This is a genomic window from Methyloligella halotolerans (assembly GCF_001708935.1).
Classification (GTDB): Bacteria; Pseudomonadota; Alphaproteobacteria; order Rhizobiales; family Methyloligellaceae; genus Methyloligella; species Methyloligella halotolerans.
The window spans coordinates 791,099-848,769 of sequence record NZ_MASI01000001.1 but is presented as its reverse complement, the minus strand read 5'-3'; the positions used below and the strand labels follow the sequence as shown (position 1 = coordinate 848,769).

Genomic DNA, 57,671 nt, shown 5'->3' with positions numbered 1-57,671 from the left:
GCCGTACACCGTGCCGCATCCCGTCATGCTGCACGCGGCCGCCGCCCACACCGCGATGGTCGCGGTCGCGGCAACGAGCTTTCGAAACATGCCTGGAAACGTCTTGGCCGTGCTCACCTGCCAAAGTCCAATCGTCGGTGACGATCCCGTTCGCTTGCGTCCGCAAGCCACCCTGCGAAGCCATTGAGTCTCGATTGCCGATCCTCGGGGAGCGGCAGCGACCCTCAATACCCCTGTTCGCCTCATCCCGCCAAATCATTTGGACCAAACCGGGGCTGCACCGCCAATTGGAATGCGGCCAGATCGCCCGCGTTGAACCCGCAAGAATCCGCAATTTACCCATCGTTTACCATTGACGCCCATGAAATCCCATGCTATCCCATCATTGCCCGTTCGGTAATGAGGTTGGGAGGGGCCGGCAGCATCCTTAGGCCACGAGGAACGCGCTGCTCCTCCCAGCTCTCATAGCCTTCAGAAACGGGTAGCCCACCTCGGCTCAGTTCCAAGTCCCGAAGTCACCGCGTCGCTGAGGACCAAGAGGGGGAGATGGACAGTTTTGTTTCGTCCTTCACCAATCGGATCGACAGCAAGGGGCGTGTTTCCGTTCCTGCCTCCTTCCGCACCATCCTCGCTCAAGAAGGGTTCGACGGGATTTACTGCTACCCGTCGCTCGACCGGCCCGCGCTCGATGGCGGAGGTCAGCGACTGGTCGATCAGATCGACAAGCTCATCGGCGAGCTCGCGCCGTATTCGGACGAGCACGATTACCTGGCGACCGCACTCTACGGAACGAGTGACAAACTCTCTGTCGATGGGGACGGTCGCACCATCATACCGGAGCGCCTGCGCGTGCATGCCGGTATCGAGGACGCGGTTACCTTCGTAGGCATGGGTCCCAAATTTCAGATGTGGGAGCCGGCCCAGTTCAAGGAGTACATGGCGGAGTCGCAGCGGCAAGCGCGCGATCTGCGGAATTTACTCGGCGCGGGGCACAAAGACGGCGGACCTGCGAGTACACGGGAATGATGGCGAGCCGCGGCGATAGAGCCGCTGGCGGACTGGCTCGCCACATTCCCGTGATGCTTTCGGAAGTGGTCGAGACCCTCAATCCCACCAGCGGTGAAACGATCATCGACGGCACCTTCGGCGCCGGCGGCTATACCCGCGCGATACTGGACTCTTCCGACTGCAGCGTCGTCGCCATCGATCGCGATCCTCGCGCCGTTGTCGGCGGAGAGGAGCTCGCGGAAGAGTTTCCTGGCCGGCTGAAGCTTACCCTCGGCCGCTTCGCCGAGATGGAGGCGATCGCCGAGGCCCTTGATATCAAGGCCGTAAACGGCGTCGTGCTGGATCTGGGCGTATCCTCCATGCAGCTCGACGAAGCCGAGCGCGGCTTCTCCTTCATGCAGGACGGTCCCCTCGATATGCGCATGGGGGCATCGGGTCCGACGGCGGCCGATATCGTCAACGAGCAATCCGAAAAGACCCTCGCCGACATCCTGTTCCAGCTTGGAGAAGAGCGCCGTTCCCGGGCCATCGCAAAGGCCATCGTCGCGGCGCGCGCCGAAGCCGCGATCACCCGCACCGGTCAGCTCGCCGACATTGTCGAGAAGGTTCTGGGCCGGAAGCGCGATGAGGCGAAGCACCCGGCCACCCGGACGTTTCAGGCCCTGCGCCTCTATCTGAACAGCGAGCTGGCGGAGCTGGCCGAAGGCCTCGCTGCCGCCGAGCGGCTGCTTGCGCCGGGCGGCAGGCTGGTCGTCGTTACCTTCCATTCCCTGGAGGACAGGATCGCCAAGCGATTCTTCGCTACGAGAAGCAAGCCGGAGCCGAAAGGTTCGCGCCATCTCCCCGATACCGGCGAGACGGGACCGGCGCCGAGTTTCGATCTCCTCGGCAGAAAGCCGCTCGGGCCCTCGAAGCAGGAAATCCGCGACAATCCCAGGTCCCGCTCTGCACGGCTCAGAGCCGGGATCCGCACCCAGGCACCGGCCCAACCGGTCGATCTTGCCGCACTTGGTTTGCCGGCCCTCGCAACACCTGCTTAAGGGCTTGGGGTTAGGGTCGGTAAAATTCGTCTCGAATTGTTCGGTTGGTTCGCCCGATGCTGCGTTTCGTCAATATCTGTCTGCTGCTCGGCCTCGTCGCCTTGGCCTACGTGATCTACGAGGTGAAGTACGAGGCGAGGGGGCTCGACCAGGACATCGCCGTCCTTCACAAGAAGATCGACGACGAGCGGGATTCCATTGCCGTTCTGCGCGCCGAATGGAGCTTGCTAAACCGGCCCGCACGCATCGAGCGACTGGCCAAGAAATTCCTCAACCTGCACGCGGCCGACCCGCGTCAGCTCCTCACCCTGGATACGGTTTCCCAGGGCGAGTTCGACCGCAAGCTGACGGTCTCCTCGCCCGACGACGAAGCTGCCTCTCCGGAGGACGCGTCGGGAGACGTGCCGGCTTACGTGAAGCTGCTGCAGAACACCGACGAATAACAGGGAGAGAGCGCTGGACATGACGACCGAGGAGGCCCATCAGGCTCAAGCGGCGCAGGATTCGAATGCGGCGAAGGAGGCGAGTGCGGCCGACAAGCCGAACGCCGCCACCGCGCGCGCCGAGCGGGCCTATATCGCGCGGAGCCGACGCCGATTCCAGCTCATCTGCCTCGGCTTCGTGATCGGCTTCATGCTCGTTGGCGGGCGTCTGGTCTCCATGGGCATGAATTTCCAGGTCGCGCCCGATCCCGGCTTCTACGACACCACCACCACCGTTCACCGCCCGGACCTTCTGGACCGCAAAGGACGCCTGCTCGCGACCGACATCAAGGGAGCGACGCTCTTCGCCGACCCCCTTCGGGTGATCGATTCCGACGAGCTGGTGGAGAAGGTCTCCACGGTCCTGCCCGACATCGATGCCGCCGATATCCGTAAGCGCATCAACAAGGGCGGCCGTTTCGTCAATATCCGCCGCGAGCTGACCCCCAGCCAACAGGCGGAAATCCACGCCCTCGGCGTTCCCGGCCTCGGATTCGTCGAGGAGTACCGCCGCGTCTATCCCGTCGGCGCCACCGCCTCCCACGTGGTCGGCTTCGTCGATATCGACAATAACGGCCTGGCCGGCATGGAACGCTTCGTCGACCAGAATCCGCAGCTCTCCTTCATGAACGCCGAAACGCCGGCGGGCGAGGAGACGGTCACCCTGTCTCTCGATCTCGGTGTGCAGCACGTGCTTCACGAAGAGCTGCAGAACGCCATCTCGACTTATAAGGCGAAGGCCGCCGCGGGCGTTGTTCTGGATGTCCACTCCGGAGAAGTGGTCGGTCTGGCTTCGCTGCCGGACTACGATCCCAATCACCGGGAGCAGGCACTCGACAAGGATCGCCACGACCGGGTGACGGCAGGCGTCTACGAGCTCGGCTCCATCTTCAAGCTGGTCACCGTGGCGGCAGGTTTGGATGCAGGAATCTGCTCCGTCCACTCCGTCTACGACGCAACCCACGCCATCAAAATCGGCCGCTTTTCGATCGGCGACTTCCACGGCCTGCACAGGCCCATCACCGTGGAGGAGGTGTTCACCCATTCCTCCAACATCGGCGCGGCGAAGATCGCCATGGATGTCGGCGTCGATCGCCACCAGGACTTCCTGCGCAGGCTGGGGCTTCTGAATTCCACCATGACCGAGATCGGCGCCACCGCGGCGCCTCTGTTCCCGAAGGACTGGAAGAAGATCAACACCATGACGATCGCGTTCGGTCACGGTCTGTCGGTGACGCCGCTGCAGTTCGCCGCCGCGGCGATCCCGATCGTGAATGGCGGCGTCAAGGTTCAGCCGACCTTCCTGCCGCGCAGCCGGGCGGAGGGCATGGCGAGCGGCACCCGCGTGCTGAAGACGAGCACGAGCGATCAGATGGTCCGCCTCATGCGGTTGAATGCCATGGAGGGCACCGGCAAGCAGGCCAATGCCGAGGGCTATCGGGTCGGCGGCAAGACGGGCACGGCGGAGAAGGTCGTCAACGGAAAGTATGCCCGATCGGCCTTGCTCAACTCATTTGTCGCCACATTTCCGGCCGACGCTCCGGAATATATCGTGCTGGTGATGCTGGACGAACCGCAGAAGGTCAAAGAGAGCAAGTTCTTGCACACGGCCGGCGCCAACGCCGCACCGACCGTGGGCAGTGTCATCGCCCGGATCGCGCCGATCCTCGGCGTGCAGCCGAATCTCGACCTGGAAAAGGCCGCGGCCTCTTTGCCCAGGCACGGGTTTGACGATTCCGTGGTGGCCTCCTATTAGAGCGAAGAACGGGGGCGGCGCGAGGCTTCCGACGCCGCCATCCGGCGGCCCGACCGGGCTCCGAGCTTAAGAGCCGGGCAAGCGCATGGGGCATATTCATTGATGAAGCTTGGCGAGTTGATTGGCTCTGATGCGGCCTTGGCCGAAGACGTGGCCGGCATCTCGATCCTCGGTCTTTCCGCAGACAGCCGAAGCGTCCAGTCCGGCTTCCTCTTCGCGGCGCTGCCAGGCGTGAAGACCGACGGCAGCAAGTTCATCGGCGAAGCGGCGGCGAGAGGTGCGGCCGCTATTCTTGCGCCGCGAGGCGCCGGAGCCGACGATGTCGGCGTTCCCGTCATCGAGGTGGAGGAGCCGCGCCATACTCTGGCCCTCGCAGCTTCCCGCTTCTTCGGCGCCCAGCCGGAGACCGCAGTCGCCGTCACCGGTACCAACGGCAAGACGTCCGTGGCCTCCTTCGTGCGCCAGCTCTGGACGCGCCGCGGTCTCAACGCGGCCAGCGTCGGCACCATTGGCGTCATCGCCCCGAAGGGCACGACCATCCTCAACCACACCACACCCGACCCCATCGAGCTTCACAGGATCCTGGGCGAGCTCGCCGGAGAGGGCGTGACCCATCTCGCCATCGAAGCTTCGAGCCATGGCCTCCAGCAGCATCGCCTGGACGGCTTGAAGCTGAAGGCGGGCGGCTTCACCAACATCACGCGCGATCACCTCGACTATCATCACAATTTCGAGGACTACCTGGCTCAGAAGCTGCGTCTTTTCCGGGATTTGCTCGCGCCGGGTGATACGGCGGTGGTGGATATCGGTTCCGAGGCGGCCGAGCGTGTCGCCGCCGAATGCATCGCCCGCGGCCTGAATCTGATCTCCGTCGGCAAACGCGGGAAGACCCTGCGCCTCCTGGAGGCCGTGCCCGACGGCTTTTCCCAAACCTTGAAGGTGCTCTACGAAGGCGAGACCCGCGAGGTTCGCTTGCCCCTCGTCGGGGACTTCCAGGCCTCCAACGCCCTGGTCGCGGCGGGGCTGGTCATGGCGACCACCGGTGCCCCCCTCGACGACGTGCTGCCCATGCTGTCCGAGCTGGAAGGCGCGAAAGGCCGCCTCGATCTCGGCGGCACCACGGGAGCGGGGGCTCCCATCTTTATCGATTACGCGCATACGCCCGACGCCCTGGCCAAGGCTATCGAGGCGCTACGCCCCTATGTGCGCCACCGGCTGCTGGTCGTGTTCGGCTGCGGCGGTGACCGGGACAGGGGCAAGCGGCCGCAGATGGGCGCCGTGGCCACAAAGCTTGCTGACCAGGTCTACGTGACCGACGACAACCCCCGCAGCGAGGAAGCGGCCGATATCCGCCGGGCGATCCTGTCTCACGCGCCGGGTGCCATCGAGATCGCCGACCGGACCGAGGCCATCGGCGAGGCGATTTCCCATCTGGAGGAGGGGGACGTCCTCCTCGTCGCTGGGAAGGGCCACGAGACAGGTCAGATCGTCGGCAACCAGATCATCCCGTACTCGGATCACGAGGCGGTCGCTGCAGCGCTTTCCGCCTCGGAAGGGAATGCGCGTGGCTGAGCCGCTCTGGACCGTCGGCGAGATCGCGAAAGCGATTCGGGGTGAGGCATCGCAGGATGGCGAAGCACCCGTCGCCGGGGTTTCCATCGACACCCGCACGCTGCAGCCGGGCGAATGCTTCGTCGCGATCCGGGGCATTGCCCTCGACGGACACGAATTCGTGCCTGCCGCCTTCGAGGCGGGCGCGGCCTGTGCCATTGTCGATCGGGACTACGAGAGCAGCGATCCACGGCTGATCCGGGTGGCCGATGCCTTCGAAGCTCTGCAGGACCTGGGACGCGCAGCCCGCGACCGCACGACCCGCACCAGGATCATCGCCGTTACCGGCAGCGCCGGGAAGACGGGCACCAAGGAGGCGCTGCGCCTGGCGCTCGCCCCGAGCGGCAAAGTCCACGCCTCCGCCAAGTCCTACAACAATCATTGGGGCGTCCCGCTCACCCTGGCCAACATGCCCAAGGACGCCGCGTTCGGCGTGTTCGAGGCGGGCATGAACCATGCGGGCGAGCTGACCCCGCTAAGCCGGATGATCCGGCCTCATATCGCCATCGTCACGACCGTCGCACCGGTCCATATCGGCCATTTCAATTCCCTCGCCGAAATCGCCGACGCCAAGGCCGAGATCTTCGAAGGGCTAGAGCTCGGCGGCGCCGCGATTCTCAATAAGGACAACGAGTTCTTCGACCGTCTTGCGACGGCGGCCAAAGCCAGGAATGCGACGATCGTCAGCTTCGGCGAGGCGGAAAATTCCGATTTCCGCCTACTTCATGTTTCCCTGACGCCGGAAGGCTCCGCCGTCGAAGCCGACCTTCGGGGAAAGACCCATTCCTACCGGCTCGGCGCCCCCGGGCGCCATCTCGTCCAGAACTCGCTCGCCGTGCTGGCCGCGGCGGAAGCCGCTGGCGCCGATATCGAGGCGGGGGCCGCCGCGCTCCTCCAGTGGCGCGCTCAGGCGGGACGGGGCGAATGGCAGGTGTTCGAAGGCGCAAAGGGCAAGGTGGCCGTGGTGGACGACGCCTACAACGCCAATCCAGCCTCCATGCGCGCCGCGCTCGAAACCCTCGGCCTCGTCCCCCGGGAGGCCTACGGCCGCCGGATTGCCGTGCTCGGCGACATGCTGGAGCTGGGAGAAAGCGCCGAGGCATTTCACAGGGACTTGGCAAAGTTTATAGACGAGGCGGGCATCGATATCGTCTTTGCCAGCGGTGAGCTCATCTCTGCGCTTTACGACGTCTTGCCCGAGGGGAAGAAAGGCGGCTATGCCAGCGAACCGGGAGAGCTTGTGCCGCGCGTGTTGGATGCGATTCGGCCGGGCGACATCGTGATGGTGAAGGGCTCCTACGGAGCGAGGCTTGCGCCGCTCGTCACCGAGCTGAAGCGGCATTTGGAGGACGGCGCACTCAACTGACGCGCCGATGGGGGGATAGAAGATGCTGACCTGGTTGTTCGCGCTCTCAGACGAGCTGAGCATCTTCAACGTCTTTCGTTACATCACCTTCCGCACGGGCGCTGCGATGCTGACATCGCTTCTGCTCGTCTTCCTGTTCGGGCCGGCGATCATCCGGTCCTTGCGAATCCGCCAGGGCAAGGGGCAACCGATCCGCTCCGAAGGTCCGGCCACTCATCTGTTGGAGAAGCAGGGCACGCCGACCATGGGCGGCCTGATGATCCTGTTCGGCGCGACCGCCTCCATTCTGCTGTGGTGCGACCTTGCCAATTCCTATGTCTGGGTCGTCCTTCTGCTGACCCTCGTCTATGGCGGCGTCGGCCTTTACGACGACTACCTGAAGGTCACCCGCCAGACGACCGCGGGCTTCCGCGGCCGCATCAAGCTGGTGATTGAGGGGATCGCGGCGCTTCTCGCCGCCGGCGCCATCTCCTATCTGGCCGCGCCTTCGCTCACCAACGAGGTGGCCATCCCCTTCCTGAAGGACGTCACCATCGATCTCGGCTGGTTCTACGTACCCTTCGGCGCCTTCATCATCGTCGGCGCGGGCAATGCCGTGAACCTGACCGACGGCCTCGACGGGCTCGCCATCGTGCCGGTGATGATCGCATCCGCGACCTTCGGCTTCATCGCCTACCTCGTCGGCAACGCCGTCTTCGCCGACTATCTGCAAATCCACTTCGTCCAGGGCAGCGGCGAGCTCGCCGTGGTGTGCGGCGCCCTAGTAGGCGCCGGCCTCGGATTCCTATGGTTCAACGCGCCGCCCGCCCAGATCTTCATGGGCGATACGGGCTCCCTGGCGCTTGGCGGCGCCATCGGCACGGTGGCGGTCGCTATCAAGCACGAGATCGTGCTGGCGGTGGTCGGCGGGCTATTCGTTCTGGAGGCGGTTTCGGTGATCGTTCAGGTCACGTCGTACAAATTGACCGGCCATCGGGTCTTTCGCATGGCCCCCCTCCATCACCATTTCGAGCAGAAGGGGTGGAAGGAATCCACCATCGTGATCCGGTTCTGGATTATCGCCGTCGTGCTCGCCATGGCCGGTCTCGCGACGCTCAAATTGCGTTAGGGTCGAACAATGATTCCCATCGATATCTTCACGGGCCGCGACGTCGCGGTCTTCGGTCTCGGCGTGAGCGGCATTGCCGCCGCCAAGGCCCTGAGCACGGGCGGAGCCCATGTCTTCGCCTGGGACGATCATCCGGAGAAGCGCTGGAAGGCGGACGAGCAGAATGTCCAGACCGGCGATCTCTCGACCGCCGACTGGTCGCGGTTCGCAGCCCTCATCCTATCGCCGGGCATCCCGCTGACCCATCCCACGCCCCATTGGATTGTGAAGAAGGCCCAAGAATCCGGGGTCGAGATCATCGGCGATACGGAGCTTTTCTTTCGCCAGCGCGAGGCGGAGGGCAGCAATGCCAAGGTCATCGTCGTCACCGGCACCAACGGCAAATCGACCACCACCGCGCTCACCGCCCATCTCCTGCGGGAGTCGGGCCGCAACGTGCAGGAAGGCGGGAATATCGGCCGGGCGGTGCTCGATCTCGAGCCCTTCGCCGACGATGCGATCTACGTGCTGGAGCTATCGTCGTTCCAGATCGATCTGACACCCTCGCTGCACCCCAACGCAGCGGCGCTCCTCAATATCACCCCCGACCATCTCGACCGTCACGGTAGCCTCGAGAACTACGCTGCCATCAAGGCGCGGGTCTTCGAGAAGATGGGGGAGGGCGACACCGCCGTGATCGGCGTCGACGATCCGGAGACCCGCAAGATTGCCGAGAGCCTGACCGGGCCCTACGCCGTGAAGCAGATCAGCGCCGAGCACGAGGTCCCCGAGGGCGTCTATGCGGAAGACGCGGAGCTCTTCGAGATCGGCAACGACAAGCGGGGCGACGAGGTCAGCATCGAAGGTATATCAGCGCTCCGCGGCGTCCATAATTGGCAGAACGCTGCCGCGGCCTACGCGCTCGTGCGCAGCCAGGGGCTCACCTTGCAGGAGGTCGAGCTGGGCTTGCGCACCTTCCCGGGCCTGTCCCACCGCATGCAGCTCGTGGGCAAGCTGGGCCGGCTCCTCTTCATCAACGATTCCAAGGCGACCAACGCCGATGCGGCCGGCAAGGCGCTAGCCGCCCTCGACAATATCTATTGGATCGTCGGCGGACGGGCCAAGGAAGGCGGATTGAAGGGGCTGGATCGCTACTACGAGAAGATCAACAAGGCCTATCTCATCGGCGAGGCTGCCGAGGACTTCGACAAGGCGCTCGGCGACGATCTGGAGCACACGATTTCGGGCACCCTCGAAGAAGCCCTGAAGCAGGCGACGGAAGATGCCATCGCCGCCGCAAATCCGCACGAATCGGTGGTTCTCCTGTCGCCGGCCTGCGCGTCCTACGATCAGTTCGACAATTTCGAGAAGCGCGGCGAGGCCTTTATCGACGCCGTTCTCGCGATCGACGACGTCATCCCCGCCGATTCCGATGGAGACGCCCCCGAATGAGGCTCGCCCGTGCCGACCGCAGCGTGCTGAGCGACTGGTGGTTCACTGTCGACCGCCTGATGTTCTTCGGCATGCTGCTGTTGATGGCGGCGGGGCTTCTGCTCTCCTTCGCGGCCAGCCCGCCCATGGCGGCGCGGTACGATCTGGAGCCGTTCTACTTCGTGCGCCGCCACGCGATGATGATTCCACCCACGATCATCGTCATGTTCGCGGCCTCGACCCTGTCGCCCAAAATGATCCGGCGCACCAGCCTCGTGATCTTCCTGATCGGCATCGTCATGATGCTGCTCACCCTCTGGGTCGGCTCGGAGGTCAAGGGCGCCCAGCGTTGGCTGCAGATCGGATCCCTGTCCATCCAGCCGACGGAGTTCGTGAAGCCCGCTTTCGTTGTACTCGTCGCGTGGCTGTTCCACGAGCACCAGACCCGCCGCGACGTGCCCGGCATCGAGCTGGCGGTGTTCTTCTACATACTGCTCGCCACGCTCCTCGTGCTGCAGCCCGACTTCGGCCAGACGCTCCTCGTCACGCTCGTGTGGGGCGGCCTGTTCTTCATGGCCGGCATGGATCTCGTCTGGATCGCCGCCCTCGGCATCGTCGCCATCGCCGGCCTCACGGCGAGCTATTTCCTGGTGCCTCACGTGGCATCGCGCATCGACCGCTTTCTCGATCCGCAATCGGGCGACACCTATCAGACCGACCGCGCCATCGAATCCTTCCTGCAGGGCGGCTGGTTCGGCCGCGGACCGGGGGAGGGCACCATCAAGACCGTGCTGCCCGATGCCCATACCGACTTCATCTTCGCCGTTGCGGCGGAGGAATACGGCATCGTCGCCTGCATGGTGCTTGTGGCCATGTTCGCCTTCATCGTGATGCGCGGCTTCGCCAAGGCGGCCAACGAGCCTGACGGCTTCATTCGCCTCGCCATCGCCGGCCTCGTGATGTTGTTCGGCTTCCAGACCCTCATCAACCTGTCGGTGAATGTGGGCCTCCTGCCGGCCAAAGGCATGACCCTGCCGTTTATCTCCCATGGCGGCACCTCGATGCTTTCCATGGGTCTCACGGCGGGCTTCATTCTGGGCCTCACCCGCAAGCGCCCGAAGGCCGCCCAGCGCCCCGCCCGGGACCGGAGCCACGAGCAGCAAGAGAACGATGTGCGGGAGCAGGCGGCGTGACCGGCGCGCCCGACACGGAAGACAAGCTTCATGACGACCGGCCGTTCCTCCTGGCGGCCGGCGGCACCGGCGGTCATCTCTTCCCCGCCGCCGCCTTGGCCGAGGAACTGAAAACCCGCGGCTACCCTGTCGAGCTCGCCACCGATCTGCGCACCGAGAAATACGCGATCGATTTTCCCGCCCGCGCCATCCATCAGCTGCCGTCGGCGACCGTGAGAGGCCGCAATCCCTTCAGCCTCGCCAAGACTTTCGCCACCCTCGGCATGGGCTATGTCGGCGGCCTCGCCATGCTCCGGCGGGTGAAGCCCCGCGCCGTCATCGGCTTCGGCGGCTATCCGACATTGCCGCCGGTCATCGCCGCGCGGACCCTCGGCATCCCGACAGCGGTGCACGAGCAGAACGCCGTCATGGGGCGCGCCAACCGGCTGCTCTCCAAGATCACGAGCAGGGTGGCGCTCACCGTCTCGCCCACCAAGAAGATGAGCGAGGACGCTGTCGCCAAGTCCACCGTGACGGGAACACCGGTCCGCAGCGCCGTCCTCGCCTATCGCGATCAGCCCTACGACCCGCCGACCGCGGACGGCAGGCTGCTCCTGCTCATCTTCGGCGGAAGCCAGGGCGCCCATTTCTTCTCGGAGGTCTTTCCGGCCGCGCTGCCGCTTCTGCCCGACGCCATGCGCGATCGGCTCACCATCGTGCAGCAGACCCGGGAGGAGGATCTCGATGCCACGCGAGCGGCCTACGAGGAGGCCGGCATCGCCGCCCATCTCGCACCGTTCTTCCGGGATCTGCCCGAGCGTATCGCCAACGCCCATCTGATCTGCTCCCGGTCGGGCGCCTCAACCGTGAACGAGATGATGGCCATCGGCCGGCCCGCGATCTTCGTGCCGCTGCCCCATGCTCTTGACAACGATCAGCTTGAGAATGCTACTCGGCTCGCCGAAAAAGGCGGTGGCTGGTGTTTGCCTCAAAGCGAGCTGACGCCGGAGCGTCTGGCGGCGGAGCTGAAGAGCCTGTTCGACGATCCGGACCGCCTCGCGGCGGCCGCCGCAAAGGCCCATGAAGCGGCGACGGTGGATGCGGTCGCCCGGCTTGCCGATTTCGCCGAGGCGCTCGCCGCCGCCGAAAGCCACGCGAGCGCTTGAGCCGTCGAGTGCTGATGCGCTTCATCCGAACGAAGGGACACGTCTAACGCCATGCGCCTGCCTCCTCCGGAGAAGACCGGCCTCTTCCACATTGTCGGCATCGGCGGCATCGGCATGAGCGCCATCGCCGAGGTGATGCACACCCGCGGCTATCGCGTCCAGGGCAGCGATCTGAAGGACAGCGGCAATCTGGAGCGGCTGCGGCAGAAGAACATCCGTTGTCTGATCGGCCACGATCCGGAGAACGTGAAGGGCATCGGCTATCTCGTGATCTCCAGCGCCGTGAAGCCGGGAAACCCGGAATTCGAGGCGGCGCGGGAGCAGGGCATCCCGATCATCCGCCGTGCCGAGATGCTGGCCGAGCTGATGCGCGACCGCGCCACCGTCTCCGTCACCGGCAGCCACGGCAAGACAACCACCACCGCGATGATCGCCGATCTCCTGAACGACGGCGGTCTCGACCCCACCGTGATAGCCGGCGGTATCATCAACGACTGGGGCACCAATGCGCGGATCGGCGAGGGCGAGTGGATGGTCGTCGAGGCCGACGAATCCGACGGCACCTTCGTCAAGCTGCCGACCCAGATCGGCGTCGTCACCAATATCGATCCGGAGCATATGGATTATTGGGAGACCACGGACCGTCTCCACGGCGCCTTCGAGCAATTCATCGATGCCATCCCGTTCTACGGTCTCGTCGTGGCGGGCATCGACCATCCCGTGGTCCGCGCCATGCTCGCCCGCCTCGGCGGCGCGGCCAACGGGCGCCGCGTGCTGACCTACGGCGTCTCGCGCGATTCCGATATCCGCATGACCAATCTGCGCACGGAAGGTCGTTCCATGGTCTTCGACGTGGAGCTGGGGCGCGAGGTGCGCGGCGGGCCGAACCGCTATCCCGACGTGACCCTGCCGGCGCTGGGCCATTACAACGCCCTGAACGCCCTGGCCGCGATCGGTGTCGGCATCGAGACCGGCCTCAGCGAAGCCCAGATCCGCGACAGCCTGGGCGCCTTCTCCGGCGTGAAGCGCCGCTTCTCTCTGGTCGGCGAGTGGAACGGCGTCCATTTCTACGACGACTACGCTCACCACCCGGTGGAGATCGCCGCCGTGCTGCGGGCCGCCCGCTCCGCCGATGCCGGCCGCGTCATCGGCATCATGCAGCCCCACCGCTACACACGCCTCCAGAACCTGTTCAACGAGTTCTCCGCCTGCCTGGATGATGCTCATACGGCGATCGTGACACCGGTCTATTCCGCAGGCGAAGCGCCCATCCCGGGCATCGACCGCGACGAGTTCGTGGCGAGCCTGCGCCGGCATGGCCATGCCCATGTCATCCCCGTGGATGACGAAGAGAGCTTGGCCGCCACCATCGCCAATGAGGTCGAGCCGGGGGACATGGTCGTGGGGCTCGGCGCCGGCACCATCTCCGAATGGATGGCGAACCTGCCCCGGCGGCTTGCCGAGCGAGAGGGCGGGGCCGGAGGAAAGCCGTGAGTGAGACAGTTACCGGCGGTCTCGCCGCCGAGATCGCCCAGTCCATGCCCGAGCTGCGCGGCCGTTTGATACCGGAAGCGAGCCTTGCAGAGCTGACCTGGTTCCGCGTCGGGGGACCGGCGGAGGTGCTCTTCACGCCGGCCGACGAGGCCGACCTCGCCTACTTCCTGAAGCGCCTGCCGGCGGACGTGCCCGTCACCATGGTGGGGCTCGGCTCGAACCTCCTGGTCCGCGACGGCGGCATCCGGGGTATCGTCATCCGCCTGGGCAAGGGCTTTGGCCAGATCGAGCTGCAGGGCGCCGACCGCCTGCGTGCCGGCACGGCGGTGCCGGACGTGAAGCTCGCCCGCGCCGCGGCGGACGCCAGTATCGCGGGCCTCTCCTTCTACCGGGGCATCCCGGGCTCCGTAGGCGGCGCGCTTCGCATGAACGCTGGCGCCCATGGCACCGAGACCAAGGACGTGCTGGTCGAAGCCAGGGCCGTCGACAGGAACGGCGAAATCCACGTTCTGTCCGTCGCCGAGCTTGACTACACCTACCGCCATTGCGGTGCGCCGGAGGATCTCATCTTCTCCGAAGGCCTGTTCCAGGGCCGCCCCGGCGATCAGGCCGAAATCCTGGCCGAGATGAACGAGATCGCCAACTACCGGGAGGAGGTGCAGCCCATCAAGAGCCGCACCGGCGGAAGCACCTTCAAGAACCCTGCCGGCCACAAATCCTGGCAGCTCATCGATGCTGCCGGCTGCCGTGGTCTGGAAGTGGGCAACGCCAAGGTCTCCGAGCTCCATTGCAACTTCCTGATCAACGAAGGCGGCGCCACCGCCGACGATCTGGAAACCCTGGGGGAGACGGTCCGCGCCCGGGTGAAGGAGTCGAGCGGGGTCGATCTTGATTGGGAGATCAAGCGCCTCGGGACTCGCGGATAAAAATTTCGCCCGTTTCTGCCTCTTAAGTCACCGAATCCGTTGTCAGATTCCCGCCTCTGGCGTAGACCGGAGGGGGAGGTGATTCGCTTATTGATTCGGCATCGATAAGCAATTGGCGATGGGGGATATCCACAATTGAGCGAAGGCGGGGCCCATAACGCAACCCATGTTGCAGTTTTGATGGGTGGCATGTCCGCGGAGCGGGAGATTTCCTTGCGTTCCGGCGAAGCCTGCGCTCACGCCCTTGAGGAAGAGGGCTATCGCGTCACCAAGATCGATGCAGGGCGCGATGTCGCAAGCCGCATCGTCGAAACCGCCCCTGATGTCTGCTTCAACGCGCTGCACGGCCGTTTCGGCGAAGACGGCTGCGTGCAAGGCATCCTCGAGACCTTGCAGATTCCCTACACCCATTCCGGCGTGCTCGCCTCGGCCCTTGCCATGCATAAGGAGCGCGCCAAGGCGTCCCTGAAGGCCGGCGGCGTGCCCGTCGCCGAAAGCCTGGTCCTGCCCCGTCTGGAGGCGGCTGAGCGCCACGCCATGAAGCCCCCCTATGTCATCAAGCCTGTGGCCGAAGGGTCCAGCGTCGGCGTCTATATCGTGCGGGAGGATCAGGAGCATCCGCCCCAGGAGCTTTACAGCGCCGATTGGGGCCATGGGGACGAGGTGATGATCGAACGTTTCATCCCCGGCCGGGAGCTCACCTGCGCCGTGATGGGCGACGAGCCCCTGGACGTCATCGAGATTTGTCCGGCGCAGAAATCCGCCTTCTACGACTACGAGGCGAAATACGCCGCGGGAGGCTCCGATCACGTCCTGCCCGCTAAACTTTTACCAAATGTTTACCAGTTGGTACGGAAGCTGTCGGTAGCGGCTCATCGGGCACTGGGCTGCCGAGGGGTTAGCCGCTCGGACTTCCGCTACGACGATACAGCGGGGGGCTCCGGGGGCCTTATCTGCCTAGAAGTTAACACCCAGCCGGGAATGACATCCACGTCGCTCGTGCCCGAGTTGGCGGCGTATAGCGGACGCTCCTTTGGCGAGCTGGTCCGCTGGATCGTGGAGGACGCGTCGTGCAATCGCTGAACTTCTGGCCCCTGCGGCCGAGACAGCAAGGCGAGACCAAGGCCGACCCGCTATTTCAGCGGGCGATCGTGCCTCCGCGCGGCCGTAGCCTCACCACCATCAAGGTTCCGAATTCACGCGAGGTGCGCCGGGTCGCGTCGCGCCGGCTGCGCCGCATCGAGCTGGCGTCGAGCCGCAGGCAGCGCCCGTGGCGTCTCTTCGCTCTCGTCTTCGTCGGGCTCAGCGCGACCTACGGCCTGTGGTCCGGCGGCCAGGTCCAGAAGCTCTATGAGCAGGCCGAGAACGGTGTCGGCGCCATGGCCGTCGCGGCAGGGCTGGGCGCACAGCGCATCGTGCTCGAAGGCCAGCAGCATGCTTCCGATGCCGAGATCGCCGGCGCCCTCGGGGCGAACTCCAACACCATCCTCCTCGGCTTCGACACCGCCGCCGCCAAGGAGCGGCTGGAGCAGGTGCCGTGGGTGAAGCATGCCCAGGTCATGCGGCTGCTGCCCTCGACCCTGAAGGTCGTGATCGAGGAGCGCACGCCCTTCGCCATCTGGCAGAACAAGGGCAAGACCTACGTGGTGGATGCCGACGGCGCCGTGCTGGCCCCGGCGATCCCCGACGCCTATCCGAGCCTTCCCATCGTGGTGGGCGAGGGGGCGGCCAAGAACGCCTCGGAGCTGCTGGCGACCCTCGCCATGTTCTCCAACCTCGAAGACCAGATGCTCGCGGCCATTCGCGTTGGCGATCGCCGCTGGAATCTTAAGCTCCTCTCGGGGCTCGATGTGATGCTGCCGGACGACAATATCGGCCAGGCGCTCACGGCCCTCACCGACCTGGACGACCGGCGCGGCATCCTGAACCGCGACATCGCCAGCGTCGATCTCCGCTTGGCGGACCGGGTGACGGTCCGCCTCCACGAAACACCTCGGAGTCCGGCCGGCGGGCCACCCGGCCAGGGCTCCGAACTGCCGACGGCGAGCACGATCGCAGCGCCGCCGAAGGGAAGCACGTAACGCGACATCGATTGAAGCAATGGGAACGGCCTGATCGCGATCGGGCCATTTTGGATCAGGTAAGACTTGGATGCGGCATCCAATCATAAATAGGGGAAGGCGACCGCGCATCGTGACCGTGCTCGATTTGGGCACGAGCAAGATCGCGTGTCTGATCGCCAAGGCGAAGCCCGCCCCCGATTGGCTGGAGACCAACGAGCCCATGCAGTTCGAGCTGCTGGGCTACGGGCATCATCGCGCCGAAGGTTTGAAGGGCGGCCTGATCGTCCATCTCGACAGCGCCGAGCACTGCATCCGCTCCGCCGTCGACGAGGCTGAGCGCATGGCCGGCGTCACCGTCGAGGACGTCCACATCGCCGTGACCTGCGGCCGCCTGAAGAGCGACAGCTTCTCCGCTTCCGTCGCGCTGCCCAACGGCGTGGTTCGCGAAGACGACATCATGCGCATTCTGGCCGGTGCCCGGCAGTACGCCGGCCGCGATGGCCGCACCGTTCTGCACGGCCTGCCGACCAGCTACGGGCTCGACGACAACGCCGGCATCCACGATCCGGTCGGCATGTGCGGCGAGCGCCTCAAGATCGATATCCACACCGTCACCGCAGACGACGTGGCCATGCGCAACCTCATGCTCTGTGTGGAACGCTGCCACCTCAACATCGCCGCTCTTGTCGCCGCTCCCTACGCCAGCGCGCTCTCCGTGATCACCCATGACGAAGCGAAGCTCGGCGTCGCCTGCCTCGACCTCGGCGCCGGCACCACGACCCTGTCGGTCTTCGCCGACGACCACCTCGTCCATGTCGATGCCATCGCCATGGGCGGCTACGGCATGACCACGGATATCGCCCGCTCGCTGTCGACGCCGATCGAGCATGCCGAGCGCCTCAAGACTCTCCATGGCAGCGTCTTCGCCACCGAATCCGACGAATGCGAGATCATCACCTATCCGTCCGTCGGCGACGTCCAGAACCGCAATCTCAACCAGATCACCAAGGGCGAATTGTCGGTCATGATCCGGCCGCGCATCGAGGAGATTCTGGATCAGATGCGGCGGCGCCTGGCGTCCAACGGACATGCTTCCGAGGCCGCCCAGCACATCGTTCTAACCGGTGGGGGCAGCCAGCTCACCGGGTTGAGCGAGCTCGCCTCGAACATGTTTGGCCGTCCCGTGCGCCTTGGCCGTCCGCGCAAGCTGACCGGCGCGCCGGAGACCGGTAGCGGCCCCGATTTCTCTGCGGCGACTGGATTGCTGTTTCAGTGGGCGCGGGATGATGACCGGCTGGCGAGCCGGGCAGAGCAACGTTTTCTCGGAACGGGTACAGGGTATTTCGCCTGGGTAAGCGAATGGATCCGGGACAACTTTTGACGATGTCACACCAAACGGCTCTTACGCGAAAGGGCTTAAGTCGCTTCGGAAGGAGCCAGACATGACAGACACACCTCACACCGAAGAGGATCGGAACCGCGACATGACTATCAATCTCAGAGTCCCAGATACGACGGAGCTCAAGCCGCGCATCACCGTGTTCGGTATCGGTGGGGCCGGCGGCAACGCCGTGAACAACATGATCGCCAAGGGTGTGCAGGGCGTCGAGTTTGTCGTCGCCAACACGGACGCCCAGGCCCTGACCAGCTCGGCCGCCGAGCGCCGCATCCAGATGGGCGCCAACGTCACCGAAGGCTTGGGCGCAGGCTCGAAGCCGGAGATCGGCTCCGCGGCCGCCGAAGAGGCCATGGCCGACATCAAGGCCCACCTTGCGGGCTCCCATATGGTGTTCATCACCGCCGGCATGGGCGGCGGCACCGGCACGGGTGCGGCCCCGGTCATCGCCCGCGCATCCCGCGAAGAGGGCATCCTGACCGTCGGCGTCGTCACCAAGCCGTTCCAGTTCGAAGGCGTGCGCCGTCTGCGCTCCGCAGAGCAGGGCATCAAGGAGCTTGAGCAGTACGTCGATACGTTGCTCGTGATCCCGAACCAGAACCTGTTCCGCATCGCCAACGAGAAGACCACCTTCGCCGACGCCTTCGCCATGGCCGACGATGTGCTGCGCTCCGGCGTGTCGTGCATCACCGATCTGATGGTGAAGGAAGGCCTCATCAATCTCGACTTCGCCGATGTGCGGACCATCATGGCCGGCATGGGCAAGGCGATGATGGGCACCGGCGAAAGCGATGGCGAGCGCCGGGCGGTCGATGCCGCCGAGCAGGCGATCTCCAACCCGCTGCTCGACGATATCTCCATGCGCGGCGCCAGCGGCCTGCTGGTTTCCATCACCGGCGGCAACGACCTCACCCTCTTCGAGGTCGACGAGGCGGCGAGCCGGATCCGCGCAGAGGCCGACGAGGAAGCCAACATCATCGTGGGCGCCACCTTCGACGACCAGCTCGACGGCCGCATCCGCGTCTCCGTCGTTGCGACCGGTCTCGGCCCCGTGGAGATGGAGGAGATCCTCAGCGAGACCCTCGAGGACAAGCCCACGCTCACCCAGCGTCTGGCCGGACTCGGCAATAACCCGAATCCGTTCAAACCCGAGCAGGACATGCATGCGGGCCAGCCTCAGGCCAAGCGCGACGACGCTTCCGAGCCTCCGGTCTGGCAGGCCCCAGGCAACGTCACCATCGAGCGCCGTCCGGCTCCGGTCGCACCGCAGAAGGATCCCGCTCAGCAGAAGCAGGCCGCGCCTCAGCCGCAGTTCAAGCCCGCACCGCCTGCGTCCGGTCCGCGGAATCTCCGCCGCATGCCCAATGTGGAAGAGTTTCCCATCGTGGCCCAGAAGGAGCTGAAGGCCCGCTCCGGCGAGCAGCCCCAGCAGGGGCTCGATGCCCATAAGCGCAAAGTCGGCTTCCTGGAGCGTCTGGCCGGCGTCGGTCGCGGTCTTGCCGGCAGCGAAGATGAGGACACGGGCGAGAAGCGTGAGCCGGATTTCGGCGCCAACGAGCCTCGCCCTCGTGCCTCCCAGCCTGAGGCTCATCAAGGGCAGCGTCCACAAGGCGAGCGTCCGCAGGGCGATCGTGCTCAAGGCGAGCGTCCCCAGGGTGCAGCCCCGGTGGCGCCCATGCCCAAGCGCGAGGAGCCCGCTCCGCGCCCGCAGTCACGCCCGGCAGCGGAGAATCGCCCCGAGCCCGAATCGGATGATTCCGATGATGAGCTCGAGATTCCCGCCTTCCTGCGCCGTCAGGCAAACTGATCGGCGCAGGATCTGCGCAAATTGTAACGAAGGAATGTGAGAAGGGGGAGAAAAAGGCTTATCGATCAATGTGTTACATGGTTACCGGCCTGGTAACACATTGAAAGAAAGCGTGATTTGTAGGGCTTACAAGCGACCCGTATGGTTTCCACTAGAAAGATCGACTGACCCGAAAAGCGAAAAGCAAGGGCACCGATCACGGAGCAGGGGACAGCTCCGGACCTGGGAACATAGGTAACACGTGCGGGGGACCATGAAGGGGTTCATTGGGGCAAAGCAAACCACGCTAGCCAGCGAAGTATCGTTGACCGGCATCGGCGTTCACAGTGGCGCACCGGTCTCTCTTCTCCTTATTCCCGCCGACAGCGATACCGGCATCCGCTTCCTCATCTCCGATGGAGACGCCGAGGGCAGCGAGATCATCGCTCATCAGCGCATGATCACCGGTGTCACGCTCTGCACCATTCTCGGCGACGGCAATGGCGCCTCTGTGGCGACGGTCGAGCATCTTATGGCCGCCCTGCGCGGCATGGGTGTCGACAATGTGATCGTCGAGATCGATAACGGCGAAGTTCCGATCATGGACGGCAGCGCCGCCCGCTTCGTCGAGGCGATCGACGAAGTCGGCCTCAAGGAGCTCGATGCTCCGCGCCGTTTCCTCAAGGTTCTGAAGCCGATACGTGTCCAGGATGGCGCGCCTCCGGCGAGTTGGTGCCCCATAACGGTTTCCGCCTCGATATCGAGATCGATTTCGAGAACTGCTTCATCGGCCATCAGCGCCTCGAGCTTGACCTGAACCCCGGCGCCTTCCGCCGTGAGCTGGCCCGCGCCCGCACCTTCGGCTTTATGAAGGACGTGGAGCGCCTCTGGGCTTCGGGCATGGCGCTCGGCGCGTCCCTGGAGAACACGGTCGCCATCGGCGACGATCGCATCATCAATCGCGAAGGCCTGCGCTACGAGAACGAGTTCGTTCGTCACAAGGCTTTGGATGCCGTTGGCGATCTGGCCCTCGTCGGCGCGCCGATCCTCGGTGCCTACCGCTCGATCCGCGGCGGCCATCGCCTGAACAGCCTGGTGCTTGAGGCCCTCTTGGCCGATCCGGACGCTTGGACCATGGTGGATGCCCCGCGGCATCACGAGGTCCGCCACGCCGAGCTCAGCCCGCAGCTTGCGGCCGCGAACTTCGCCGCTGAATAAATCGAACCGTCAGTAGCCAGACGCCAAGCATCTCGGTGGCCCCGACGCGCCATCGAGATTGCTTGCGTCATCTGCCGCGGAATCTGATAAAGAAGCGCCTCAAGGGTGCGCACATCCTGGCCGCGGGCTAAAAAACACCATAATGGACCGTTTGGGTGGGCGCCTCCGCGTCTATTGGCGCTCCTTCGCGAATATGGTTCACCATTCGTAAAAGAGAGCGCGCCAAGATTCGCAGGAGATTCGATGCAGTTTTTGGTCGGGGGGATTTCGGCTTTGCGACGTGACCTGCTCTCAGCCCGGGCGTGAGCCCACTTGGCGCGGGCGTGGCGCTGATTGCTGCCTCCATCATGCTAGCGGGCTGCGGTGGTGGCCTGAATCCGTTCAAGAAGAAGAAGGAAGAGCCCATCGGCGATTCCCGGCCGCCGAACGTGATCTATGGCGAGGCGGAGACCCTGTTGAACGAGCAGGACTACAAGGACGCCGCCCAGAAATACGAAGACGTCGACGTCAACCACCCCTATTCGACGGAGGCCCGCAAGGCCATCGTCATGTCGGCCTACGCCTATTACAAGAACGGCAAATATCCCGAGGCGATCTCGGCGGGTAAGCGCTATCTGACCCTGCATCCGGGTACGGATGAGGCGCCGTTGGCCCAGAACATCATTGCCATGTCGTATTACGACCAGGTGCTGGATCCGAAGCGCGACCAGACCAACGCGCGCGAATCCCTCAATGCCTATGAGACCCTGGTCCAGCGTTATCCGAGCTCGCGCTACGCGGCTGAGGCTCAGAACCGCGTTCGCATTCTCCGGAATCTGTTGGCCGCGAACTCGATGACCATTGGCCGCTATTATCTGCGCGATCACGACTACCTGGCCGCCATCAACCGCTTCCGCGACGTGGTGACCGAATATCAGCGGACCGAGCAGGTTGAAGAGGCGCTGATGCGCCTGACCGAAGCCTATATGGCCCTCGGCATCGTCAACGAGGCGGAAACCGCCGCCGCCGTTCTCGGCCACAACTTCCCGAACAGCAAATGGTACCAGCGTGCCTATTCGTTGTTGCAGAAGTCCGGACGCGCCCCCCAGGAGCATGCCGGCTCTTGGATCACGGAGACCTTCCGGGGCTCGGGCAACCCGGCCTGACGCCCAGCCATGCTGACCTCCCTGTCGATCCGCGACATTGTTCTGATCGACAAGCTCGACCTCGCCTTTGGCGAGGGGCTTTCGGTCCTGACGGGCGAAACCGGCGCGGGTAAATCCATCCTTCTCGATGCCTTCACCTTGGCCATCGGCGGCCGCGGTGACGCGGCGCTCGTCCGCAAGGGCGCATCCCAGGGCCAGGTGACGGCGGTGTTCGAGCCCGCTCCCGGCCACCCGGTCCTTGCGCTTCTGGACGAGAACGAGATCGCCCAGGAAGGCACCCTCATTCTCCGCCGCGTCCAGAACAGCGATGGCCGGACCCGCGCCTTCCTCAACGATCAGACTGTCAGCATCCAGCTCCTGAAGCAGGTCGGGCAGATGCTCGTGGAGATCCACGGTCAGCACGACGACCGGGCCCTGATCGATCAGAGCGGCCATAGGGACCTGGTCGACGCCTATGCTGGTCTCACGGGGGATTCGGCCGAGCTCGGCCGCCTCTGGGACGTATGGAAGGACGCCGAACGCGCGCTGGAGGAGCACGCCCGCGAGATCGAGACCATCCGCGCCAATGCCGATTTCGTCTCCCACGCCCTGGAGGAGCTTCGCGCTCTCGATCCACAGGAGGGCGAGGAGGAGAGCCTCGCCGACCGCCGCGCGCTGATGATGAGCGCGGAGAAGATCGCCAGCGAATTGGTCGAAGCTCTGGATGCGCTGCAGGGGGAGGGTACGGCCCAGGCGCGGATTGCCGCCGCGCTCCGCCGCATCGAACGCCAGGCGGAGGCGGCGAGCGAGCTGCTGACGCCCGTCGCCGACGCCTTGGAGAAGGTGATGCTGGAGACGGAGAACGCCCGCAACACAATCGAGCGGAGCCTGGCGGAGACAGCCTTCGAGCCCCAGGAGCTGGAACAGGCGGAAGAGCGCCTCTTCGCGCTTCGCGCCCTTGCCCGCAAGCACAAGGTTCTCGTGGACGATCTCCCGGCTCTCACCCAGCGCTTGGAAACCGAGCTTGAGAATCTGGAGCAGGGCGAAAGCCGCCTCGAAGCCCTGAATCAAGATGTGGAGAAGGCGCGCCAAGCCTTTGAAACCAAGGCAGTTACCGTCAGCGACGCGCGCCGGGACGCCGCCGCCAAGCTGGACGAGGCCATCATTGCCGAGCTCGGCCCCCTCAAGCTTGAGAAGGCGCGCTTCATTACGAAGATCGAGCGCCTGCCCCTCGATCAGGGTGGGCCCAGCGGCATCGACCGCGTTGCTTTTCACGTTCAGACCAACCCGGGCACCGAGCCCGGCCCGATGATGAAGGTGGCGTCCGGCGGCGAGCTGGCTCGCTTCATCCTGGCCCTGAAGGTGGTGCTGGCCTCGCGAGGCTCCGCGCCGACCCTCGTGTTCGACGAGATCGATACGGGCGTGGGCGGTGCCACGGCAGCCGCTATCGGCGAACGGCTGGCGCGGCTCGCCGATCAGGTGCAGGTCCTTGTCGTCACCCATGCCCCCCAGGTTGCGGCCCAGGCCCACGGTCATCTCCGCATCGCCAAGGAAAGCGTCGACGGAGATCAGGGCGAGGCGGTTGCCACCCGGGTCGTCCACCTGGAAGGCGAGCATCGCCGTGAGGAGATCGCCCGCATGCTGGCCGGCCAGGAGATCACCGACGAGGCCCGCGCCGCCGCCGAGCGGCTTATGAGCCAAAGGGCAGGTGAACGGACAGGCGAGCGGGCATGAGTGCGAAGAAGGCGGACGCACGGGTCGGTAGTGAACTCTCGGAGGTCGCGCCGGAAGCCCTGACCGAGGAACAGGCAGCCGAAGAACTTAAGCGCCTTGCCTCCGCGATCGCGGAGAACGACCGCCTGTACTACCAGGACGACGCGCCGAAGCTCTCCGACGCCGAATATGACGAACTCCGCCTCCGCAACGAGGCGATCGAGGCGCTCTTCCCCCATCTCGTCCGCGACGACAGCCCGTCCAACCGGGTCGGCGCCGCACCCGTGGCCGCCTTCGGCAAGGTCAAACATCGCGTCCCCATGCTGTCGCTCTCCAATGTCTTCGACGACGAGGGCGTGACCGACTTCGTGGATCGCGTCCGGCGGTTTCTCGGCCTCGATGCCGACCAGCCTCTGGATTTCACCGTCGAGCCGAAGATCGACGGCCTCTCCATCACGTTGCGCTACGAAAAGGGTAAGCTGGTGGAGGCCGCGACCCGCGGCGACGGCTACGAGGGCGAGAACGTCACCCAGAATGTCCGCACCATCGGCGACATCCCGCAAACGATCGTCGCCGACGATTTTCCCGATCCCTTCGAGGTCCGCGGCGAGATCTATATGAGCCATGCGGCCTTCCTCAAGCTCAATGCGGAGCAGGAGAAAAAGGGCGACCGGCTCTTCGCCAATCCGCGTAACGCGGCCGCCGGCTCCCTCCGCCAGCTGGACCCGGCGATCACCGCCGCCCGGCCGCTACAGTTCTTCGCCTATAGCTGGGGCGAGACCGGCGATCTGCCTGCCGACACCCAATGGGGCGTCTACGAGGCCATGCGCCGCTGGGGTCTGCCGCTCAATCCGCTGATGCAACTCGCCGACAGCACGGACGCGATGATCGCGACCTATCGTGAGATCGAGACGGGCAGGGCGGGGCTCGACTACGATATCGACGGCATCGTCTACAAGCTGAACCGGCTCGACCTGCAGCAGCGCATGGGCTTCGTCTCCCGTTCGCCCCGCTGGGCTGTCGCCCACAAATTTCCTGCCGAGAAGGCAACCACCGTCCTGGAGGGAATCGAGATCCAGGTGGGCCGCACGGGCGCCCTGACGCCGGTCGCCAAGCTCAGGCCCGTCACGGTTGGTGGCGTCGTGGTGAAGAACGCCTCGCTCCACAACGAGGACTACATCGCCGGTATCGGCGCCGACGGCGAACCGATCCGTGAAGGCCGTGATGTCCGCATCGGCGACACGGTGATCCTCCAGCGCGCCGGGGATGTCATCCCGCAGATCGTCGACGTGGTCTTGGACAAGCGGCCCAAGGATTCAAAACCGTTCGAGTTTCCGGAGCTTTGCCCGGCCTGCGGCAGCCACGCCGTCCGCGAGGTGAATGAGAAATCCGGCAAGCGCGATGCTGTGCGCCGCTGCACGGGCGGCCTGATCTGCCCGGCCCAGCGAGTCGAGCGCCTGAAGCATTTTGTCTCCCGCAACGCCTTCGATATCGAAGGCCTCGGCGAGAAGAACATCCAGACCTTCTATGAGGAAGGGCTGATCCAGTCGCCACCCGACATCTTCACCCTGCAGACCCGCAACGCCCGCAGCCAGACGAAGCTGGAAGACCGCGAGGGCTGGGGGGAGACCTCCGTCGCCAATCTGTTCGCCGCCATCGACCACCGGCGCAAGATTCCGCTCGACCGCTTCATCTTCGCCCTGGGCATTCGTCATGTCGGCGAGATCACCGCCCGGCTGCTGGCGCGGAGCTACGGCGATATCGGCACCTTCATGACAGCCATGAAGCAGATCGCAGAGAACAAGGAGGGTGAGGCGTTCGCGGAACTCGACAATATCGAGGGAATCGGCGCCACGGTTGCCGACGCCATCGCAGAGTTTTTCGCCGAGCCTCACAATGTCCGGGTGGTGGACGAACTGCTGGAGCATGTGGAGCCGCAAGCCCTCGAGCAGCAGCAGAGCACGTCGCCCGTCTCCGGCAAGCGCATCGTCTTCACCGGTAGCCTTGAGCAGATGACCCGGTCCGAGGCCAAGGCCACAGCCGAGCGCCTGGGCGCCAAGGTCTCCGGCTCCGTCTCCAAGAATACCGATATCGTGGTCGCCGGGCCCGGCGCCGGGTCGAAGCTCAAGGACGCCGAGAAGCTCGGCGTCGAGGTGCTGTCCGAAGACGACTGGCTAAAGCTGATCGGCAGCACCTGAGCTAACTCGATCCGGGCATCATCCCTCACCCGTAACGGATCTTCATCGCCAGGATCGCCAGCGCGAGCGATAGGGTGATCGTGTTGGCGATCATCATCGGCCAGTTCCAGATCATGATGCCGAAGGTGAGCCACGCCGCGACACCTGTGGCGAAGGTCACATACATCCAAAGCGAGATCGCTCGCGTCTCCTTGTGGCGGAGGATGTGAAACGCTTGGGGGACGAAGGCGAGGGTCGTCAGGGTCGCGGCGATCGCCGACACCACATTGGCCCAGAAGTCGAACACTATTGCAGCGCCGCCGTGGCCTTCGCGAGCCAGCTGATCTCCGCCTCGTCGAGCAGCGGCTCCAGCGTCTCGCGCACCCGCGCATGATAGGCGTTGAGCCAGGCGAGCTCCTCTGAGGTCAGCAGCATCGGCTCGATCAGCCGGAAATCGTACGGCGCGAGCGTGAGCGTCTCGAAACCCATCATCTCCCGCTCGCCGCCTTCGATCGCCTGCGGTTCCGTCACCAGGATGAGGTTCTCGATGCGGATGCCGTATTCGCCCTCGCGGTAGTAGCCCGGCTCGTTCGACAGGATCACGCCGGGTTTCAGCTCCACCGTGCCCGTGCGCGACAGGCGCTGCGGCCCCTCATGCACGGAGAGGAAGCTGCCGACGCCGTGACCCGTCCCGTGATCGTAGTCGAGACCGGCCTGCCAGAGCGGCAGCCGCGCCAGGGGGTCGAGATCCTGTCCGCGCGTCTTTTCCGGGAACCGCGCCTTGGAGACGGCGATATGGCCCTTCAGGACAAGGGTGTAATGGCGGCGCATCTCCGGCGTCGGCTGGCCGATGGCGACGGTACGGGTGATGTCCGTGGTGCCGTCTTCGTACTGCGCGCCCGAATCGATCAGATAAAGGCTCTCCGGCTCCAGCTTGCGCGCCGTCGCGGCCATGGGCCGGTAATGCACCACGGCGCCGTTCGGGCCGGCGGCGGAGATGCTGTCGAAACTGATTTCTTTCAGCTCGCCCGTATCCGCCCGAAACGATTCGAGTTTTCCGGCCGCCTGCACCTCGTCGATCCCGCCGTCTTGCGCGGCCTCGTCGAGCCAGGCGAGAAAGCGGACCACCGCCGCCCCGTCCCGCAGATGGGCGGCCCGTGCGCCGGCGATCTCGGCTGCCGTCTTCACTGCCTTGGCGGCGATGCAGGGATCGGTCCGGTGAAGAATCTCTGCGCCCGCCTCCTTCAAGGCGTTCTCGAACCGCGCGGGCGTCGTCGAAGGATCGAGGGTCACGGTCACCTTGCGATTGCCCAAGGCCTCGAGCCGGCTGTCCAGCTCGGATGGCGGCAGGAACTCCACCGTGTCGGCAAGCGCGCCGCGGACATTGTCGCCGAGCTTCTTGGGATCGATGAACAGCGTCGGCCGTCCTTCGACGGGCACAATGGCGCTCGCGATCACCACCGGCAGGTGCTTGATGTCCGACCCGCGGATATTGAACAGCCAAGCTACCGAATCCAGCATGGTCACCAGAAGCGCGTCGGCCTTTGCGGATTTCAGGGTTTCCTGGACGTCGGCGATCTTCTCCTCCGCCGATCTTCCGGCGAAGGCGAGCCCGTGAGGATAGGCCGGGCCGTCCGGCGGGGCAGGGCGATCGGCCCACAGCCCATCGATCGGATTGGCCCCCAGGGGCTTCAACGCGATCCCGGACTCCTCCAGCGCCTTGGAGAGACGCGCGATTTCGCTCACCGTGTGGAGATTGACGTCGTAGCCGACGGCATCGCCTTCGGCGAGATGCTCGGCGATCCAGCGGGACGGACGATGTCCGGGCACCTGCAGGATCTCGAATAGGCCGGTGTCGACCTGGGTCCGTGCCTGGAGGGTGTAGCGCCCGTCGACGAACAGAACGGCCTTGTCCGCTGCCACGATGCGGTGCCCGCCGAACCGGAGAAACCCGTGAGCCAGTGAAGGCGCTCGGCATGGGCCGGCAGAAACTCGTTCTGATGCTCGTCGCTATGAGGAACCAGGAAGGCCCGAACGCCCTCCGCCGCCATTGCGTCGCGAAGCGCCTTCACCCGCGCTTCGGTGTCGCCCTTCGGGGCAAGATCTTCGAAGTCTTGAAACATGACGGCTATGTAGGCCGCCCGCGCCGGCCGATCAATCGAAGACCGGCATCGAGGGCCGCCTTTGCAGCACCAGAATGGCCCATCCGTCGAGCAGGATACGCCGCTTAAGGACGAAGCCGAAATTCCGGTAGGAGGCCTCCACGCTCGCGGCCTGGTCCGCCGTAATGCCCGACAGAACCGCCAAGCCGCCCGGCGCGGTGTGGCGGGCGAAGCCGGCGACGAGATCGAGCAGGATCGACTTCAGCAGATTGCCGAAGACGAGATCAGCCTCGAAACCGACCAGCGCGGGATCCTCGAAGCCGTGGCAGGCGCGGAACCGGATCTCCGGCGTGCGGTTCAGAGCCGCGTTTTCTTCGGCGACGTTGAGGGCTGCAGCGTCGTTATCCGTTGCGATCGTCTCGGCATGGCAGAACTTCGCGGCCGCGATGGCGAGCACGCCGCTTCCCGTGCCGATATCCAGCACGCGCTCCGGGCGATAGCGCTTGAGAATGTCGTCCAGCGCCAGAAGACACCCCTTCGTGCTCGCGTGATGGGCGGTTCCGAAGGCGATGGAGGCATCGATCTCGATCGCGCCGCGCGTCGCGGGAACGGCCTCGTGGCTGCCATGAACCGTGAACCGCCCGGCCTCCACCTTGCCCCGCTTGCCCTGGGAGAGCGTCACCCAATCCTCGTCGGCGATTGTCTCGACCTGGAGCGATCCGATCTCCGCCCCGTCCGCAGCCGCCTGCACCATGGTTTCGATCAGCCCGATATCCGGAGTCTCGGTGTAATGGGCGAAGACTTCCGCGCTGGTCGGGCTGGTCTCGAAGTGCCCCACCGCGTCGGGCGCCGGCCATGTCTCTTCCAGCGCTGCGGCGATGCGCGCCGCCGCGTCCAGCGGCACGGCGATGGTGACGGATCGACGGATAGGGTCTGAGGGGTTAGCGTAGGTCATCTCACCGAATTCTCGCGGGGGACTGGCCAAGGACTTTCTGGGGGCGCCAGATCCGAACCCCCGCGGTTAGCCTAAGGGGGCGGGCTGCGCAATGACTGTGTCTCAGGATAAGGGCTCATCTGTGCCCGGCGGCCAGCCGCAGCTGGAGCGGTCTATCGGCCCGTGGCAGATGGCGCTCTACGGTCTCGGCAGCATGCTGGGGGCGGGCATCTATGGCCTCATCGGCAAGGCCGCCGGCCAGGTGGGCAATGCCGTCTGGCTCGCCTTTCTCGTGGCCTTCGTCGCCGCGCTGCTCACAGGCCTCTCCTACGCCTCTCTCGGCTCCCGCTATCCGCGGGCCGGCGGCGCGGCCTATATCACCCATCGCGCCTTCTCCTGGCCGCTCCTGAGCTTCACCGTCGGGCTTGCGCTGGTCTGCTCGGGCCTCACCTCAGTCGCGACCCAATCCCGCGTCTTCGCTGCAAATCTCGCCACGTTGCTGGGATGGGAGAGCCTGCCCCTGAGCGTGCTCGCCATCGGTTTTCTGCTGCTTCTCACGGGAATCGTCTTCCGGGGTATCAAGGAGTCCATGTGGGTCAACGTCGTCTGCACCCTGGTGGAGGCCGGCGGGCTCCTGATCGTCATCGCCGTGGGCGTCTCCTATTGGGGCAGCGTGGACTATCTGGAGGTCCCGCAAGTGCCCGGCGCCGATACCCAATGGCTTCTGGTTCTGCAGGGCGCGATCCTCACCTTCTTCGCCTTCATCGGATACGAGGACACCCTCAATGTCGCCGAGGAGGTGAAGGATCCCGGCCGCAACGTGCCCCTGGGCATCATCCTGGCCATGACGGCTGCCGCCGTGATCTACGTCGCCGTCGCCATCACCGCCGTCTCCGTCGTGCCGTGGCCGGAGCTCGCCGACGCGCCGGGACCGATCACCGAGGTGGTTCATCGCGCAGCGCCGCTCCTGCCGCCGGTTCTGTTCACGGCGATCACGCTGTTCGCCGTCGCCAACACCGCGCTCGTGAACTACGTCACCGCATCACGGCTCGTTTTCGGCATGGCGCGTCAGGGACTGCTTCCGGAGGTTCTGAGCAAGGTGCATCTGGTGCGGCGTACGCCCCATATCGCCATCCTGGCCCTGTTCATCGTCGTGGTGCCGCTCGCTCTCGTCGGCACCATCTCCGATCTCGCCGCTGCGACCGTGCTGCTGCTTCTCACCATCTTCGCTGTCGTAAACGCGGCGCTTCTCGTGCTTCAGCGGCGGAAGGGAGAGCCGAAAGGCCGCTTCGAGGTGCCGGCGATCGTCCCGGCCTTGGGGCTGGTGACGTGCTTCGTGCTGGTGGGCGTCCGCGTCACCACCGGAGACCTCAGGGCCCCGATCGTGGCTGGCGCGCTGCTGATCGCCATAGTCGCGCTCTACGCGATCCTGCGGCCCCAGGCCGTGCCGGCGGAAGAGATGCCGGAGCCGGAAGCCTAAGCCTGCGGTCCGGCTTCAAAGCGCTTCGAAGCTCGCCTTCACCGCCGGCATCCGCTCCATGCAGGCCGGGTCCATCAGCCCGTCCCATTTGGTGTCGAGATGAGCGCGCGCGCCGTCCGGCGCGAGCACAGTCAGGGCGCCATTAGCGTCTTCGGCGACGAGCCCGTCTTCCTTCAAGCGCCGCAGGCGTCCGCCAGATCGAAGGTCACCGACACGCCGCAGCGCTCCTGCAGAAACGTCTGGATCTCGCTCGCCACCTCGTCGAGGTCTGCCCGCGAAACCTCGTCCCGTCGCGCCAGGAAGACATAGAGCAGCATGTCCTCCTTGGTGTCTTCCTCCTCCGCCCGGTCGGCGATCAGGGTTAGCGCGCCGCGATTGTTGGCGAGGGTGCAGAAATAGAGGTTCTGGGCCAGCACCATCATGTAGCGGTTGCGCGTGTTGAAGAAGCCCATCACCTGCCGGAACACCACGCCTGAGAGCCCCGCAAGGGCGATCGCCAGGGTGATCGGGTTCGTGGCGACCAGCAGCTTGCTGGCCGTGCCGGCGACACCCGCGACCGTTCCTCCTCCCGCAGTCACCAGCAGCTTCAGCTTGTCGAACGGGCGGAAGGCGATCTTCGTGTTGGGGAACAGCATCTCGACATCGATCTTCGGGATGCGCTTGAACAGCTTGAGATAGATGTGGCTGCTGGTGACGCCTACAGGCAAGGCGCCGCGGATCCTACGGACCTTCTTTTCGGCCCGCGCCCGGTCGATCCCGTCTTCCGCCATCACCTCCTCGATCCGGCGCTCCATCGGCTTCAGCTTGAGCAGCAGGAAGAGACGCTGGAACAGCGGCTCGTCGAACCGCTCCTTGCGGAGATAGAGCAGCCAGGGATTGCGCGCCTCACGGATGCGCTTGTCCGTGCCGCGGTAATAGATCAAGACGTCGTCGAACGCCGTGAGGTCCACGTTGAGATGCAGCCCGTACGGCGTCTTGGCGTCGAGCAGGGCCTGGATATCCTCCTCCCGCAGCCGTCTGTAGTTGGCGCTCTCCAGAAGCGTCTGCACCCCGTCGATGAAGCGGCGATGGGCAGCTGCCTTCTCCGCGTCCGTGATATCGGCGAGGCAAGTCGTGTCGCCATCGGGCAGGAAGGGCAGGTAGTCGTCGAGAAGATGCAGCAGCCGCGCCCGGTACTGGCTGTGGCGCCAGGAGGCGAGGCAGTGCAGAGCGTTGGTGAATTGGGGGATGTCCGCGCCGTCTTCGGCGAGCTGTTGCAGCAGGCTGGCGCGCAGATATTTCCGGGTGAGCGGAATGAAATGGCCCGGCAGCTCGATCCCGCCGGGCGGATCGGCGGCGGGGGATCCGCCCTCCGCCGCCGCATCCTGTGAGCGTCCGTTAGGTTTGGTCGTCGACATCCGCGCCGGGCGCATTCTTCTGGATGGATTCGATCGCCTTCAAAGCCGAAGCCTTTGCCTTGTAGCCTTCGGAACCGAACATCACTTCGCCGTTGGACGCCTTGAATCGGAAACGCGTCTCGCCCTTCTTGTCCGTATAGACCTCGAATTTATAAGCCATGCTGAAACCCCGTAGCAGCTCTGAAATGTGTGAAAGCTATCGACGAAGCGCGACCCATATATGACGCGCCGTCGCAATCGATCTTAGCCGAGAGAGGCGCGGCTGCAACTTGGGCGAAGCGAAAAGCCCTACGGCACGTAGCCGAGCTTGCGTGCCGTATCGGTGATGAAGCCGAGGCTCGGGTAGAGCGCGCTCGCGACGCTCCGCTTGTTCCGCTGCACGGCGGCAAGCGCCGGCGGCAAGCCCTGCTGGGCCGAGATCACGCCCATGAAGGAGAGGGCTCCGTCCGCATCCTCCACGAACAGGGCCCCGCCGCTGTCACCGGGAAACACCAGGGATTCCATGCACCATACGGCTTTTGGCGTATCGGGATCGGCCGTCGGCGAAAGGGAAGGGTGCTTCGGCCGCGTGTACCGGTTTCGGAAGCATTCGGTGCTCTGCTTGATGAGTACCGGCTGATAGCGGCGGATCCCGGCATTCTCGCAGCCGTGCATCACATCGCAACGGTCGGCGCCGAAGGCGACGATCACCCCGTGGCCGTCCAAGGGCCCGATGGCATGGCGGTCGGAAGCGGGCGCCGTCGGCGGAGGACGGTCGTCCGCGTGGTAATGGGGCGCGTTGGCGATGGCTGCCTCGCGCGTGAGCTGAAAGAGGCCCGGCGGCGCGCTCACCGCAACGGGCTCCTTGGTCACGATGATCGCGACGTCGTGCAGGAACCGGTCGCCCGCATTCGAATTCTGGATCACCCGTCGCCAATCCGGCGAGACGGTCACGTCGGAGACGCCGTATTCGCGCTCCTCGCCGCGCGCGGTGACGGCGACGGTCAAAGTCTCCGGCTGCGCATACTCGTCGACGTAGACGAGCCCGCCGCGCCAATAGACCTTCTTCTGCATGCAGTGGGCGGCGGTGATGACGATGCGCGGATAAAGCACCGTCCCGGAGCATGCCAGCTTGCCGTCATGCTTGATCTCGACGACGTAGGGGAAGCGGTCGGTGCTGTCGGCCGTCGCGCCGGAAAGAGCATCGGCCGGCGATGGCGCCGTCAGGACCGGCATGGCTGCCAGCAACGCGAGAATGACTCCGAGGATCAGGCTGCGCATCACGGCCTCCTGTCAGTTGGAACCAGTATTCTAGCGAAGATTGCAAATATGTCCCGATCAATCGCGACGCGATGCACAATCCCCGGTGAACGTCACGGGGCAGATGGGAGGAAAGACGCTCGGCTGGGCGCCGCCGCGGGGGCTCAGCTGCGTTCCACGAAGCTGTCGACCACCTTCTTCCGTCCGGCCTTCTCGAAGTCCACCGTAAGCTTGTTGCCGTCGACAACGGCGATCCGCCCATAACCGAATTTCTGGTGGAACACGCGAGTCCCCGTGCTGAACCCGCTGCCCTCCGCCGTGCTCGCGGCAACCAGCGTGCCTTCGATCGTGAGCGGTTCGCGGCGCCGCTGGGGCGAGCCCGTGTCGGGCCGGTTCCGCTGCGCCCGCTGCCAGCCCGGCGTCTCGTAGAATCCGCTGGCGAACACTGTCTCCACCGTATCGAAGCGGCTCGCGCCGTAGCCGCCATAGCCGGTGTCTTCCACCACGTCGACATGATCGACCGGCAGTTCGTCGATGAAGCGCGATGGAATGGCCGACTGCCACGTGCCGTGGGTTCGGCGGTTCTGGGCGAAGGTGATCTTCGCGCGCACCCGCGCCCGGGTCAGCCCCACATGGCCGAGCCGCCGCTCTTCCTCCAGGCCGGAGCGGCCGGATTCGTCGAGGCTCCTCTGGTGGGGGCAGAGCCCTTCCTCCCAGCCCGGCAGGAACACGGAGTCGAATTCGAGTCCCTTGGCGCTGTGCAAGGTCATCAGGTTGACCCGGTCCTCGGTCTCCTCCGCTTCCCGGTCCATCACCAGGGTCACGTGCTCCATGAAGCCGGCGAGCGTATCGAACTCGTCCATGAAGCGGATCAGCTCTTTCAGGTTGTCGAGGCGCGTATGAGCCTGCGGGCTCTTCTCGTTCTGCCACATGGCCGTGTAGCCGGACTCGTCCAGGATCAGCTCGGCGAGATCTGTATGCTTCATGCTGTCGATCATGCCGCGCCAGCGGTCGAAGGACCCGATAAGCCCGGCGAGGGATTTGCGCGCCCGCGCCGTCAGCTCCTCGGTTTCCACGATCATCCGCGCCGCCTGGGTCAGCGGCACGCCGCGCGCCCGGGCAAGCTGATGCACCGCCTTGACGCTGGAATCGCCCAGGCCCCGGCGCGGCACGTTCACGATGCGCTCGAACTTGATGTCGTTTGACGGGTTTAGCGTCACCGCCAGATAGGCGATGGCGTCCCGGATCTCCTGGCGCTCGTAGAAGCGCGGGCCGCCGATGACCCGATAGGGCAGGCCGAGATTGAGGAAGCGCTCTTCGAAGGCGCGCATCTGAAAGCTCGCCCGCACGAGGATCGCGATCTCGTTCAGCGCGTGGCCCTTGCGCTGCAGCTGTTCGATATCCTCGCCGATGACCCGGGCTTCCTCCTCGTCGTCCCAGCAGCCTTGCAGGGCGACCTTGTCGCCGGACTGGTCTTCCGTATGGAGCGTCTTGCCGAGGCGTCCTTCGTTATGGGCGATCAGCCCGGAGGCGGCCCCCAGGATATGCCCCGTTGAGCGGTAGTTGCGCTCAAGGCGGATCACCTTGGCGCCCGGGAAGTCCTGTTCGAAGCGCAGGATGTTGTCGACCTCCGCGCCACGCCAGCCATAGATCGACTGGTCGTCGTCGCCGACGCAGCAGATATTCGGATTCTCCTGGGCCAGCAGCCGCAGCCAGAGATACTGGGCGACATTGGTATCCTGATACTCGTCCACGAGCATGTAGCGGAAGCGCTGCTGATACTGGGCCAGCACGTCCGGCTGCTCCTGGAACAGGCGGAGATTCTCCATCAGGAGGTCGCCGAAATCGACGACGTTCAGCTCCTTCAGCCGCTTCTGATAGGCGGCGTAGAGCGCTTGTCCCTTGCCGTTGCCGAAGGCGAAGCTCTCGCCCTCGGGCACGCGTTTCGGCGTGATGCCCCGGTTCTTCCAGCTGTCGATCAGCCCGGCCAGCATTCGCGCGGGCCAGCGCTTCTCGTCGATATTCTCCGCTGCGAGCAGCTGCTTCAGGAGCCGGATCTGGTCGTCGACATCGAGCACCGTGAAGGAAGGCTTGAGGTCCACCGCCTCGGCGTGACGCCGCAGGATCTTCACGCCGATTGCGTGGAACGTGCCGAGCCAGGGCATGCCCTCGACCGCACCGCCGATCATGCTGCCGATGCGGCCCTTCATCTCCCGGGCGGCCTTGTTGGTGAAGGTCACCGCGAGGATCTCGCCGGGCCGCGCCTTGCCGAGATTGAGGATGTGGCTGATGCGGGTGGTCAGCACGCGCGTCTTGCCAGTGCCCGCGCCGGCCAGCACCAGCAGAGGACCGTCCAGGGTCTCCACCGCATCCCGCTGTTCCGGGTTCAGCCCTTCGAGATAGGAGGCCGCAGCCGGGCGCCCCATGGCGCGCTGGGAGAGAGGCCTGTCGTCCTCCGGGTATGCCGCTTCGGCGGCCGATGAGTGATTCTTCGCCATTTGTTCCGAGATATAGCATGCGGACGCGGGCAAAAAAGGACCGCCCCCGAGAACGACCTCCTCGCGGCGCACGTCAGTCAGGTCCGGAATGCCATTTCGTCGCAGGCTGGCGCCCAACTTATTGGTGATTGTGGCCCGGATGCACTGGCCTTGGCCCGGCGATTCCGTAAGTTTGGCCCGCGGGCCGAGATCCGCCCGCCCTTGCCGAACATTCGTATTCGCGATTGAGATGATTGGGAGAAAGAGGGATATGCGCGGCCTATTGAAATCGAGCATTTTTCTTTGCGGATTTGCCATTCTCGGAATGGCGGGAGCAACGCCGGCCTCGGCTGGCTGCGAGCTGATCAAGGCCACCAACAGCGCCGAATCACCCAGGGCCGCAGCCCAGGCGTCGCAAGCCAACGCCGCCGAGTCCGCCGAGGCCGTCAAGCGCAGGCGGGGCTGGCGCTATGTCACCATGCGCGCCAGGAAGGTCGAGCCGGATCCGTTCTGGAAGGCGGTCCGTCCCGAGGTGCCGAAAGACATCCTGATCAAGCCCGACATCGTGACCCGCAAGACCTACACCCAGTGCTGGCCGGGCGTTGTCGTGCCCTATGTCTGCACCTCCGGCGCGGTCGCCTGCGGCAACTGAGGTTGAGCCCGAGCCTTTAGAAGCCGAAAAGACGGGACAATCCGGCGCGGGCTTGTGCCTCACGCTCGCCACAACCCTCCGTAACCTCCGCTTCATGGATATCCGTTCTCACATACGGACCATGATCGAGAGAGATCGAGAGGTAGCGCCGGCCTACACCCTGCGTGAGCGGATCGCCGATGGCTGCGTGCACGTCATCGGCGTCGCCGCAAGCGTGATCGGGCTGCTCACGCTGCTCGTCATCGGGGTGCAGTCGAACACGGCACTTTGGGTCGTGAGCCTGACCATCTACGGGCTGGCGCTGGTCGCCTGCTTCACCTGCTCGGCCTGTTACAACATGATCGTGCGGCCGAAGGTGAAGGCCGTCTTCCACCGGCTCGATCATGCCGCGATCTTCCTCATGATCGCCGGCACATACACGCCCTTCGCCCTGATGAAGATGGATGCCTCCACGGGCCACACGCTCCTGGCCGTGGTCTGGACCATCGCGCTGGTCGGCGTCGTCATCAAGCTCGCCGCGCCCCGCTATCTGCAGGGCGTTTCGACGGTGCTGTATCTGGTGCAGGGCTGGGCGGTCGTCGCGGCCTGGGCGCCGCTGACCGACGCCGTCTCGACCCGCGTTGCGGTTCTAATCGCCGTCGGCGGGCTGCTTTACACCGTCGGCGTGATCTTTCACCTGTCGCGATTTCCGTATCAGAATGCGATCTGGCACGTCTTCGTCCTGTGCGCCGCAAGCTTCCACTACGCCGCCGTGGTGGACGCCGTAGGCAGCTGATCGGCGCGAACACCTCCGCGTTCGGCCGGCGAAGCGAGCCGTTCGGCCAAAAATCAGCCGATCTCCCGTGGAATATGCGCAGGCGCGCCGTCTTCTATGGGGTAGACTGTAAGAATCACACTCAATTTCGCCATCAGCCCACGTTGATGGTATTCAGCGGCGAAGTCTGCTGGATGGACAGGTCCGACACCGAGTTGAAAACGAGACGGCGTGAACGCCCCTAAGGTCGAACTTCCGTGAATTCTTTTCTGCTCTCATTGACGGTATTTCTGATCGTCGCCTTGAGCGCGCTATTCGCCGTTCCGTATTTCGTCGACTTCAACGATTACCGCGACGTGTTCGAGGCGCAGGCGAGCAAGGTCATGGGCCGGGACGTCGCCGTGCGCGGCCCGGTCGAGCTTCGACTGCTGCCGGTGCCGGAGCTACGCTTCGATCAGGTGACCGTAGCCGCGGCGGAAGGTGGCACGACGCTGCCCTTCATCGAAGCAGAAACGCTACAGGTATCCCTCAATATCGGTGCGTTGCTGCGGGGCACCATCGAGACCCAGCAGGTCGCAATCGTCGATCCGGTCATCCGGCTCAGTGTCAACGAGGACGGCAGCGGCGCCTGGACCGACATCGGCCTGCGCGAGTCGACGCTTCCCTTCGCACCGAAGCAGGTAGCCTTCGATTCCGTGACCGTCAGCGGCGGCCGGATCGAGGTCTACAAGCAAGGCGAGGACATCGCCTCCATCGAGGACATCGACGGGGAGGCGACCGCCGCCAGCCTATCGGGTCCCTATAAGGTCAGCGCCACCTATCGTTACGACGGCGAACCACAGGAGATTCACTTCTCCACCGGCGCGGCGGACAGCGAGGGCGAATCCCGTCTGAAGGCGCGCATCACCGAGACCAATTCCGGCACCACTCTGCTGCTCGACGGCCAGATCGGCGGCTTGCGCGCCACCCCATATTTCGACGGGAAGATGACCGCGCGGCTTCTGCCATACCGCGCATCCCCGGGCCCGGATGCCGTCCCCGTCGCCGAGCGTCAGGACGGGGAGCAGCCCGCGCCCCCGCCGCCGCCCGCCGCCGCCTCCCTCGTGGAGCTGAAAGGAGACCTGGAAGCGCGTCCCGAGCGTGTGGCGCTCTCGCCCTTCGAGGTCACCGTCCATAGCCGCGGCCGGTCTCAAATGCTGAAGGGCAAGCTGGCCGTCGATTTCGGCGAGACGGATCGGGCCGAAGGGGAGGTGACGGCGCGTTGGGTGGATGTGGATGCGCTGCTGGCCGACCCGAAGAGCGGCGGGGAGACCGATCCGGCCTCCCGGCTCGCACGTCTGGCCGACCTCGCCCTCCAGCAGACGGCGCGCTTCGATACCGCCCAATTCGATATCCGCGTCGACCAGGCGAGCCTGGGCGGCGATCTCGTCACCGAAGTCGATCTGAAGCTGGCATCTCAAGACGGCCGTGTGACCATCGAGGGGCTCGACGCCACACTGCCTGGCGAAACGAAGATCGCGGCGTCCGGTACTATCGCAACCCGCGACTCCCGGCCCGTCTTCTCCGGCAAGCTCAACCTGGAGGGCAAGCGTCTGGCCACGCTCACGCGCTGGGCGGCAGGCGATCGGGGGCTGGCGGGCCAGACATCGGCCGGCGATTTTTCGCTGAAGGCGGACGCTGAGCTTTCGCCGGACACCGTGGATTTGAGCGGTATCGAAGGCGCCGTCAGCGGCACGGCCTTTGGGGGCGCGCTCCGCTACGAGGCCGGGGACGACCCCATGCTGCATCTCGCCCTGGAGAGCGAGCGTCTCGACCTGCGCGAGGTGATGGGCGAAGGAGGGATCGGCCGCCTCTGGTCGAAAAAGTCGGACACAGCGAAGCCCGGGATAGAGCAGGCCGAGGGTGAGACGACCGGCGGCGAAAAGCCAGCGAAAGCCGAAACCGGGCCGTTTCCGGCCCTCGGCGGCCTGACCGATGCCAGCGTCCACCTGGCCCTGGACGTGCACGAGCTTCTTCTGCCGGATCTGCCCGGAGGCGCGCTCAATGCGCGGCTCGACTATGCCGGCGACCGCCTCGATATCAGGAGCCTTGAGTTCGAAAGCCCCGGCGCGCTGATGGTGACGGGCGAGGGGGCGCTGACCTCTCTCAGCGACGATCCCCGAGGCCGCATCGCGCTTTCGGTGAAGGGCGATAAGCCGGAAAGCCTGCAAGCCCTCGCCGACACGCTGGGTTTGGGCGACCGCACCTTCGCCGGCCTCGCGCCGGTGGACCTTCGCCTGGTTCTCGAGGCCGACCGCGAAGGGGAGCAGTCCATCGGCCGTGTTCAGGCCACGGGCACGGTGAAAGGCGCCAAAGTCGATCTGCAAGGCGAAGCCCATGGCGATCTGACCGAGCTCGGGAAGGCGGCGATCGATCTTGAGGGCGAGGTCGATGGCGTGACCTCGGAAACCTTGATCTCGCTCGCCGCACCCGATCTGAGCGCCGAAGAGCTCAAGAGCCGTCTTGGCGACAATGCGGAAGCCAGGAATACCCTTGTTCTCGCCGTGAAAGGCGTCCCCGAGGATCAGCTGGACCTCAGCGTGAAGCTGACGGGTCCCCTCGAGGCGAGCTTTGCAGGCGAGGGCGCATATGGCGACGAGACACTGACTTTGCAGGGCCAGCTCAGCGCCCGCACCGACGACGCTGCCATGGTGCTGGCGCTTGCCGGCGTCTCAGTCCCGCCGAGCGCCCGCGATCTTCCCGTCGATCTCCGCGGCAAGCTCACCAAGAAGCCCGGCGAGATCCACCTCTATCCGCTCAACGGACAGATCGGCAGCGAGAGCGTCGAGCTCGGCGCCCATATCCTCACCGACAAGAAGCCCGAGACGGAGGTCTATCTCGATGCCACAGCCGACACGGTATCTCTGCCGGCCTTGCTCGGCCCCCTGGTCGCCTGGGAGCGCACGGCGTCGACGGAGGAACTGCTCGGCACGCTGACTGAGGGAAGGGCCGCGATCTGGCCGGCCCGGGGCTTCGCGCTCGGACCTCTCGGATGGGCCAAGACCCAGCTCCACGTGAAGGCGAAGACCATGTATCTGGGCAGCGCTTTCCCCCTGAAGGAGGCCCAGTTCAAGGCACAGTCGAACGCCGGAAAGCTCGACATCAAGGTGCTCAAGGGCAAGCTTTTCGACGGGCTGTTCACGGCGGCCGGTCAGCTCGCGCCGCGCGGCGAGGGCGCTCATCTCGACGTCCATGCCGAGCTTGCTGCGGCCAAGATGTCTCAGACATCCAATGCGCTGCTGGGCCGGATTCAGGCCAAGAGCCAATACGGCTTCAACATTCATGTCACCGGCGATGGCCTGAGCCCGCCGGGGTTGATTGCGGGATTGAGTGGCAAGGGACGCCTCGCCTTGCGGCCGGGCGAGATCCGTGGCCTCAACACCGCCGCTTACGCCAAGATGCTGTCCCAGGCGGTGAAGACCGACCAGAACCGGGTGAACGAGAAGGAGATCGTCGGCCTTGCCGACCGGCTGCAGAAGGAGATCAACCAGGGCGTCTACCATTTCGACGCCACCGTCCTCGACTTCACGGTGCAGAACGGGACCCTGCGGCTCAAGAAGGGACGCCTTGCCAACGATCAGGCGATTACCGAGATCAGCGGGCTGATCGCGCTGGCGAGCCTTCGCCTCGACAGCGAATGGAACATGACCTTGCGGCAGCCGCCCGTGGAGGATGCTCCGCCGCTCACCCTGGTGCTGGCCGCACCGCTCGAGCAGATCGACACCATCGCGCCCCGGATCGATACGGACGCGCTGGTCGCGCATTTCACCGTTCGCCGTATGGAAGAGGATGTGGAGCGGCTGGAGAATCTGGACGTGACGGGCCAGGGACCGCCGGACAGCGCGCCCACCCGGGCGCCGAAGCCGCAATCGTCTGTCGAGACTCCCGCCCCCGAGAAGGCGGAAGACGACGCCGCCCCGGCAGCTGAAGCCGCCACGCCGCAGCAGGCCAACACCGTCCAGGAGCCTGAGCCCGAGACGGCACAGGAGCCCGCGCCGAACGATCGGGACGCCGAAACGGCCCAACAGCCTGAAAGTAGACAGGAGCCGTCGACGGCCCAGGAGACCCCGCCCGCTGGCGAGACCGCCCCTTCGGACAATACGGCGACCGCGCCGGATGACGGCGGCGAGGCGGGGAGCAGGGAGGAAGACAGCGCGAAATCCCGGCGGACCCCATCGAGCATCGAGGATCTCTTGGAGCTGAACGAATCCTCGACTTCATCCGAAGGTGAGACGCCGCTCACCGAAGCCTCCGACGAGACGACCGAGGCCATCGTGGCGCCGGAGCGTCGTCCGCCTCCGCCGGCCACCCGCCGGTCGAACCGGCCTGCGCCGGCCAACGACGACTGGAAGCGCGGCATTCCGCTTTTCGGCTACGGCCGCTAGCCGCTACGCGCCTTTCGCAGCACAAAGGCGCGGATGGCAGCCGACAGGCTTTTCTCTCCTCGGCTCTGATCGATCGTCTCCACCAGCCTCGCGATGGAGCTATCGTCCTCGTCGGCGATCTCCGACAAAGCCTCCCAGAACTCGTCCTCGACGGAGACCGATGTCCTGTGGCCCGCGATGGTGATGGAGCGTTTGGTGGAAGACATGTTGGAAAGCCCAGACGAAGGGGGCAGGGAAGACGCCTGAACCGGTCAGGCCTTCGGCCCGATCATCTCCTCGGGTAGAACGAGCCTGTCGAACTCGTCCTCTTGGACATAGCCGAGACGCACCGCCTCCTCCTTTAGGGTCGTGCCGTTCTTGTGGGCCGCCTTGGCGATCTCGCTCGCCTTGTCGTAGCCGATATGGGGCGCCAGCGCCGTCACCAGCATCAGCGACCGGCCCATATGCTCGGCGATCCGCTCCTCGTTTGGACGGATACCCTTCACGCAATTGTCCACGAAGCTGACTGCCACGTCGCCCAGCAGTCGGATGGACTGCAGCATGGTGTAGGCCATCACCGGCTTGAACACGTTCAGCTCGAAATGCCCTTGGCTGCCGGCGATGGTCATGGTGGTCTGGTTGCCCATCACCTTGGCCGCCACCATGGTGACCGCCTCGCACTGGGTCGGGTTCACCTTGCCCGGCATGATGGATGAGCCTGGCTCGTTCTCCGGCAGCATCAGCTCGCCCAGGCCGGAGCGGGGCCCCGAGCCCAGAAGGCGGATATCGTTGGCCACCTTGAACATGGCCGTCGCGACGGTGTTCAGCGCGCCATGGGCCGCCACGTAGGCATCGTTGCCGGCCAGCGCGGCGAACTTGTTGGGCGCCGTGATGAAGGGCAGATGGGTGAACTCGGCGATCTTCTCCGCGAACTTGTCCGCGAAATCGGGATGGGAATTGAGCCCGGTGCCGACCGCGGTTCCTCCCTGGGCGAGCTCGTAGAGCCCGTACAGGGACTGCTTCATGATGTGGATTCCCTGGTCGATTTGCGCCCCATAGCCGCCGAATTCCTGACCTAGGGTAAGCGGTGTTGCATCCTGCATATGGGTGCGGCCGATCTTGATGATGTCCTTGAAGTCTTCGGCCTTCGCCTTCAACGCCTCGAACAGATAGGCCAGTGCGGGATCCAGCCGGTAGGCGATCTCTTCCGCGGCAGCGATATGCATCGCCGTGGGAAAGGTATCGTTGGAAGATTGGCCGAGATTGACGTGATCGTTGGGATGTATGGGGGATTTGGTCCCGAGCGTTCCTCCCAACATTTCGCTCGCACGATTCGCGATCACCTCATTCGCGTTCATGTTGGACTGGGTTCCCGATCCGGTCTGCCAGACCACGAGAGGGAAATGAGAATTGAGCTTGCCTTCGATCACCTCATCGGCCGCCGATGCGATGGCCTTGGCCGACCGCTCGTCCAGCCGCCCGAGTTCGAGATTTGTCAGTGCCGCTGCCTTCTTCACCAGTCCGAGCGCGCGGATCAGCGGCACCGGCATCGTCTCCACGCCGATCTTGAAGTTCTGCCGCGAACGCTGGGTCTGGGCGCCCCAATACCGGTCCGCAGGAACCGCGATGCCGCCGAACGCATCCGTTTCGGTGCGGGTCTCTCGCGACTCGGGGGTTGAAGCTTCGCTCGCAGCCATGATCACCTCATTTTCTTCGTATGCCGCCGCATTTTTCGCGCGCATTGGCCAGTCTATTACGGCATCATCAAACCGAAATGATGCTGTCATCGGCTACGCTATAGCATGGCCTGACAGAGGACACTGCCGCACGTTTCGCGGCGGCTCGACCGGCCGACCATTACAGCCGGGAGACGTGCGCCCACAGTGGCCGCGGCAGGCGAGGATCGGCGTATGACCGACGTTCCGCATCATCTTCCGCTGCCCCAGCCTCGCCGCGAGCGGGTTGCTGTCGCGCTCGCACGCGTGGCCGCCGTGATGACCTTCGTCATTGGAGCCTATGTGCTGGCGGCGTGGCGGTTCGATCTGCCCGCGGATCTGCCGGACTTTCTGGACCACCTTTCCAACATGCGGCCCGACGCGGCCCTCGGCGTTCTCCTGGGCGGGCTGGCGTTGTTCTGCTTCACCTGGCAGGCCAGCCGACCGGTGGCGTGGTTCCTCGCCATGCCCGTCATCGCGGTCTCTCTGCTCGCCTTGGCCCACGACCTGGCAGGATGGCAGTTCGGTCTGAACCAGGCCCTGAGCAGCTCCGATACGCCCCGCGGCGAGTTTCTCGACACGCGCGAATCTGTGCGCATGTCCCTAGGCATCGGCATCGCCCTTCTTCTGTTCGGTCTGGCTCTCGCCGCCGCGGGCAGGGACCGCACCATGACCTTCCTGAGCGAGCTGTTCAGCATCGCGCTCCTCGTCCAGGTGCTCATCGTCCTCACCGGCTATGCCTATGGCATCACCACGGCCTATTCCCCGTTCCCGTTCTCGGCCCTGTCGGTCTACGGCGCATCGAGCGCGTTTTTGCTCGGTATCGGCCTGCTCCTGGCGACGCCCGAAAGCGGGGTCGCGGCGGCCGTCCTCGAGCGATCGCCGGCCGGGGAGATGCTTCGCCGCCTCCTGCCCGGCATCGTCGTGCTTCCCCTTGTCACCGGTTTCCTCGCCCACCAGGCCGAGATCAACGGCATCTATGGCAGCGCCGCCAGCTACGCCATTTTCGCCGTGGCCAGCATCGTGCTGCTCGCAGCCTTCGTCTGGACCACCACCCAGGCTGTGCGGGCGGCCGACAAGGACCGCGCCGACGCCCTGCACGAGCTGAGCCGTCAGCGCGAATGGCTGCAGATCACCCTCGACAGCATTTCCGACGGGGTCATCGCCACCGATGCCGGCGGCAATGTCCTCCTCATCAACCGCGTTGCCGAGGATCTGACCGGGTGGAGCGCCGAGCAGGCCAACGGCCGCCCCATCGCCGAGATCTTTCGGGTGATCGACGAGAGCACCCGGAAGCCGCTGCGCGATGCCGCTACCATCGCCCTCGCCGAAGGGGAGGTCGCGCGCCTGACCGATAAGGGCCTGCTCGTCACCAGCGCCCGGTCCGAGCTGCCGATCGAGAATAGCGGCGCCCCGATCCTGGGTGTCGACGGGACCCTGACCGGCTCCGTTCTCATCTTCCGCGACGTCACCGAGCCGCGTCGCGCTGCGGAGCGGCAAACCATGCTCGTGGGCGAGCTGAACCATCGCGTGAAGAACGCCCTGGCCATCGTCCAGTCCCTGGTCCAGGCGAGCCTGCGCCATGCCGACAACCCGGCCGCCATGGCCATGGCCCAGACGCTGGGCGAACGTCTCCAGGCGCTCCACCGTGCTCACGACCTTTTGCTGGAATCCCAATGGTCGGGGGCGAGCCTGAAGGCGATGGCCGAGCGGGAGCTTGCGCCCTATATGCGCGAGGACGGCCCGACCATCCTCATCAAGGGCCCCGATATCCTCCTGCCTGCCAGCGCGACCTCCATCCTGGCTATGACCCTGCACGAGCTCGCCACCAATGCGGTCAAATACGGGGCGCTTTCACAGAATGACGGGAACCTGGAAGTGGTTTGGCGCAAGAAGGGCAAGCGCCTCCGCCTCAGCTGGCTGGAGCGGGGCAGCAACCCGCCCAAGCCGGGTGAGAACGGCTTCGGCATGCAGCTGATCGATAAGGGTATTCGGCACAATTTGGGCGGCGAGACCAAGCTCGAATTCCGCGACGAAGGTCTCTATGTCGAGCTGGATCTTCCTATCGAGCACGAGGCCGCGCCGCGCGCGAGCGGTCAGCGTCAGCTTCGTCAGCAGCAATCGGCGAGCGCGTAGAGCAGGGCGCTCCGCGACCCGGGTTCACACGTAATTCGAAGGGGATTGGACGCTACTTCTTGCGGAAGCGGTCAAGCTCAACGACCTCGCCGGATTTCGCCGGCGGATGGTCGTCGTCGCTATCGCTTTCCGCGACAGCCGCATCGTGGCTGCCATGGCCAGGCTCGCCGTCATCGGCATCGGACACGAGGTCCGGCATGGCCGCGGCGAGATGCTGCCGGGCCGCATCGTTAGCGGCGCCCGGCTGGGTGAACTGAAGACCGAACTGCACGGATGGATCGTAGAAGGCCTTCACCGCCTCGAACGGCACGACCAGGCGTTCCGGCACGTTGGAGAAGGACAGCTTCACCTCGAACCGGTCCTCGCCGACCACGAGATCCCAGAACTGATATTGCAGCACCACGGTCATCTCTTCCGGGTACTGCTCTTTCAGGCGATCGGAAATCTGGACACCATCTGCCGTGGTGTCGAAAGCGATGTAGAGATGGTGCTCGCCGGGCAGGCCGTCGTCGCGCACCATCACGAGCACTTTGCGGATCACGCTCCGAAGAGCGTCTTGGATCAGAAGGTCGTAGCGGATCTCGTCCTGAGCCATCGCGCTTTGCCGCCCCGCTTTAGAATGAGGGGGCGACGATCTCTCTTCCCGAGACCCGACCCCCGTCGGCAGAAGTGGAGGGCTTCTGTTGCCCGGTGCCCTCCGAAACCGCGCCTAGCCCTGCGACAGGCTAGGACTTGAAAATGAGGCTATCGCGCTGCTTACGCAGCGAGAGCCGCCTCCGCATAGTTGTCGTTTGCAACTATTGAACGGCCCGATAACGGCGGAACCATGCCGAGCGAAAGCACAACTTTTACACCCTCGTCGATCCTAGTTCGCCCCCACAGAATGCCAGATGCGGGGACCCGCGGTCTGGAATTATGGTGGAGGCGCCGGGTACTGCCCCCGGGTCCGATAGGCTTATTACGAAGGCCATTTATCGCCATAGTCGGTCGAAACCGACACGTCATATATAGGCCCCTCAGTGGTTTAAAAAAACCCCACAGAAGCGCCTCCGGCCTTAATCCCGGTCGATCTTCACAATTGCGCCGGAGCGGGCGCGAGCTCCAGCTCGATTTCGCGGTGCCGCTCGTCCCAACCCTCGATTTCCCAGACGCCGTCATCGAGCTCCATCTCCTTGATTTCGACGATTCCCGTGTCGAAGGCGATGTCGCGGGCAACATATGCATCGATGTAGCGTTGCCGCTTGGCGTCCGCGGGACTGCTCACGAAAGCGGTCGCCGCCATGAGCAATGCGAGGGCCGCGATCCCGGCCGTCTTGAAGGTGGAAGTTTTGCACATGAGAGACAGGCCTCCTGGAACTTCGCTGGAGTTGCGCTTTCCCCGAGCCTATATCGGGGGACGATGCCCGCCTAGAGTCTTGGCCCGAGTTCGATTGGAGCCGAGTGAAGCGGAAGGATCATGAACTCACGCTGAACGGAGCACCGGGAAGGGAAGGGCGGTTTGCGGCAATATCTCGATCTGCTGGCTCTGATCCGGAACGAGGGCACCGAAAAAGGCGATCGCACCGGCACGGGCACCTTGAGCGTGTTCGGCCATCAGATGCGGTTCGACCTGAGCGAAGGGTTTCCCCTCGTCACCACCAAGCGCGTCCACATGAAATCGGTGATTCACGAGCTTCTGTGGTTCCTCGCAGGCGACACCAACATCGCCTATCTCAAGGAGAACGGCGTCAGCATCTGGGATGAGTGGGCGGACGAGACCGGTGAACTCGGCCCCGTCTATGGCCGCCAGTGGCGTTCCTGGCCCACACCCGACGGTGTCCATATCGATCAGATCGCGAAGATCGTCGAAGGCCTGAAGCGCGACCCCGATTCCCGCCGCCATATCGTCAGCGCCTGGAACGTCGGCGAGCTGGACAAGATGGCGCTCTCGCCGTGCCACTGCCTGTTCCAGTTCTATGTCGCGGACGGCAAGCTCTCCTGCCAGCTCTATCAGCGCTCCGCCGACATCTTCCTCGGCGTGCCCTTCAACATCGCCTCCTATGCGTTGCTGACCCTGATGATTGCCCAGGTGACAGGGTTGCGGCCCGGCGACTTCGTCCACAGCTTCGGCGATGCCCATCTTTACCTGAATCATCTGGAACAGGCGGACGAACAGCTGAAGCGGAGCCCGCGGGCACTACCGCAGATGCGCCTCAACCCTGATGTCGCCTCGCTCTTCGACTTCGCCTACGACGATTTCGAGCTCATCGGCTACGATCCCCATCCCGCCATCAAGGCGCCTGTCGCGGTCTGAGCGCAGCGATAGCAGAAACAGACGGAATTTCATGACGGATCACAGTTTCTCCAGCGCCGACCCCGCGCTTTCCCTCGTGGTGGCGGTCGGCGAGAACGGCGCCATCGGCTTCGAAGGCGAGCTGCCCTGGCGCATCTCCAGCGAGCTGAAGCATTTCCGCAAAGTGACCATGGGCAAGCCGATCGTGATGGGCCGGCGCACCTACGATTCCCTCGGCCGCTGTCTCGACGGTCGGCTCAACATCGTCGTCACCCGCGACCGCAGTTTCGAGGTGCTTCCTGGTGGCGCCGTCGCCCATAGCCTGAGGGAAGCCCTGGAGCTCGGCCGGGCGGAGGCTGCTCGCACCGGCGCGGACGAGATCGCGGTCATCGGCGGCGAGGCGCTGTTCAAGGAGAGCCTTGCCGTCGCCGACCGTCTCTATTTCACCGAGGTGCATGCATCGCCCGAGGCGGACACTTGGTTTCCTGAATGGGACAGGAGCAGCTGGGAAGAGGTCTCCCGGGAGCGCTACGAGGCCGGGCCGAAGGACGAGCACCCGTTCAGCATCGTCGTGCTCGAGCGCAGACGAAAAGACTGAGGCGGCAGCTTCGGTCTGGGGTTTTCAGCGCGCCGCACCGTTAATTTTACTGGGCTTATGAGCCCAAACGTCACCCCGGCCATCGTTGCTTCCGGCCGGGGACTATTCTATAACGCCGATCAACAAGCGTCTTACGGGTCGGCCTCATCGGACGGCTTTGCGCACGGATGGATTTCATCCTTAGGCCGGGCGTCACCTCAATCACATCGGGATCGAAGCGATCATGCCTTGGAGCAATCAGAGCGGCGGCGGCGGTTGGAAAGGTGGAGGCGGCCCTTGGGGTCAGCCTCCGAGCGGCGGTGGCGGTGATGGCGGCGGCCGCAGCGGCGGTGGGGGTGGCCAACAGCCCGACCTGGAAGAAATTTTGCGCCGTAGCCAGGACCGTCTGCGCCAGGCCTTCCCGGGCGGTGGCGGCGGCGGTTTCGGCATCGTCATCGGCGCCATCGTCGGGCTCTTCATCGTCGGTTACATCGTCTTCGCGCTCTTCACGGTCCGCGTCGAGACCAACGAGGTGGGCGTGGTGCTGCGCTTCGGCGAATATGTGCGCCAGCTCCCGCCTGGCCTGCATTTCCGCATGCCATACCCGGTCGAGCAGGTTCTGCTCCCGAAATTCACCCGCAAGAATCGCCTCGAGATCGGCGGCGTCGGCAGCACCCCGACCCGGCCTCAGGAAAGCCTGATGCTGACCGGCGACGAGAACATCGTCGATATCGACTTCGTGGTGATCTGGAAGATCTCCGACGCGCCGAACTACCTCTTCAACGTGCAGAATCCCGAAGGCACCGTGCGCGACGTGGCGGAGAGCGCCATGCGCGAGGTGGTCGGTCGCAGCAATATCGAGCGCATCCTGACCCAGGACCGGACCGAGACCGAGCAGTCGGTGCAGAAGCTCATGCAGCGCACCCTCGACCGCTATAAGGCCGGCGTCGAGATCCTGCAGGTGCAGCTTCAGAAAGCCGATCCGCCGGCCCAGGTGATTGACGCGTTCCGCGACGTGCAGGCCGCCAAGGCAGACCAGGAGCGTCTCCAGAACGAGGCGCAGTCCTACGCCAACAAGGTCATCCCGGAAGCGCGAGGCGAGGCCGAGCGGATCCTCCAGCAGGCGCAAGGCTATCGCGACCGCGTGATCGCCGAGGCCCAGGGTGAGGCCGACCGCTTCTCCAAGATCTACGATGCCTACAAGACCGCGCCAGACGTGACCCGGAAGCGCATCTTCATCGAGACCATGCAGGAGGTTCTCGCCGGCCGGGACAAGGTCATCCTGGACGACAAGGGCGGCCAGGGCGTGGTGCCTTACCTGCCGCTCTCGGAGATCAAGAAACCATCGACCGGCTCGACCATGTCGGGGGGAGACCAGTAATGCGCATCGCATCCATCGTCGCCCTTGTCCTGATCGCTCTGGCGGCCGTAACCGCCTATCTCAGCCTGTTTACCGTCGATCCGACGGAGCAGGCGCTGGTGCTCCGCTTCGGTGAGCCGAAGCAGGTCATCAAGACGCCGGGACTCCACACCAAGGTCCCCTTCGTCGACAACGTGCTCTATTTCGACAGCCGCGTGCTCGAGGTCGATACCGCTCCCCAGGAGGTCATCGCCTCCGGCCAGAAGCGCCTCGTCGTCGACGCCTTCGCCCGTTACCGGATCACCGATCCGCTGCTCTTCTATCAGTCCGTGACCGACGAGCAGAACGCCCGCGGCCTGTTCGCCAACTACCTGGAGTCCACGCTTCGCGGCGTGCTGGGCGCGTCGACCTTCGAGGCGATCGTCCGCGACCGTCGCGACGAGCTGATGACCGTCATCGCCAAGGAGATGAACGAGAAGACCGGAAGCTACGGCGTCGATTTTCTCAATGTGCGCATCAAGCGCGTCGATCTTCCCGATGCGAACTCCGACGCCATCTATCGTCGGATGAACACCGAGCGGCAGCGCGAAGCCGCCGAGTTCCGCGCCGAAGGCGAGGGCGCTTCCCGCCGCATCCGCGGCACGGCCGACCGCGAGGTCACCGTGCTCAAGGCGAACGCCCAGGGCGAGGCTGAGCGGATCCGCGGCGATGGCGATGCCAAGCGCAACCGAATCTTTGCCGGCGCCTTCGGACAGGATCCGGACTTCTTCGCCTTCTATCGGTCCATGCAGGCCTATCGGAGCGCGCTCGGCCAAAACGACACCCGCTTCCTGCTGAGCCCCGATTCTCAGTTCTTCCGCTACTTCGGCGATGCCGCCGGCGGTCCCGAGACCCCGGGCAGCACGAACACCGAGAAGCAGGGGCTGGCGCCCAATGCAAGCTTCGCCCCCAAGGATACGAGCCAGGCCGGCCCGGACGAAGGGGCAAGCGAGGGTGGCGAGAGTCAGGACGGCGCCGAGGCAGGCGACACGGAAGCCTCAGAGATCGGAGGCGATGCGGCCGGCATCGAAGTGCCCAGCGCCGACAGCGTCGAGCAGCAGCAGAGTTCCGATGCGGCGAAGGAAGATGCCGGCCCGGCAAATTCGGGTGGCACCTCCGGCGCCGAGCCTGAATTGGAAGCGGCTCAATAACCGCACATGCAGGATCTCGCGAGCGCCATCGGTCTTGTCTTGGTGATTGAGGGCGTGGTGTGGGCGCTTTCGCCCCGCCTCGGCCGCGCCATGCTCGAAAAGACGTCCGAAGCCCCCGAATCGAGCCTGCGTCTCGTCGGCCTGCTTGCGGCCACCATCGGTCTCGGCGTCGTCTGGCTGGCCCGCGGCTGAGCCGCCGATCGCCCGTTTCGGCGCACGCGAATTTTGGTGATTGAGGAGCGTGGCGCCACGTGGCAGCTTGATCTGCCGTCGGGAAACGCGCATCCCCGTTCGGCTAAGAGATTGAACCGGCGGCATTCCTATGCAGATTCCATCGCGACTTCGTCTGTTGAGCCTGAAAGCCGCTGCGGCTGCCGGCCTCGCTGTGGCGATAGCGTCCTTGCCCCAATCCGGATCGGCGCGCGGCCCCGAATCCGTCGCCGATATCTCCGAAGGTTTGCAGGAGACGGTGGTCAACATCTCGACCACCCAGACGGTCAAGGGCATCCAGGAGCAGGACCCGCAAGCGACCCCCAGCCCGAAGGACTCTCCCTTCGAGGAATTCTTCGACGACTTTTTCGATTCGCCCGAGGGCGACGGCATGCCCCGTCGCGTCAGTTCTCTCGGTTCGGGCTTCGTCTACGACTCGTCCGGCCTGATCGTCACCAACAACCACGTGATCGAAGGCGCCGACGAGATCGTCGTGAACTTCACCGACGGGCGTAAACTCAAGGTGACCGAGGTTCTCGGCCACGACCCGAAGACCGATCTGGCACTCCTCAAGGTCGAGCCGGACCACCCCCTGAAGGCGGTGACCTTCGGGAATTCCGCTAAGATGCGCGTCGGCGATTGGGTGATGGCCATCGGCAACCCGTTCGGCCTCGGCGGCACGCTCACCCTCGGCATCATCTCCGCCACCAAGCGCGACATCAATGCCGGCCCCTACGACGACTTCATCCAGACCGACGCCGCCATCAACCGCGGCAATTCCGGCGGTCCGCTCTTCAACATGGATGGCGAGGTCATCGGCGTGAACACGGCGATCATCTCGCCCACGGGCGGCTCCATCGGCATCGGCTTCGCGGTCCCGTCCAACACGGCCCTGACCATCATCGATCAGCTCAAGCAATACGGCGAGACCCGCCGGGGCTGGCTCGGCGTCCATGTCCAGCGCGTCACCGAAGAGATCGCCGAGAGTCTCGGCATGGAAGAGACCCACGGCGCGCTCGTGGCAAAGGTCATGCCCGGTAGCCCGGCAGAGGCGGCCGGCATCCAGAGCGGCGACGTGATCCTGGATTTCGACGGCCAGGAAGTCGACACCATGCGCAGCCTGCCGCGCCTCGTCGCTGCGACCACCATTGGCAAGGCGGTGACGATCTCGCTGCTCCGCAAGCGCGAGCCCATGAAGCTCGAAGTGACCGTAGGACGCCTGCCGGAAAGCGAAGAGGTCGAGGATGTGAGCGAGGCGCCTGCGGAGGAGCGGATCGAGCCCGAACGCGAACGCGTCCTGGGCCTCGCCATCGCCCCCCTGACGGCGCAGCTTCGCGATGAATACGGCATCGATAACGCCGTCGATGGCGTCATCATCCTCGAGGTCGAGCCCGGCAGCCAGGCGGAAGAGAAGGACGTGAAAGTCGGCGACGTGATCGTCGAGGTCACCCAGGAGACCGTCAACAGTCCCCAGGAGGTGCTCTCCCGCATCGATGCCGTGAAGAAGTCCGGCCGGAAATCCGTCCTTCTGCTGATCTCCGACGGCAAGGGCGAGCTCTCCTTCGTCGCGCTACCCCTCAGCTAGATAAAGCCAAGTCGGCTGCGCAGCTTTTCCTCGACCGCCAAAGGCGGCAAACTCCCCAGCGCTCGGGGGAAGGTGCGTGGAGGCGAAGTGTTGGTAGAAGACCGGCAGTCAGGATCAGACATTGCGGCGGTGCTGCTGGCCGGTCCCACGGCGAGCGGGAAATCCGCAGCCGCTCTGGAGCTTGCCGCTCGCTTCGGCGGCGTCATCGTCAATGCCGACTCCATGCAGGTCTACGAAGAGCTGCGCATCCTCACCGCCCGCCCCAATCTGGACGAGGAGCGGCTCGTGCCGCACCGCCTCTACGGTACCGTGTCGGCCGCAGAACGCTACTCGGTCGGTCGCTGGCTGAAGGATGTCGCGGCCATTCTCAGCGAAGAGTGGGAGCGAGGCCGTCTGCCGATCCTGACCGGCGGCACGGGTCTCTACTTCAAGGCCCTTACCGAAGGCCTCGCCGACACCCCGGAAATTCCCTCTGCCATACGGGAGCGCTGGGAAGCCCATGCGGGCAAGTTGAGCGTCTCCGAGCTTCATGAAGAGCTTGCCGCCTGCGATCCCGTCATGGCGGAGCGACTGGTCCCGTCAGATCGCCAAAGGATCGTCCGGGCGCTGGAAATCGTCGACGCGACCGGCGTTTCACTCGCCGAATGGCAGGCGGAGACGCAATCGGCCGTGCTGCCCCCGCAGCGAACCTTGCAGATCGTCGTCGCCCCGGATCGGAGCGAGCTCTACGCCAAGATCGATCGCCGCTTCGACGCCATGATAGCCCTCGGCGCCCTCGACGAGGTGCGCGCCGTGGCTGCTCTCGACCTGCCGATGGATCTCCCGGCCATGCGCGCCCACGGTGTGCCGGATCTGCTGGCGGCCCTGAAAGGCGAGGTGGCGCGGGAAGAAGCGATCGAAAAGGCCAAGACCATGAGCCGGCGCTATGCGAAGCGCCAACTCACCTGGGCGCGCCGCTTCATGGCCGATTGGCATTGGGTGGAGAACTCGGCCGACGCGGTCACATTCGCCAGTGCGCGTCTCGCGGACAGGATGTCCGGTTAGACCGTCACCTGGGTGCCGATCTCGACCACGCGGTCCGTCGGCAGCTGGAAATAGTTGCTCGCGTCGTCCGCCGTCTGGGCCAGGAAGATGAAGAGCTTGTCCTGCCAGATCGGCATGCCGGAGCGCTGGTCCGGCTTCAGGGTGCGCCGGGACAGGAAGAACGAGGTGGACATGATATCGAAGGTCCAGCCCAGCTTCCGCGCGATGGCGAGCGCCCTGGGAATGTTCGGCGTCTCCATGAAGCCGAAATGCAGGATCACCCGCATGAAATTCTCGCCGATCTCGCTGATCTCCACCCGGTCCTGAAGCGACACCCGCGGAACGTCCTCGGTCACGATGCTGAGGATGACGTTGTTCTCGTGCAGCACCTTGTAGTGCTTGAGGCTGTGGAGCAGGGCGGTCGGCGCGCTGCCCGGCGTTGCGGTCAGGAACACGGCCGTTCCCGGCACCCGATGGGGACAGCTCTTCTGGAGCTGCTCGATAAGCTCCTCGACCGGCATCTCCATGCGTTGGGTCTTGTCGGTCAGGATGCGGGCGCCCTTGCGCCAAGTGAGCATGATCAGCACCAGCGCACCGCCGATGAGAAGCGGCACCCAGCCGCCTTCGGGGACCTTCAGGAAGTTCGCGCTGATGAAGGCCATGTCGATGATCATGAACGGCACCATCATCAAGGCCGAGGTCCAGACCGACCATTTCCAGACGCGCCAGATCACGATAAACGCCATCAGCCCGTCGACGAACATGGTGCCCGAGACCGCCAGGCCGTAGGCATGGGCGAGGCCTTCGGAAGAACGGAACAGTACCACCAGGAAGAGCACGCCGGTCAGCAGCAGCGCCCGGATGCGCGGAATATAGATCTGCCCGGCCTGGGTCTCCGAGGTGCGGAGAATCTGGAAGCGCGGCAGGAGGCCCAGTTGAACCGCCTGGCGGGTCAGCGAGAACGCGCCGGTGATGACGGCCTGGGACGCGATCACGGTCGCCAGTGTGGCCAGGATGATGACGGGGTAGAGGCCCCAGGAGGGCACCAGCTTGTAGAAGGGTGCATCGAGCGCCGTGGGGTCTGAAAGCACCAGCGCGCCCTGGCCGAAATAGTTGAGCACCAGGCCGGCAGCACGAAGAACAGCCATGCCGTCTGGATCGGCTTGCGGCCGAAATGGCCGAGATCGGCATAAAGCGCCTCGGCACCCGTCACGGACAGGAAGACCGCGCCCAGGGTCAGCAGCGCCACCAGCCCATGATCGATGAAGAAGTCGATCGCCCAGTAGGGATTGAGGGCGGCGATGACCGACGGGTCGTCGGCGATGTGCCAGATTCCGAGCCCTGCCAGCATCGCAAACCACACCATCATGATCGGGCCGAAATAGGCCGCGACCAGCGCCGTGCCCCGGGACTGCACCGCGAACAGGCCGAACAGGATGACGATCGTGAGCGGAACCACGTAGGTTTCCAAGCGCGGCGAGACCACCTCGAGACCCTCGACCGCCGAGATCACCGAGATCGCCGGCGTGATGAGCGCGTCGCCGTAGAAGAGGGCGGCTGCGATCATGCCGAGGATCATCACCGTCGTGCGCGCCTTGCCGTTCTGCAAGGTGCGCTGGGCAAGCGCCATCAGGGACAGCGTACCGCCTTCGCCCTTGTTGTCGGCGCGCAGCAGGATCAGCACGTATTTGACGGTGACGACGAGGATCAGAGCCCAGAGGATCAGCGACAGCACGCCCAGCACGTTGTCCCGCGCCAGGATGGTCTCGTCTCCCGCGGCCACCAGAGCGACCTTGAAGGCGTAGAGCGGACTCGTGCCGATATCGCCATAGACGACACCCATGGAGCCCAGCGCCAAAGTCCAGAAGGTCTTCGGACTATGTCCGTTGGCCTCTGCGTGGCCGCCGTTGTTTGCAGGAGAATCGGTGGAAGCCTGCGTCATGCGTAATCGTAATGGATGGAGAAAGTGTCGTCTGTTGCTTGAAGGGTTCCCGTAGCGTTGCCGGGCTACGTCCCGTGAATTCGACAGTTTCCCCTTTATGCTCATGCGGGAGCCTTGTCTAGCGCCGCCGGGACGCGATGCCGCGGCAATCCGCCGGGATGAGGGGTTTTCCACCGGGTCACAAGCAATAAACGAGCGATAATCGAGGAATTCAGGTAATTTATGGAAAGTTCCAGACGTCGATTAGCTTAGAAAATTCGCATTTGTCGTTGACCCCTTAGGCTTGACTCCCTAGGGTGCGCGCCTCATTTGCAGGTTTTTGAAGAGTTTTCAGGAGACTGTCGCCTTCGAGGGGCGGCATGAAGCTGCTCCTTCCCGTATGAAGGCAGCCACGGAATGAGTTGAGGACGAGATGTCGCGCGAGAAGAAGACGGATAAGACCGGGACCGAAATGACCGGCGCACAGATGGTTTTGCAGGCTTTGGCCGATCAGGGCGTGGAGCACGTCTTCGGCTACCCCGGCGGCGCCGTCCTTCCGATCTATGACGAGCTGTTCAGCCGCAAGGATGTCGAGCACATCCTGGTGCGCCACGAGCAGGGCGCGGTTCATGCGGCCGAAGGCTATGCCCGGTCGACCGGAAAGGTCGGCTGCGTTCTCGTCACCTCCGGTCCCGGCGCGACCAACGCGGTCACCGGGCTGACCGACGCCCTGATGGATTCCATCCCGCTCGTCTGCATTACCGGACAGGTCGCCACCCATTTGATCGGAAACGACGCGTTCCAGGAATGCGATACGGTCGGCATCACCCGGCCGTGCACCAAGCACAACTACCTGGTGAAGGACATCGACAGCCTGTCACGGGTCCTGCACGAAGCCTTCTATGTCGCGCGGACCGGCCGCCCCGGCCCGGTCGTCGTCGATATCCCGAAGGACGTCCAGTTCGCCAAGGGCACCTATCGCGGCGTCACCAACTCCCAGCACAAGAGCTACAACCCGAAGACCGTCGGTGAGGACGATCGCATCGAGAAGGCGGTCGAGCTCATCGCCAAGGCGAAGCGTCCGATCTTCTATACGGGTGGTGGCGTCATCAACGCCGGACCCGAGGCGTCCGCATCCTTGCGCGAGCTCGTGCGCCTGACCGGCTATCCCATCACCTCGACCCTGATGGGGCTCGGCGCCTATCCGGCCGCCGATCCGCAGTGGCTCGGTATGCTGGGTATGCACGGCACCTACGAAGCCAACAATGCCATGCATGATTGCGATGTCATGATCTGTATCGGCGCGCGCTTCGACGATCGTATCACCGGGCGGCTGGATGCCTTCTCGCCGGGCTCGACCAAGATCCACGTCGATATCGATCCCTCGTCCATCAACAAGAATGTCCGGGTCGATCTTCCGATCATCGGCGATTGCGGCAAGGTCCTCGACCAGATGCTCGCCACCTGGAAGAAGCGCAAGCCGTCCATCGACAAGCCGGCCTTGAAGCGCTGGTGGTCCCAGATCGATCAGTGGCGCGAACGCCAGTGCCTGGCCTACAAGACCAAGTCCGATGTGATCGCCCCGCAATACGCGATCCAGCGGCTCTATGAGCTGACCAAGGACAAGGACACCTACATCACGACCGAGGTCGGTCAGCATCAGATGTGGGCCGCGCAATATTATCGCTTCGAGGATCCGAACCGCTGGATGACGTCCGGCGGCCTCGGCACCATGGGCTACGGCATCCCGGCTGCGGTCGGCGTTCAGGTCGCCCATCCGGACTCCCTCGTCATCGATATCGCGGGCGAGGCGTCCGTGCTCATGACCATGCAGGAGATGTCGACGGCGGTTCAGTACAACCTGCCGATCAAGATCTTCATCCTGAACAATGAATATATGGGCATGGTCCGCCAGTGGCAGGAGCTGCTCCATGGCGGGCGCTACTCCCACAGCTATTCAGAGGCGCTGCCCGATTTCGTGAAGCTCGCGGAAGCCTACCAGGGCGTCGGCCTGCGCTGCGAGAAACCGGGTGATCTGGACGATGCGATCCGCGAGATGATCGCCGTCGACCGGCCGGTCCTGTTCGACTGCCGGGTCGATCCCCACGCCAACTGCTTCCCGATGATCCCGAGCGGCGAGGCCCACAACAACATGCTGCTGGGCGACGAAGCCGAAGAGAAGGGCGTCGGAGACGCCATTTCGGAGCAGGGCAAGATCCTCGTATGAC

46 protein-coding genes, 1 other RNA gene and 3 pseudogenes (2 of these 50 running past the window's edge) are annotated in these 57,671 nt (G+C 64.8%); 34 read left to right on the top strand and 16 right to left on the bottom strand.

The features are described from left to right. Positions 1-90 carry the 5' end (the start) of an alpha/beta fold hydrolase gene (locus A7A08_RS04115; protein ID WP_169822912.1) on the bottom strand. The gene continues 903 nt to the left of window position 1, outside the view, so the window shows 90 of its 993 coding nt (coding positions 1-90); the start codon lies at positions 88-90; its stop codon lies beyond the left edge, outside the window. A 456-nt stretch (positions 91-546) separates the two neighbouring features. On the opposite strand from A7A08_RS04115, the gene A7A08_RS04110 reads away from it, so the two are divergent. From A7A08_RS04110 to ligA, 20 genes and pseudogenes are all read left to right on the top strand, one after another. Beyond that, positions 547-1,026, top strand: a complete 480-nt coding sequence (locus A7A08_RS04110; RefSeq protein WP_069094198.1) for a division/cell wall cluster transcriptional repressor MraZ — start codon at positions 547-549, stop codon at positions 1,024-1,026. After that, the gene (gene rsmH / locus A7A08_RS04105) at positions 1,023-2,048 is read left to right on the top strand and encodes a 16S rRNA (cytosine(1402)-N(4))-methyltransferase RsmH (protein WP_425348992.1); all 1,026 of its coding nucleotides are present in this window, start codon (positions 1,023-1,025) and stop codon (positions 2,046-2,048) included. The genes A7A08_RS04110 and rsmH overlap by 4 nt, the downstream gene beginning before the upstream one ends. A gap of 56 nt (positions 2,049-2,104) precedes the next feature. Further along, the gene (gene ftsL / locus A7A08_RS04100) at positions 2,105-2,491 is read left to right on the top strand and encodes a cell division protein FtsL (RefSeq protein ID WP_069094197.1); all 387 of its coding nucleotides are present in this window, start codon (positions 2,105-2,107) and stop codon (positions 2,489-2,491) included. Positions 2,492-2,510: 19 nt separating this feature from the next. Then, the gene (locus tag A7A08_RS04095) at positions 2,511-4,286 is read left to right on the top strand and encodes a peptidoglycan D,D-transpeptidase FtsI family protein (protein WP_069094196.1); all 1,776 of its coding nucleotides are present in this window, start codon (positions 2,511-2,513) and stop codon (positions 4,284-4,286) included. 102 nt (positions 4,287-4,388) lie between these two features. Further along, positions 4,389-5,858, top strand: coding sequence for a UDP-N-acetylmuramoyl-L-alanyl-D-glutamate--2,6-diaminopimelate ligase (locus A7A08_RS04090; protein WP_069094195.1), 1,470 nt, complete (start codon positions 4,389-4,391; stop codon positions 5,856-5,858). Further along, the gene (locus A7A08_RS04085) at positions 5,845-7,263 is read left to right on the top strand and encodes a UDP-N-acetylmuramoylalanyl-D-glutamyl-2,6-diaminopimelate--D-alanyl-D-alanine ligase (RefSeq protein WP_141693828.1); all 1,419 of its coding nucleotides are present in this window, start codon (positions 5,845-5,847) and stop codon (positions 7,261-7,263) included. The genes A7A08_RS04090 and A7A08_RS04085 overlap by 14 nt, the downstream gene beginning before the upstream one ends. 22 nt (positions 7,264-7,285) lie before the next feature. Beyond that, the gene (mraY, locus tag A7A08_RS04080) at positions 7,286-8,371 is read left to right on the top strand and encodes a phospho-N-acetylmuramoyl-pentapeptide-transferase (RefSeq protein ID WP_069094194.1); all 1,086 of its coding nucleotides are present in this window, start codon (positions 7,286-7,288) and stop codon (positions 8,369-8,371) included. A 9-nt stretch (positions 8,372-8,380) separates the two neighbouring features. Further along, entirely contained in the window at positions 8,381-9,802 is a 1,422-nt protein-coding gene (gene murD / locus A7A08_RS04075; RefSeq protein WP_069094193.1) for a UDP-N-acetylmuramoyl-L-alanine--D-glutamate ligase, read from the top strand. Next, positions 9,799-10,974 (top strand): putative lipid II flippase FtsW, encoded by a 1,176-nt coding sequence (ftsW, locus tag A7A08_RS04070; protein WP_069094192.1) that lies wholly within the window; start codon positions 9,799-9,801, stop codon positions 10,972-10,974. The genes murD and ftsW overlap by 4 nt, the downstream gene beginning before the upstream one ends. Beyond that, complete coding sequence (murG, locus tag A7A08_RS04065; protein ID WP_069094191.1) at positions 10,971-12,119, top strand: undecaprenyldiphospho-muramoylpentapeptide beta-N-acetylglucosaminyltransferase; 1,149 nt, start codon at positions 10,971-10,973, stop codon at positions 12,117-12,119. Before ftsW ends, murG begins: the two co-directional genes overlap by 4 nt. Positions 12,120-12,170: 51 nt before the next feature. Continuing rightward, positions 12,171-13,613, top strand: coding sequence for a UDP-N-acetylmuramate--L-alanine ligase (gene murC / locus A7A08_RS04060; protein WP_069094190.1), 1,443 nt, complete (start codon positions 12,171-12,173; stop codon positions 13,611-13,613). Then, positions 13,610-14,539, top strand: coding sequence for a UDP-N-acetylmuramate dehydrogenase (gene murB, locus A7A08_RS04055; protein WP_280948634.1), 930 nt, complete (start codon positions 13,610-13,612; stop codon positions 14,537-14,539). Before murC ends, murB begins: the two co-directional genes overlap by 4 nt. 135 nt (positions 14,540-14,674) lie before the next feature. Then, positions 14,675-15,622, top strand: coding sequence for a D-alanine--D-alanine ligase (locus A7A08_RS04050; protein ID WP_280948632.1), 948 nt, complete (start codon positions 14,675-14,677; stop codon positions 15,620-15,622). Next, a complete protein-coding gene (locus tag A7A08_RS04045; RefSeq protein WP_069094188.1) occupies positions 15,610-16,620 on the top strand; it encodes a cell division protein FtsQ/DivIB in 1,011 nt (336 codons plus the stop codon). The genes A7A08_RS04050 and A7A08_RS04045 overlap by 13 nt, the downstream gene beginning before the upstream one ends. A 112-nt stretch (positions 16,621-16,732) precedes the next feature. Continuing rightward, positions 16,733-17,983: a cell division protein FtsA gene (gene ftsA / locus A7A08_RS04040; protein ID WP_245290794.1), complete on the top strand. Its 1,251-nt coding sequence runs from the start codon at positions 16,733-16,735 to the stop codon at positions 17,981-17,983. A 103-nt stretch (positions 17,984-18,086) separates the two neighbouring features. Then, positions 18,087-19,805 (top strand): cell division protein FtsZ, encoded by a 1,719-nt coding sequence (ftsZ, locus tag A7A08_RS04035; RefSeq protein WP_069094318.1) that lies wholly within the window; start codon positions 18,087-18,089, stop codon positions 19,803-19,805. A 253-nt stretch (positions 19,806-20,058) separates the two neighbouring features. Next, positions 20,059-20,837: pseudogene (gene lpxC / locus A7A08_RS17270) on the top strand (UDP-3-O-acyl-N-acetylglucosamine deacetylase); the annotation flags it as partial. Positions 20,838-21,325: 488 nt separating this feature from the next. Further along, positions 21,326-22,147, top strand: coding sequence for an outer membrane protein assembly factor BamD (locus tag A7A08_RS04025; RefSeq protein ID WP_245290793.1), 822 nt, complete (start codon positions 21,326-21,328; stop codon positions 22,145-22,147). Between the two features lie 9 nt (positions 22,148-22,156). Further along, a complete protein-coding gene (gene recN / locus A7A08_RS04020; RefSeq protein WP_069094186.1) occupies positions 22,157-23,860 on the top strand; it encodes a DNA repair protein RecN in 1,704 nt (567 codons plus the stop codon). Further along, positions 23,857-26,037, top strand: coding sequence for an NAD-dependent DNA ligase LigA (ligA, locus tag A7A08_RS04015; RefSeq protein ID WP_069094185.1), 2,181 nt, complete (start codon positions 23,857-23,859; stop codon positions 26,035-26,037). Before recN ends, ligA begins: the two co-directional genes overlap by 4 nt. A 25-nt stretch (positions 26,038-26,062) precedes the next feature. Here ligA and A7A08_RS04010 read toward each other — a convergent pair whose 3' ends face one another. From A7A08_RS04010 to A7A08_RS04000, 4 genes and pseudogenes are all read right to left on the bottom strand, one after another. Then, positions 26,063-26,323, bottom strand: a complete 261-nt coding sequence (locus tag A7A08_RS04010) for a SemiSWEET transporter (protein ID WP_245290792.1) — start codon at positions 26,321-26,323, stop codon at positions 26,063-26,065. Next, a complete protein-coding gene (locus A7A08_RS17260; protein WP_342586620.1) occupies positions 26,323-26,451 on the bottom strand; it encodes a M24 family metallopeptidase C-terminal domain-containing protein in 129 nt (42 codons plus the stop codon). Before A7A08_RS17260 ends, A7A08_RS04010 begins: the two co-directional genes overlap by 1 nt. A 147-nt stretch (positions 26,452-26,598) precedes the next feature. Continuing rightward, positions 26,599-28,067 (bottom strand): annotated as a pseudogene (locus A7A08_RS04005) (M24B family metallopeptidase); the annotation flags it as partial. A 103-nt stretch (positions 28,068-28,170) separates the two neighbouring features. Beyond that, positions 28,171-29,073 carry a 50S ribosomal protein L11 methyltransferase gene (locus tag A7A08_RS04000; protein WP_083226414.1) on the bottom strand — a complete coding sequence of 301 codons (903 nt, stop codon included), beginning with the start codon at positions 29,071-29,073 and terminating at the stop codon, positions 28,171-28,173. Positions 29,074-29,164: 91 nt separating this feature from the next. Here A7A08_RS04000 and A7A08_RS03995 point away from each other — a divergent pair, with 91 nt between their 5' ends. After that, positions 29,165-30,532, top strand: coding sequence for an APC family permease (locus tag A7A08_RS03995; RefSeq protein WP_069094183.1), 1,368 nt, complete (start codon positions 29,165-29,167; stop codon positions 30,530-30,532). Positions 30,533-30,547: 15 nt separating this feature from the next. Here the strand turns inward: A7A08_RS03995 and A7A08_RS16140 are convergent, their stop codons facing one another. The 5 genes from A7A08_RS16140 to A7A08_RS03975 all read right to left on the bottom strand — a co-directional run bounded on the left by A7A08_RS16140 (position 30,548) and on the right by A7A08_RS03975 (position 35,666). Continuing rightward, on the bottom strand, positions 30,548-30,709 hold the full coding sequence (locus A7A08_RS16140; protein WP_169822911.1) for a hypothetical protein: 162 nt from the start codon (positions 30,707-30,709) through the stop codon (positions 30,548-30,550). Continuing rightward, positions 30,706-31,929, bottom strand: a complete 1,224-nt coding sequence (locus A7A08_RS03990) for a DUF3754 domain-containing protein (protein WP_069094182.1) — start codon at positions 31,927-31,929, stop codon at positions 30,706-30,708. Before A7A08_RS03990 ends, A7A08_RS16140 begins: the two co-directional genes overlap by 4 nt. Next, entirely contained in the window at positions 31,910-32,089 is a 180-nt protein-coding gene (locus A7A08_RS03985; protein ID WP_069094181.1) for a YegP family protein, read from the bottom strand. Before A7A08_RS03985 ends, A7A08_RS03990 begins: the two co-directional genes overlap by 20 nt. Before the next feature lie 128 nt (positions 32,090-32,217). Beyond that, positions 32,218-33,189 carry a trypsin-like serine protease gene (locus tag A7A08_RS03980; RefSeq protein WP_069094180.1) on the bottom strand — a complete coding sequence of 324 codons (972 nt, stop codon included), beginning with the start codon at positions 33,187-33,189 and terminating at the stop codon, positions 32,218-32,220. Between the two features lie 143 nt (positions 33,190-33,332). Beyond that, positions 33,333-35,666 (bottom strand): ATP-dependent helicase, encoded by a 2,334-nt coding sequence (locus tag A7A08_RS03975; protein WP_083226442.1) that lies wholly within the window; start codon positions 35,664-35,666, stop codon positions 33,333-33,335. A gap of 304 nt (positions 35,667-35,970) precedes the next feature. Between A7A08_RS03975 and A7A08_RS03970 the strand changes: the two genes are divergently transcribed. The 3 genes from A7A08_RS03970 to A7A08_RS03960 all read left to right on the top strand — a co-directional run bounded on the left by A7A08_RS03970 (position 35,971) and on the right by A7A08_RS03960 (position 41,475). Then, the gene (locus tag A7A08_RS03970) at positions 35,971-36,297 is read left to right on the top strand and encodes a hypothetical protein (protein ID WP_069094179.1); all 327 of its coding nucleotides are present in this window, start codon (positions 35,971-35,973) and stop codon (positions 36,295-36,297) included. Positions 36,298-36,418: 121 nt separating this feature from the next. Beyond that, positions 36,419-37,072 carry a PAQR family membrane homeostasis protein TrhA gene (trhA, locus tag A7A08_RS03965; protein ID WP_069094314.1) on the top strand — a complete coding sequence of 218 codons (654 nt, stop codon included), beginning with the start codon at positions 36,419-36,421 and terminating at the stop codon, positions 37,070-37,072. Positions 37,073-37,308: 236 nt separating this feature from the next. Further along, positions 37,309-41,475, top strand: coding sequence for an AsmA family protein (locus tag A7A08_RS03960; protein ID WP_069094178.1), 4,167 nt, complete (start codon positions 37,309-37,311; stop codon positions 41,473-41,475). On the opposite strand, the gene A7A08_RS03955 is transcribed toward A7A08_RS03960, so the two are convergent. Together A7A08_RS03955 and fumC are read right to left on the bottom strand one after the other, a co-directional pair. Next, the gene (locus tag A7A08_RS03955; protein WP_069094177.1) at positions 41,472-41,681 is read right to left on the bottom strand and encodes a ribbon-helix-helix domain-containing protein; all 210 of its coding nucleotides are present in this window, start codon (positions 41,679-41,681) and stop codon (positions 41,472-41,474) included. The genes A7A08_RS03960 and A7A08_RS03955 overlap by 4 nt on opposite strands. Positions 41,682-41,726: 45 nt before the next feature. Then, positions 41,727-43,151: a class II fumarate hydratase gene (gene fumC, locus A7A08_RS03950; protein WP_069094313.1), complete on the bottom strand. Its 1,425-nt coding sequence runs from the start codon at positions 43,149-43,151 to the stop codon at positions 41,727-41,729. Between the two features lie 213 nt (positions 43,152-43,364). Here fumC and A7A08_RS03945 point away from each other — a divergent pair, with 213 nt between their 5' ends. Next, positions 43,365-45,305 carry a sensor histidine kinase gene (locus A7A08_RS03945; RefSeq protein WP_069094176.1) on the top strand — a complete coding sequence of 647 codons (1,941 nt, stop codon included), beginning with the start codon at positions 43,365-43,367 and terminating at the stop codon, positions 45,303-45,305. 52 nt (positions 45,306-45,357) lie between these two features. Here the strand turns inward: A7A08_RS03945 and A7A08_RS03940 are convergent, their stop codons facing one another. The 3 genes from A7A08_RS03940 to A7A08_RS03930 form a co-directional block, all read right to left on the bottom strand. Further along, positions 45,358-45,900, bottom strand: coding sequence for an SspB family protein (locus A7A08_RS03940; protein WP_069094175.1), 543 nt, complete (start codon positions 45,898-45,900; stop codon positions 45,358-45,360). 73 nt (positions 45,901-45,973) lie between these two features. Then, positions 45,974-46,342, bottom strand: a transfer-messenger RNA (tmRNA) gene (gene ssrA / locus A7A08_RS03935). Between the two features lie 35 nt (positions 46,343-46,377). Further along, a complete protein-coding gene (locus tag A7A08_RS03930) occupies positions 46,378-46,641 on the bottom strand; it encodes a PepSY domain-containing protein (protein WP_069094174.1) in 264 nt (87 codons plus the stop codon). Positions 46,642-46,803: 162 nt separating this feature from the next. On the opposite strand from A7A08_RS03930, the gene A7A08_RS03925 reads away from it, so the two are divergent. The 7 genes from A7A08_RS03925 to miaA all read left to right on the top strand — a co-directional run bounded on the left by A7A08_RS03925 (position 46,804) and on the right by miaA (position 53,543). After that, entirely contained in the window at positions 46,804-47,598 is a 795-nt protein-coding gene (locus A7A08_RS03925; RefSeq protein WP_069094173.1) for a thymidylate synthase, read from the top strand. A gap of 31 nt (positions 47,599-47,629) precedes the next feature. Beyond that, positions 47,630-48,175, top strand: coding sequence for a dihydrofolate reductase (locus tag A7A08_RS03920; RefSeq protein ID WP_069094172.1), 546 nt, complete (start codon positions 47,630-47,632; stop codon positions 48,173-48,175). A gap of 223 nt (positions 48,176-48,398) precedes the next feature. Further along, positions 48,399-49,535 (top strand): FtsH protease activity modulator HflK, encoded by a 1,137-nt coding sequence (hflK, locus tag A7A08_RS03915; protein WP_069094171.1) that lies wholly within the window; start codon positions 48,399-48,401, stop codon positions 49,533-49,535. Next, a complete protein-coding gene (hflC, locus tag A7A08_RS03910; RefSeq protein WP_069094170.1) occupies positions 49,535-50,704 on the top strand; it encodes a protease modulator HflC in 1,170 nt (389 codons plus the stop codon). The genes hflK and hflC overlap by 1 nt, the downstream gene beginning before the upstream one ends. Positions 50,705-50,710: 6 nt before the next feature. Beyond that, a complete protein-coding gene (locus tag A7A08_RS03905) occupies positions 50,711-50,896 on the top strand; it encodes a DUF2065 domain-containing protein (RefSeq protein ID WP_069094169.1) in 186 nt (61 codons plus the stop codon). A gap of 130 nt (positions 50,897-51,026) precedes the next feature. After that, positions 51,027-52,499 (top strand): Do family serine endopeptidase, encoded by a 1,473-nt coding sequence (locus tag A7A08_RS03900; RefSeq protein ID WP_069094168.1) that lies wholly within the window; start codon positions 51,027-51,029, stop codon positions 52,497-52,499. An 87-nt stretch (positions 52,500-52,586) separates the two neighbouring features. Next, positions 52,587-53,543 carry a tRNA (adenosine(37)-N6)-dimethylallyltransferase MiaA gene (gene miaA, locus A7A08_RS03895; RefSeq protein ID WP_245290791.1) on the top strand — a complete coding sequence of 319 codons (957 nt, stop codon included), beginning with the start codon at positions 52,587-52,589 and terminating at the stop codon, positions 53,541-53,543. Here the strand turns inward: miaA and A7A08_RS03890 are convergent. Beyond that, a pseudogene (locus A7A08_RS03890) lies at positions 53,540-55,464 on the bottom strand (potassium transporter Kup). The gene miaA and the pseudogene A7A08_RS03890 sit on opposite strands and share 4 nt — an antisense overlap. Before the next feature lie 412 nt (positions 55,465-55,876). Here A7A08_RS03890 and A7A08_RS03885 point away from each other — a divergent pair. Then, positions 55,877-57,670 (top strand): acetolactate synthase 3 large subunit, encoded by a 1,794-nt coding sequence (locus tag A7A08_RS03885; RefSeq protein WP_069094166.1) that lies wholly within the window; start codon positions 55,877-55,879, stop codon positions 57,668-57,670. Continuing rightward, positions 57,667-57,671: the 5' portion of a hypothetical protein gene (locus A7A08_RS03880; RefSeq protein ID WP_069094165.1), read on the top strand. It continues 532 nt past the right edge of the window; the window shows 5 of its 537 coding nt (coding positions 1-5); its start codon is at positions 57,667-57,669; the stop codon falls past the right edge of the window. Before A7A08_RS03885 ends, A7A08_RS03880 begins: the two co-directional genes overlap by 4 nt.

Coding starts and splice junctions, on each gene's coding strand:
- A7A08_RS03930 (WP_069094174.1), bottom strand. CDS start 46,641: ATGTGCAAAACTTCCACCTTCAAGACGGCCGGGATCGCGGCCCTCGCA.
- A7A08_RS04000 (WP_083226414.1), bottom strand. CDS start 29,073: ATGACCTACGCTAACCCCTCAGACCCTATCCGTCGATCCGTCACCATC.
- A7A08_RS04090 (WP_069094195.1), top strand. CDS start 4,389: ATGAAGCTTGGCGAGTTGATTGGCTCTGATGCGGCCTTGGCCGAAGAC.
- A7A08_RS03995 (WP_069094183.1), top strand. CDS start 29,165: ATGACTGTGTCTCAGGATAAGGGCTCATCTGTGCCCGGCGGCCAGCCG.
- A7A08_RS03905 (WP_069094169.1), top strand. CDS start 50,711: ATGCAGGATCTCGCGAGCGCCATCGGTCTTGTCTTGGTGATTGAGGGC.
- A7A08_RS03920 (WP_069094172.1), top strand. CDS start 47,630: ATGACGGATCACAGTTTCTCCAGCGCCGACCCCGCGCTTTCCCTCGTG.
- A7A08_RS03955 (WP_069094177.1), bottom strand. CDS start 41,681: ATGTCTTCCACCAAACGCTCCATCACCATCGCGGGCCACAGGACATCG.
- A7A08_RS03975 (WP_083226442.1), bottom strand. CDS start 35,666: ATGGCGAAGAATCACTCATCGGCCGCCGAAGCGGCATACCCGGAGGAC.
- A7A08_RS03985 (WP_069094181.1), bottom strand. CDS start 32,089: ATGGCTTATAAATTCGAGGTCTATACGGACAAGAAGGGCGAGACGCGT.
- A7A08_RS03940 (WP_069094175.1), bottom strand. CDS start 45,900: ATGGCTCAGGACGAGATCCGCTACGACCTTCTGATCCAAGACGCTCTT.
- mraY (WP_069094194.1), top strand. CDS start 7,286: ATGCTGACCTGGTTGTTCGCGCTCTCAGACGAGCTGAGCATCTTCAAC.
- A7A08_RS04095 (WP_069094196.1), top strand. CDS start 2,511: ATGACGACCGAGGAGGCCCATCAGGCTCAAGCGGCGCAGGATTCGAAT.
- ftsL (WP_069094197.1), top strand. CDS start 2,105: ATGCTGCGTTTCGTCAATATCTGTCTGCTGCTCGGCCTCGTCGCCTTG.
- hflK (WP_069094171.1), top strand. CDS start 48,399: ATGCCTTGGAGCAATCAGAGCGGCGGCGGCGGTTGGAAAGGTGGAGGC.
- ftsW (WP_069094192.1), top strand. CDS start 9,799: ATGAGGCTCGCCCGTGCCGACCGCAGCGTGCTGAGCGACTGGTGGTTC.
- ftsZ (WP_069094318.1), top strand. CDS start 18,087: ATGACTATCAATCTCAGAGTCCCAGATACGACGGAGCTCAAGCCGCGC.
- A7A08_RS04110 (WP_069094198.1), top strand. CDS start 547: ATGGACAGTTTTGTTTCGTCCTTCACCAATCGGATCGACAGCAAGGGG.
- recN (WP_069094186.1), top strand. CDS start 22,157: ATGCTGACCTCCCTGTCGATCCGCGACATTGTTCTGATCGACAAGCTC.
- A7A08_RS03970 (WP_069094179.1), top strand. CDS start 35,971: ATGGCGGGAGCAACGCCGGCCTCGGCTGGCTGCGAGCTGATCAAGGCC.
- fumC (WP_069094313.1), bottom strand. CDS start 43,151: ATGGCTGCGAGCGAAGCTTCAACCCCCGAGTCGCGAGAGACCCGCACC.
- A7A08_RS03990 (WP_069094182.1), bottom strand. CDS start 31,929: ATGTCGACGACCAAACCTAACGGACGCTCACAGGATGCGGCGGCGGAG.
- A7A08_RS17260 (WP_342586620.1), bottom strand. CDS start 26,451: ATGCTGCTGACCTCAGAGGAGCTCGCCTGGCTCAACGCCTATCATGCG.
- murC (WP_069094190.1), top strand. CDS start 12,171: ATGCGCCTGCCTCCTCCGGAGAAGACCGGCCTCTTCCACATTGTCGGC.
- hflC (WP_069094170.1), top strand. CDS start 49,535: ATGCGCATCGCATCCATCGTCGCCCTTGTCCTGATCGCTCTGGCGGCC.
- A7A08_RS03945 (WP_069094176.1), top strand. CDS start 43,365: ATGACCGACGTTCCGCATCATCTTCCGCTGCCCCAGCCTCGCCGCGAG.
- murD (WP_069094193.1), top strand. CDS start 8,381: ATGATTCCCATCGATATCTTCACGGGCCGCGACGTCGCGGTCTTCGGT.
- A7A08_RS03885 (WP_069094166.1), top strand. CDS start 55,877: ATGTCGCGCGAGAAGAAGACGGATAAGACCGGGACCGAAATGACCGGC.
- A7A08_RS03900 (WP_069094168.1), top strand. CDS start 51,027: ATGCAGATTCCATCGCGACTTCGTCTGTTGAGCCTGAAAGCCGCTGCG.
- A7A08_RS04085 (WP_141693828.1), top strand. CDS start 5,845: ATGCGCGTGGCTGAGCCGCTCTGGACCGTCGGCGAGATCGCGAAAGCG.
- A7A08_RS03980 (WP_069094180.1), bottom strand. CDS start 33,189: ATGCGCAGCCTGATCCTCGGAGTCATTCTCGCGTTGCTGGCAGCCATG.
- trhA (WP_069094314.1), top strand. CDS start 36,419: ATGATCGAGAGAGATCGAGAGGTAGCGCCGGCCTACACCCTGCGTGAG.
- ligA (WP_069094185.1), top strand. CDS start 23,857: ATGAGTGCGAAGAAGGCGGACGCACGGGTCGGTAGTGAACTCTCGGAG.
- rsmH (WP_425348992.1), top strand. CDS start 1,023: ATGATGGCGAGCCGCGGCGATAGAGCCGCTGGCGGACTGGCTCGCCAC.